The 57,671-nt window shown below is 57.9% G+C and carries 51 protein-coding genes (2 of these 51 only partly in view); 36 read left to right on the forward strand and 15 right to left on the reverse strand.

Annotated features, from left to right (window positions below; genetic code table 11):
* On the forward strand, positions 1-510 hold the final stretch of the coding sequence (locus D5067_RS06135; protein WP_119937465.1) for a 3-phenylpropionate MFS transporter. The gene continues 624 nt to the left of window position 1, outside the view; only the last 510 of its 1,134 coding nucleotides appear in the window; its start codon lies beyond the left edge, outside the window; it ends in the stop codon at positions 508-510.
* Between the two features lie 6 nt (positions 511-516).
* Here D5067_RS06135 and csiE read toward each other — a convergent pair whose 3' ends face one another.
* Positions 517-1,794: a stationary phase inducible protein CsiE gene (gene csiE / locus D5067_RS06140; protein WP_119937464.1), complete on the reverse strand. Its 1,278-nt coding sequence runs from the start codon at positions 1,792-1,794 to the stop codon at positions 517-519.
* 125 nt (positions 1,795-1,919) lie between these two features.
* Between csiE and D5067_RS06145 the strand changes: the two genes are divergently transcribed.
* Positions 1,920-2,558, forward strand: coding sequence for a DUF1007 family protein (locus tag D5067_RS06145; RefSeq protein ID WP_119937463.1), 639 nt, complete (start codon positions 1,920-1,922; stop codon positions 2,556-2,558).
* Positions 2,549-3,529, forward strand: a complete 981-nt coding sequence (locus tag D5067_RS06150) for a nickel/cobalt transporter (RefSeq protein ID WP_119937462.1) — start codon at positions 2,549-2,551, stop codon at positions 3,527-3,529. Before D5067_RS06145 ends, D5067_RS06150 begins: the two co-directional genes overlap by 10 nt.
* A 61-nt stretch (positions 3,530-3,590) precedes the next feature.
* On the opposite strand, the gene suhB is transcribed toward D5067_RS06150, so the two are convergent.
* Complete coding sequence (gene suhB / locus D5067_RS06155) at positions 3,591-4,394, reverse strand: inositol-1-monophosphatase (protein WP_119937461.1); 804 nt, start codon at positions 4,392-4,394, stop codon at positions 3,591-3,593.
* Positions 4,395-4,526: 132 nt separating this feature from the next.
* Between suhB and trmJ the strand changes: the two genes are divergently transcribed.
* The 11 genes from trmJ (at position 4,527) to sseB (ending at position 13,264) form a co-directional block, all read left to right on the forward strand.
* Entirely contained in the window at positions 4,527-5,252 is a 726-nt protein-coding gene (gene trmJ / locus D5067_RS06160) for a tRNA (cytosine(32)/uridine(32)-2'-O)-methyltransferase TrmJ (protein ID WP_023333041.1), read from the forward strand.
* 221 nt (positions 5,253-5,473) lie between these two features.
* Positions 5,474-5,965: a Fe-S cluster assembly transcriptional regulator IscR gene (gene iscR / locus D5067_RS06165; RefSeq protein ID WP_089597799.1), complete on the forward strand. Its 492-nt coding sequence runs from the start codon at positions 5,474-5,476 to the stop codon at positions 5,963-5,965.
* A 119-nt stretch (positions 5,966-6,084) separates the two neighbouring features.
* Entirely contained in the window at positions 6,085-7,299 is a 1,215-nt protein-coding gene (iscS, locus tag D5067_RS06170; RefSeq protein WP_003860663.1) for a cysteine desulfurase, read from the forward strand.
* A 24-nt stretch (positions 7,300-7,323) separates the two neighbouring features.
* Positions 7,324-7,710, forward strand: a complete 387-nt coding sequence (gene iscU, locus D5067_RS06175; RefSeq protein WP_003860661.1) for a Fe-S cluster assembly scaffold IscU — start codon at positions 7,324-7,326, stop codon at positions 7,708-7,710.
* A gap of 13 nt (positions 7,711-7,723) precedes the next feature.
* On the forward strand, positions 7,724-8,047 hold the full coding sequence (gene iscA, locus D5067_RS06180) for an iron-sulfur cluster assembly protein IscA (RefSeq protein WP_003860659.1): 324 nt from the start codon (positions 7,724-7,726) through the stop codon (positions 8,045-8,047).
* A gap of 76 nt (positions 8,048-8,123) precedes the next feature.
* Complete coding sequence (gene hscB, locus D5067_RS06185; RefSeq protein ID WP_119937460.1) at positions 8,124-8,639, forward strand: co-chaperone HscB; 516 nt, start codon at positions 8,124-8,126, stop codon at positions 8,637-8,639.
* Positions 8,640-8,653: 14 nt separating this feature from the next.
* Positions 8,654-10,504, forward strand: coding sequence for a Fe-S protein assembly chaperone HscA (hscA, locus tag D5067_RS06190; protein WP_119937459.1), 1,851 nt, complete (start codon positions 8,654-8,656; stop codon positions 10,502-10,504).
* 1 nt (position 10,505) lies between these two features.
* Positions 10,506-10,841 (forward strand): ISC system 2Fe-2S type ferredoxin, encoded by a 336-nt coding sequence (gene fdx, locus D5067_RS06195; protein WP_119937458.1) that lies wholly within the window; start codon positions 10,506-10,508, stop codon positions 10,839-10,841.
* 1 nt (position 10,842) lies between these two features.
* Entirely contained in the window at positions 10,843-11,043 is a 201-nt protein-coding gene (iscX, locus tag D5067_RS06200; protein ID WP_095282903.1) for a Fe-S cluster assembly protein IscX, read from the forward strand.
* 61 nt (positions 11,044-11,104) lie between these two features.
* The gene (gene pepB / locus D5067_RS06205; RefSeq protein ID WP_119937457.1) at positions 11,105-12,391 is read left to right on the forward strand and encodes an aminopeptidase PepB; all 1,287 of its coding nucleotides are present in this window, start codon (positions 11,105-11,107) and stop codon (positions 12,389-12,391) included.
* 96 nt (positions 12,392-12,487) lie between these two features.
* Positions 12,488-13,264, forward strand: coding sequence for an enhanced serine sensitivity protein SseB (sseB, locus tag D5067_RS06210; protein WP_119937456.1), 777 nt, complete (start codon positions 12,488-12,490; stop codon positions 13,262-13,264).
* A gap of 18 nt (positions 13,265-13,282) precedes the next feature.
* Here sseB and D5067_RS06215 read toward each other — a convergent pair whose 3' ends face one another.
* From D5067_RS06215 to D5067_RS06230, 4 genes are all read right to left on the reverse strand, one after another.
* Positions 13,283-14,053: a MurR/RpiR family transcriptional regulator gene (locus tag D5067_RS06215; RefSeq protein ID WP_119937455.1), complete on the reverse strand. Its 771-nt coding sequence runs from the start codon at positions 14,051-14,053 to the stop codon at positions 13,283-13,285.
* Entirely contained in the window at positions 14,053-14,898 is an 846-nt protein-coding gene (gene sseA / locus D5067_RS06220; RefSeq protein ID WP_119937454.1) for a 3-mercaptopyruvate sulfurtransferase, read from the reverse strand. The genes D5067_RS06215 and sseA overlap by 1 nt, the downstream gene beginning before the upstream one ends.
* 90 nt (positions 14,899-14,988) lie before the next feature.
* Positions 14,989-16,356 (reverse strand): 6-phospho-alpha-glucosidase, encoded by a 1,368-nt coding sequence (locus tag D5067_RS06225; RefSeq protein WP_119937453.1) that lies wholly within the window; start codon positions 16,354-16,356, stop codon positions 14,989-14,991.
* A 12-nt stretch (positions 16,357-16,368) separates the two neighbouring features.
* Positions 16,369-17,913 (reverse strand): PTS transporter subunit EIIC, encoded by a 1,545-nt coding sequence (locus D5067_RS06230; protein ID WP_119937452.1) that lies wholly within the window; start codon positions 17,911-17,913, stop codon positions 16,369-16,371.
* A 286-nt stretch (positions 17,914-18,199) separates the two neighbouring features.
* On the opposite strand from D5067_RS06230, the gene D5067_RS06235 reads away from it, so the two are divergent.
* From D5067_RS06235 to D5067_RS06315, 17 genes are all read left to right on the forward strand, one after another.
* Positions 18,200-23,152, forward strand: coding sequence for an alpha-2-macroglobulin family protein (locus D5067_RS06235; protein ID WP_119937451.1), 4,953 nt, complete (start codon positions 18,200-18,202; stop codon positions 23,150-23,152).
* Position 23,153: 1 nt separating this feature from the next.
* Complete coding sequence (gene pbpC / locus D5067_RS06240; protein WP_119937450.1) at positions 23,154-25,481, forward strand: peptidoglycan glycosyltransferase PbpC; 2,328 nt, start codon at positions 23,154-23,156, stop codon at positions 25,479-25,481.
* A gap of 89 nt (positions 25,482-25,570) precedes the next feature.
* Complete coding sequence (locus D5067_RS06245; RefSeq protein WP_308446511.1) at positions 25,571-27,949, forward strand: DMSO/selenate family reductase complex A subunit; 2,379 nt, start codon at positions 25,571-25,573, stop codon at positions 27,947-27,949.
* Positions 27,946-28,575: a DMSO/selenate family reductase complex B subunit gene (locus tag D5067_RS06250; RefSeq protein ID WP_119937448.1), complete on the forward strand. Its 630-nt coding sequence runs from the start codon at positions 27,946-27,948 to the stop codon at positions 28,573-28,575. Before D5067_RS06245 ends, D5067_RS06250 begins: the two co-directional genes overlap by 4 nt.
* Positions 28,568-29,347 (forward strand): dimethyl sulfoxide reductase anchor subunit family protein, encoded by a 780-nt coding sequence (locus D5067_RS06255; RefSeq protein WP_119937447.1) that lies wholly within the window; start codon positions 28,568-28,570, stop codon positions 29,345-29,347. Before D5067_RS06250 ends, D5067_RS06255 begins: the two co-directional genes overlap by 8 nt.
* Positions 29,347-30,222: a 4Fe-4S binding protein gene (locus D5067_RS06260; protein WP_119937446.1), complete on the forward strand. Its 876-nt coding sequence runs from the start codon at positions 29,347-29,349 to the stop codon at positions 30,220-30,222. Before D5067_RS06255 ends, D5067_RS06260 begins: the two co-directional genes overlap by 1 nt.
* 122 nt (positions 30,223-30,344) lie before the next feature.
* Positions 30,345-30,776, forward strand: a complete 432-nt coding sequence (gene ndk / locus D5067_RS06265; RefSeq protein ID WP_045326029.1) for a nucleoside-diphosphate kinase — start codon at positions 30,345-30,347, stop codon at positions 30,774-30,776.
* 169 nt (positions 30,777-30,945) lie between these two features.
* On the forward strand, positions 30,946-32,112 hold the full coding sequence (rlmN, locus tag D5067_RS06270) for a dual-specificity RNA methyltransferase RlmN (RefSeq protein WP_119937445.1): 1,167 nt from the start codon (positions 30,946-30,948) through the stop codon (positions 32,110-32,112).
* A gap of 293 nt (positions 32,113-32,405) precedes the next feature.
* Complete coding sequence (gene rodZ, locus D5067_RS06275) at positions 32,406-33,416, forward strand: cytoskeleton protein RodZ (RefSeq protein ID WP_119937444.1); 1,011 nt, start codon at positions 32,406-32,408, stop codon at positions 33,414-33,416.
* Positions 33,417-33,442: 26 nt separating this feature from the next.
* Positions 33,443-34,561, forward strand: a complete 1,119-nt coding sequence (gene ispG, locus D5067_RS06280) for a flavodoxin-dependent (E)-4-hydroxy-3-methylbut-2-enyl-diphosphate synthase (RefSeq protein WP_119937443.1) — start codon at positions 33,443-33,445, stop codon at positions 34,559-34,561.
* A gap of 80 nt (positions 34,562-34,641) precedes the next feature.
* Positions 34,642-35,916 (forward strand): histidine--tRNA ligase, encoded by a 1,275-nt coding sequence (hisS, locus tag D5067_RS06285; RefSeq protein ID WP_119937442.1) that lies wholly within the window; start codon positions 34,642-34,644, stop codon positions 35,914-35,916.
* 13 nt (positions 35,917-35,929) lie between these two features.
* On the forward strand, positions 35,930-36,550 hold the full coding sequence (locus D5067_RS06290) for a YfgM family protein (protein WP_119937441.1): 621 nt from the start codon (positions 35,930-35,932) through the stop codon (positions 36,548-36,550).
* Between the two features lie 10 nt (positions 36,551-36,560).
* Entirely contained in the window at positions 36,561-37,739 is a 1,179-nt protein-coding gene (bamB, locus tag D5067_RS06295; RefSeq protein ID WP_119937440.1) for an outer membrane protein assembly factor BamB, read from the forward strand.
* A 112-nt stretch (positions 37,740-37,851) separates the two neighbouring features.
* A complete protein-coding gene (gene der / locus D5067_RS06300; RefSeq protein WP_119937439.1) occupies positions 37,852-39,333 on the forward strand; it encodes a ribosome biogenesis GTPase Der in 1,482 nt (493 codons plus the stop codon).
* A gap of 300 nt (positions 39,334-39,633) precedes the next feature.
* A complete protein-coding gene (locus D5067_RS06305) occupies positions 39,634-41,178 on the forward strand; it encodes a peptide MFS transporter (RefSeq protein ID WP_119937438.1) in 1,545 nt (514 codons plus the stop codon).
* Between the two features lie 58 nt (positions 41,179-41,236).
* Positions 41,237-42,271, forward strand: a complete 1,035-nt coding sequence (locus D5067_RS06310) for a Gfo/Idh/MocA family oxidoreductase (protein ID WP_119937437.1) — start codon at positions 41,237-41,239, stop codon at positions 42,269-42,271.
* Between the two features lie 50 nt (positions 42,272-42,321).
* The gene (locus tag D5067_RS06315; RefSeq protein ID WP_119937436.1) at positions 42,322-42,543 is read left to right on the forward strand and encodes a zinc ribbon domain-containing protein; all 222 of its coding nucleotides are present in this window, start codon (positions 42,322-42,324) and stop codon (positions 42,541-42,543) included.
* Here the strand turns inward: D5067_RS06315 and D5067_RS06320 are convergent.
* The 3 genes from D5067_RS06320 to xseA are packed head-to-tail and all read right to left on the reverse strand — an operon-like array spanning position 42,540 to position 45,342.
* Entirely contained in the window at positions 42,540-42,890 is a 351-nt protein-coding gene (locus D5067_RS06320; RefSeq protein WP_024908659.1) for a protealysin inhibitor emfourin, read from the reverse strand. The genes D5067_RS06315 and D5067_RS06320 overlap by 4 nt on opposite strands.
* On the reverse strand, positions 42,891-43,910 hold the full coding sequence (locus D5067_RS06325; protein ID WP_119937435.1) for a M4 family metallopeptidase: 1,020 nt from the start codon (positions 43,908-43,910) through the stop codon (positions 42,891-42,893).
* A gap of 58 nt (positions 43,911-43,968) precedes the next feature.
* Complete coding sequence (gene xseA / locus D5067_RS06330; protein ID WP_119937434.1) at positions 43,969-45,342, reverse strand: exodeoxyribonuclease VII large subunit; 1,374 nt, start codon at positions 45,340-45,342, stop codon at positions 43,969-43,971.
* A gap of 159 nt (positions 45,343-45,501) precedes the next feature.
* On the opposite strand from xseA, the gene guaB reads away from it, so the two are divergent.
* On the forward strand, positions 45,502-46,968 hold the full coding sequence (gene guaB, locus D5067_RS06335; RefSeq protein ID WP_119937433.1) for an IMP dehydrogenase: 1,467 nt from the start codon (positions 45,502-45,504) through the stop codon (positions 46,966-46,968).
* A gap of 67 nt (positions 46,969-47,035) precedes the next feature.
* Complete coding sequence (gene guaA, locus D5067_RS06340) at positions 47,036-48,613, forward strand: glutamine-hydrolyzing GMP synthase (RefSeq protein WP_119937432.1); 1,578 nt, start codon at positions 47,036-47,038, stop codon at positions 48,611-48,613.
* A 55-nt stretch (positions 48,614-48,668) separates the two neighbouring features.
* Here the strand turns inward: guaA and D5067_RS06345 are convergent, their stop codons facing one another.
* The gene (locus D5067_RS06345; protein ID WP_119937431.1) at positions 48,669-49,865 is read right to left on the reverse strand and encodes an MFS transporter; all 1,197 of its coding nucleotides are present in this window, start codon (positions 49,863-49,865) and stop codon (positions 48,669-48,671) included.
* Positions 49,866-49,979: 114 nt separating this feature from the next.
* Here D5067_RS06345 and D5067_RS06350 point away from each other — a divergent pair, with 114 nt between their 5' ends.
* The gene (locus D5067_RS06350; protein ID WP_119937430.1) at positions 49,980-50,441 is read left to right on the forward strand and encodes a winged helix-turn-helix transcriptional regulator; all 462 of its coding nucleotides are present in this window, start codon (positions 49,980-49,982) and stop codon (positions 50,439-50,441) included.
* An 8-nt stretch (positions 50,442-50,449) separates the two neighbouring features.
* Here the strand turns inward: D5067_RS06350 and D5067_RS06355 are convergent, their stop codons facing one another.
* From D5067_RS06355 to D5067_RS06365, 3 genes are read right to left on the reverse strand one after another with little or no spacing between them, the layout of a single operon-like run.
* Positions 50,450-51,190 carry an alpha/beta fold hydrolase gene (locus tag D5067_RS06355; RefSeq protein WP_119937429.1) on the reverse strand — a complete coding sequence of 247 codons (741 nt, stop codon included), beginning with the start codon at positions 51,188-51,190 and terminating at the stop codon, positions 50,450-50,452.
* Between the two features lie 11 nt (positions 51,191-51,201).
* Positions 51,202-51,669: a DUF6130 family protein gene (locus D5067_RS06360; RefSeq protein ID WP_119937428.1), complete on the reverse strand. Its 468-nt coding sequence runs from the start codon at positions 51,667-51,669 to the stop codon at positions 51,202-51,204.
* Positions 51,670-51,718: 49 nt separating this feature from the next.
* On the reverse strand, positions 51,719-52,948 hold the full coding sequence (locus D5067_RS06365) for an MFS transporter (protein WP_119937427.1): 1,230 nt from the start codon (positions 52,946-52,948) through the stop codon (positions 51,719-51,721).
* 97 nt (positions 52,949-53,045) lie between these two features.
* On the opposite strand from D5067_RS06365, the gene D5067_RS06370 reads away from it, so the two are divergent.
* Positions 53,046-53,936, forward strand: coding sequence for a LysR family transcriptional regulator (locus D5067_RS06370; RefSeq protein WP_119937426.1), 891 nt, complete (start codon positions 53,046-53,048; stop codon positions 53,934-53,936).
* Here D5067_RS06370 and D5067_RS06375 read toward each other — a convergent pair.
* Positions 53,933-54,121: a YfgG family protein gene (locus D5067_RS06375; protein ID WP_133302824.1), complete on the reverse strand. Its 189-nt coding sequence runs from the start codon at positions 54,119-54,121 to the stop codon at positions 53,933-53,935. The genes D5067_RS06370 and D5067_RS06375 overlap by 4 nt on opposite strands.
* Positions 54,122-54,472: 351 nt before the next feature.
* On the opposite strand from D5067_RS06375, the gene D5067_RS06380 reads away from it, so the two are divergent.
* Positions 54,473-56,713 (forward strand): bifunctional diguanylate cyclase/phosphodiesterase, encoded by a 2,241-nt coding sequence (locus D5067_RS06380; RefSeq protein WP_119937424.1) that lies wholly within the window; start codon positions 54,473-54,475, stop codon positions 56,711-56,713.
* 4 nt (positions 56,714-56,717) lie between these two features.
* Here the strand turns inward: D5067_RS06380 and ppx are convergent, their stop codons facing one another.
* On the reverse strand, positions 56,718-57,671 hold the 3' portion of the coding sequence (ppx, locus tag D5067_RS06385; protein WP_119937423.1) for an exopolyphosphatase. Its footprint extends 585 nt past the window's final position; only the last 954 of its 1,539 coding nucleotides appear in the window; its start codon lies off the right edge, out of view; the stop codon is at positions 56,718-56,720.

Genomic DNA, 57,671 nt, shown 5'->3' on the forward strand with positions numbered 1-57,671 from the left:
GCCTGCGTTTGCCTGCTTCAGGGGGCGCATGCTGCCTACTATGGCTTCAGCGCTATTTACTGGCAGGGGGCGGGATATTCTGCCTCCGCGGTGGGCTACCTGTGGTCGCTCGGAGTGGTTGCGGAAGTCATCATCTTCGCGCTGAGTAAAAAGCTCTTCCGCCGCTTTGGCGCGCGCGACCTGCTGCTGCTTTCCGCCGTCTGCGGCGTGGTGCGCTGGGGGATCATGGGCTGGACCACCGAGCTGCCCTGGCTGATTGTGGCGCAGATCCTGCACTGCGGCACCTTCACCGTCTGCCACCTGGCGGCGATGCGCTATATCTCTGCGCGCGAGGGCGGGGACGTTATTCGCCTGCAGGCGGTCTATTCTGCGGTGGCGATGGGCGGCAGTATCGCGATCATGACGGTCTTTGCGGGCTTCCTGTACCAGCACCTCGGCCACGGCGTGTTCTGGGTGATGGCCCTGGTCGCGCTGCCGGCGACGATCGTTCGCCCTAAAGTGGCCGCGTGAGCCTAGCTACGATTCCAGCATGACGCGAATATGTTCCTGCTGCTGCGCGTTCAGCGCCTCAACGGCGTGGATCAGCGGCGGCGAGAACAGCGGCAGGACGGTTGGGTAGGGGGTGATCACCAGCGACGCTTCGCGCGGTGCCCCTTCTTTCTGAAAAGCCTGCAGCGTGAGGTAGCGAATATTAAGCGGCAGCAGCGTCAGTTCGCGCAGCTGCTGTTCAATCAACGCTTCACAATCCTTATCTTCTCCCGTCAGCAGCACCACCTGCTTCTCATGCAGGTCGGTTTCCTGCATCAGCCAGGCACCAAAAATCACCGCCACCAGGGCCATCTCTTCCCCGGAGAACCGCAGCCCAAATTCCGCCTCCAGCTCAAAAAGCGCGTCTTTGGTGGTGCGCAGCAGCCGCGGATAAAGCCGGTGGATCTCTTCCGGCAGGCTGTTATCAATGCCGATTTCAAACAGCGAACGATCCAGCGCCTGAGCGAGGTGGATATAAAGCTGATCGGTCAGCCCCTGTTCGTCGCTAAAGTTCATTCCCGTTTGCGCCCGGAAGCGGGCGACCATGCGCACAATTGCCCGACGCAGACGCTGATCCTGCTGATGTTTATCCAGCGCCGGATCGGGCGTGCGCAGCATCATAAAAAGCAGCGCCAGAAACAGCTGTTCATCGCTGTGCGTACCCTGCGGAACGCGTCGTTTCCAGTGACGGACGATCTCCTGGGCCGTAAAATATTCCCCCCTCGACTGCGTCCAGCTGCGCTGAACCGGGGAAAAGTGCGGCGTATTGCCCTGATGATGCTGTATCAGACAGTACTGCAAATAGATCTGTAAAAACTGGACGTCGCGGCATTCGAACTGGCGCTGAAGCTTGCGCGAGCAGAAGTTGATGAGCGCCCGAAGGTTCGCATCGTCATATAGCGGGCGGGCAATGCCGTGCTGTTTAAGTGCGGTTTTTAACGCCGGGGTAAACTGGAGCGAAACAAACTGCGGGCAAAGCCGGAGCGACCTGCGCAGCCAGTGCAGCAGGCATAAGCGTTGATTAAGGGCAGAGCCTTCAATTCGGTAGCCGCCGTCAGGGTGCGTCACGATATCAAGCCGGTGATAGCGCTGGATTTCATCGCGCGTCTCGGCTATATCTTGCCGGACAATGACGTCGTCCACGCCGTTGGCAGCGATAATGCTCTGTGCGTTGACGACAGCATCGGGCAGGTAAAGCATCAAAAGCACCTGGCAGCGGCGCTGCGAACTGGAAAGCACAGATGGAATTTCAAGCGTCGTCATCATCTGTCGGGTATCCAGTATGAATGTTTGATAAGAATAGCTAAAGGATGGACGCTGAAAAGCGCACCGGCAGGCCTTTCACTCAGGATTGCGGGCGAACATCACAGAATTTTTGACGTGAGGAATTGATGCAAATAGTTAAACAAAGCGCGATGGCGTTATTTTTGGCGGTTTTGACTTTCTCCGCCAGCGCGCATCCTCACAGCTTCATCAGCCTGAAAACCGAGCTGGTGACGGACGGCACGCAGCTTAGCGGCCTGAAAATGCGCTGGACGATGGATGAAATCACCTCGGCAGACCTGCTGTATGATGCGGGAAACGCGAAGCCCGGCGACGAGATCTGGAAGAAGCTGGCGGCAGAGGTGATGGCCAACGTGCTGGGTCAGCACTACTTCACCGAGTTCTGGCATAACGGACAAAAGGTGAAGTTTCTCAATCGTCCGACCGAGTACGGTATGTCGCGCGACGGACATCAGGCGGTGCTGACGTTTATTCTCCCGCTGGCGCACCCTCAGCCGCTGGCAGGGCAGACGTACACCTTTTCCACCTTCGACCCCACCTACTACGTCGATATGAGCTACGCCGAGGACGGCGACGTGCAGTTGCCCGCATCGTTGCAAAAAAGCTGCTCACTTGCCGTTCACACGCCGAAGCCAAGCGACGAAACGCTTAACTTTGCGATCTCACTCGATAAAGAAGATGCGCCGCCGGAGGACATGGAGTTGGGTAAACAGTTTGCGCAGGAGGTAACGTTGAAATGTCAGTGATCGCCTCTTCGCACCAAAAGCCGCGCCGCTGGCTTCATCTCTGGCCGCTGGCGCTCTTTCTCCTGCTCGCTGTTGTCGGTGGGCTCTGGCTGTGGCAGGCCTGGCCGCAGGTCATGATGAAAAGCATCATCTGGCAGCGTGAGGTCAATCAGCAGATGAGCGGACTGCTGAAGGCGGTGGCGGAGAACCCGGCCAAAGCGGGCGGTTCCCTGCTGGCGTTCAGCTTTATCTATGGCGTGCTGCACGCGCTGGGGCCGGGCCACGGAAAAATTGTCATCACCACCTGGCTTGCGACCCATCCGTCGAAGTTGAGATCGAGCATTGGCCTGACGCTGGCCTCCTCGCTGCTTCAGGGCGGCGTGGCGATTGCGCTCGTGGTGGTCGTGCTTTCGCTGTTACAGCTTCCCGCCCGTCAGCTGCACATGAGCAGCTTCTGGCTTGAGAAGGGAAGCTATGCGCTGGTGGGCGTGCTGGGCATCATCCTCACCTGGAGGGCGCTGAAAAAATTGCGCGCCCTGCTGCAAAAGCCGAAGTTTAAAACCTTCGCGCCGCATCACGTTCATGATGAGAACTGCGGGTGCGGGCATCAGCATCTGCCCACGCAGGAACAGCTGGAAAATGGCGATGACTGGCGCGCGCGGCTGACGATCGTTCTCTCAATGGGCATGCGTCCGTGTTCGGGGGCGATCATGGTGCTGCTGTTCAGTAAGGTAATCGGCGTGTTCGGCTGGGGAATGATCTCGGCGATGGCGATGGCAGCGGGAACGTCTCTCACCATTTCGTCTTTGGCTTTGCTGGTTCACAGCTTCCGTCAGCTGGCGGGAAAACTCAGCGGCAATAAAACGCCGGTGCTGTGGCGACAGGTAGGGTGGACTACGCTCGCGCTGGCGGGCGGAGTGATTTTGCTGGTGGCGGCGGTGACGATGTGGATGAGCGCGGTGCCGGTGGGAAGGGGATTAAGGCCGTTTTAGCCGTATCTGAGGGATTTTTTATGCCCGGTAAGCGTAGCGCCACCGGGCATAATATGCTGAATTAGCGCTTCAGCGCATCGCTCAGCTCTTCACGCATGTTTGCCAGCATGGCTTTAACAACGCGTGGGTTACCTGCAACGATGTTGCCGGTGGTCATGTAGTTATGGCCGCCGGTGAAGTCGCAAACAATTGCGCCTGCTTCACGTGCGATCAGCTCGCCCGCCGCAAAGTCCCACGGCTTCAGCGACAGCTCGAAGTAACCGTCAACGCGGCCGGTCGCAACATAGGCCAGATCCAGTGCAGCAGAACCGGTGCGACGGAAATCTGCGCATTCGGTAAACAGTTTGCCCAGGATATTCATATAGGTAGTCGCGTGCTGTTTCGCCTTGAACGGGAAGCCGGTCGCCAGAATGGTGCCGTCCAGATCGCGTGCATTGCTGCAGCGCAGACGATAGCCGTTCAGCTGTGCGCCCTGACCGCGGGTAGCGGTGAAAAGCTCGTTACGCATTGGATCGTAGACAACGGCGACTTCAGTACGGCCTTTAATGCGTACTGCGATAGACACAGAGAAGTGTGGCAGGCGTTTGATGAAGTTGGTGGTGCCATCCAGTGGATCGATAACCCATTGAACATCCTGATCGGTACCTTCATGTTCACCGCTTTCTTCGGTGATGATGGTGTGCTGCGGGTAAGATTTGCGGATTGTTTCGATAATAATCGCTTCTGCGGCTTTATCGACGTTAGTCACGAAATCATTGCTGCCTTTCTGGCTGGTTTCTACGGAGTCTGGGGTTTCGTAGTGTTTGGCAATTACATTACCCGCCTTGCGCGCTGCGCGCACGGCGATGGTCAGCATCGGATGCATCGGTCTCTCTCACTGGATGTTAAAGAACAGGAAAATCGGCGCAGAGTATAGCAGCGGGATCGGATTATGTCTCCCGTTTATGGTAATATGCCGGAATATTCTTCAGACACTGAATTCAGATACCTAAAAATTATGCTGCAAAACATTCGAATCGTGCTGGTCGAAACATCGCACACCGGCAACATGGGCTCCGTGGCCCGCGCTATGAAAACCATGGGCTTAACAAACCTCTGGCTGGTTAATCCACTCGTAAAGCCTGACTCGCAGGCCATCGCTCTGGCGGCCGGTGCCAGCGACGTGATTGGCAATGCTCAAATCGTCGATACCCTGGACGAAGCCCTGGCGGGCTGTAGCCTGGTGGTTGGCACCAGCGCGCGCTCCCGCACGCTGCCGTGGCCAATGCTGGACCCGCGCGAATGCGGCCTGAAAAGCGTCTCCGAAGCGGAGCAGGCGCCGGTTGCGCTGGTGTTTGGCCGCGAGCGCGTTGGCCTGACCAACGACGAACTGCAGAAGTGCCACTATCACGTCGCCATCGCGGCGAACCCGGAGTACAGCTCGCTGAACCTGGCGATGGCGGTGCAGGTGATTGCCTACGAAGTGCGTATGGCATGGCTGGCGACGCAGGAGAAACCGGTCGAACCTAAAGAAGAGACGGCCTACCCGCTGGTGGACGACCTCGAGCGCTTCTACGGCCACCTGGAGCAGACGCTGCTCTCAACCGGCTTTATCCGTGAAGGCCACCCGGGCCAGGTGATGAACAAGCTGCGCCGTATGTTCACCCGCGCACGTCCGGAAAGCCAGGAACTGAACATCCTGCGCGGGATTCTGGCGTCGATTGAGCAGAAGAATAAAGAATAGTGCCGGTTTGTTTTCTCCCTCTCCCCGTGGGAGAGGGCTGGGGTGAGGGCATCAGGCCGCACCTATATTATGAAGGCACAGAAGGTTAAATACCTGACTAAAACAGTCAAGTAAATAGTTGACCATTTTAGTCAGGAATGTCAGACTTGGCCCTGCTATGCAATACCCCCATTTTACAATAAAAAACCCCGGGCAGGGGCGAGTTTGAGGTTAAGTAAGACATGAGACTAACATCTAAAGGGCGTTATGCCGTGACCGCGATGCTGGACGTTGCGCTCAACTCCGAAGCGGGCCCGGTTCCGTTGGCTGATATTTCTGAACGACAGGGGATCTCCCTCTCTTATCTGGAACAGCTGTTCTCCAGACTGCGTAAAAATGGACTTGTTTCCAGCGTTCGTGGCCCAGGCGGCGGCTATCTGCTGGGTAAAGACGCGGGCAGTATTGCGGTTGGCGAAGTGATTAGCGCCGTTGACGAATCCGTCGACGCGACCCGTTGCCAGGGTAAAGGCGGCTGCCAGGGCGGCGATAAGTGCCTGACCCACGCGCTGTGGCGCGATCTGAGCGACCGTCTGACCGGCTTCCTGAACAACATCACCCTGGGTGAACTGGTGAATAACCAGGAAGTTCTGGACGTGTCGGGTCGTCAGCAAAGCCATGAATCACAACGCAGCACCCGCGCGCAAGACGCAATCGACGTTAAACTGCGCGCGTAATAAAAAGATAAGTATTTCAGAATCAGGCCGGGGCGTTAGCTCGCCCCGTGTACTCGGTCGTACATCCAGCCGGTTGCCTGATTCCTTGCATTGAAGCGATGTACGGAGTTTATAGAGCAATGAAATTACCGATTTATCTCGACTACTCCGCAACCACGCCGGTGGACCCGCGTGTTGCCGAGAAGATGATGCAGTGTCTGACCCTGGACGGAAACTTTGGTAACCCAGCTTCCCGTTCTCACCGTTTTGGCTGGCATGCTGAAGAGGCGGTTGATATCGCCCGTAATCAGATTGCTGACCTGGTTGGTGCCGATCCGCGTGAAATTGTTTTCACCTCCGGCGCGACCGAATCCGACAACCTGGCGATCAAAGGTGCTGCCAACTTTTATCAGAAAAAAGGCAAGCACATTATCACCAGCAAAACCGAACACAAAGCCGTGCTGGACACCTGTCGTCAGCTGGAGCGTGAAGGGTTTGAAGTGACCTATCTCGCACCGCAGAGCAACGGGATCATCGACCTCAAAGAGCTCGAAGCGGCCATGCGTGATGACACCATTCTGGTCTCCATCATGCACGTGAACAACGAAATCGGCGTCGTGCAGGATATCGCGACCATCGGCGAAATGTGCCGCGCGCGCGGCATCATCTACCACGTGGACGCGACCCAGAGCGTGGGCAAACTGCCTATCGACCTGAGCCAGCTGAAAGTGGACCTGATGTCCTTCTCCGGCCACAAAATCTATGGCCCGAAAGGTATCGGCGCGCTGTACGTTCGTCGTAAGCCACGTATTCGCATCGAAGCACAGATGCACGGCGGCGGTCACGAGCGCGGCATGCGTTCCGGTACGCTGCCTGTTCACCAGATCGTGGGCATGGGCGAAGCGTACCGCATTGCAAAAGAAGAGATGGAAACCGAGATGGCGCGCCTGCGCACGCTGCGTAACCGTCTGTGGGACGGCGTGAAAGATATGGAAGAAGTGTATCTGAACGGCGATCTTGAGCAGGGCGCACCGAACATCCTCAACGTCAGCTTCAACTATGTTGAAGGCGAATCGCTGATCATGGCCCTGAAAGATCTGGCCGTCTCTTCCGGTTCTGCCTGTACGTCTGCAAGCCTCGAGCCATCCTACGTGCTGCGCGCGCTGGGCATGACCGACGAGCTGGCACACAGCTCTATCCGTTTCTCTTTAGGTCGATTCACTACCGAAGAAGAGATTGACTACACCATCAAGCTGGTTCGTAACTCCATCGGCCGTCTGCGCGACCTTTCTCCACTGTGGGAAATGTTCAAGCAGGGCGTGGATCTGAACAGCATTGAATGGTCACATCACTAATCGGTACATAAGGAGAATTCAATCATGGCATACAGCGAAAAAGTCATCGATCATTACGAGAACCCGCGCAACGTTGGCTCTTTTGACAACAGCGATGAATCCGTAGGCAGCGGCATGGTCGGCGCACCGGCGTGTGGCGACGTGATGAAGTTGCAGATTAAAGTCAACAATGAAGGTATCATTGAGGACGCGCGCTTCAAGACCTACGGCTGTGGTTCAGCTATCGCCTCCAGCTCCCTGGTGACCGAATGGGTGAAGGGCAAGTCTCTGGACGAAGCACAGGCTATCAAGAACACCGATATTGCTGAAGAACTCGAACTGCCGCCGGTGAAAATTCACTGTTCAATTCTGGCAGAAGACGCGATCAAAGCCGCCATTGCGGATTACAAAAGCAAACGTGAAGCAAAATAATTGAGGTTTGAGTATGTCGATTACCCTTAGCGACAGCGCTGCCGCGCGAGTAAGCTCTTTTCTGGCGAACCGTGGTAAAGGCTTCGGCCTGCGACTGGGCGTACGTACCTCCGGCTGTTCTGGTATGGCTTACGTACTGGAGTTTGTTGATGAACCGGCGTCTGACGACACCGTGTTCGAAGACAAGGGCGTGAAGGTGGTGGTCGATGGCAAAAGCCTGCAATTCCTCAACGGCACTCAGCTGGACTTCGTTAAAGAAGGCCTGAACGAAGGGTTCAAATTCACGAACCCGAACGTCAAAGACGAGTGTGGTTGCGGCGAAAGCTTCCACGTTTAACCGCGCGTCATCCGAAACCCCACCGCAGGATCTCTGTGTGTGGGGTTTGTTCTAACAGGCTACCCCTGAGATTGTTATGGATTACTTCACTCTCTTCGGACTACCCGCTCAATACCCGATCGATCTGCAGGCGCTGACGATCCGCTTTCAGGATCTGCAGCGGCAGTACCACCCGGATAAATTCGCGAGCGGTACTCAGTCAGAGCAACTGGCTGCGGTTTCCCACTCTGCGACCATCAACCAGGCCTGGCAGACGCTGCGTCATCCGCTGAGCCGTGCCGAGTATCTGCTTTCACTGCACGGTTTCGATCTGGCGAGCGAACAGCATACCGTACGCGACACCGCGTTTCTGATGGAACAGCTCGAGCTTCGCGAAGAGCTGGATGAGATCGAACAGGCCAAAGACGAAGCGCGTCTGGAAAGCTTCATCAAGCGCGTGAAGGGCATGTTCGATAACCGCCATCAGCAGATGGTGGAGCAACTGAACAACGAGACCTGGGACGTGGCGGCAGACACTGTGCGCAAACTCCGTTTTCTCGATAAACTACGAAGCAGTGCTGAACAACTCGAAGAAAAGCTGCTCGATTTTTAATTTCGGAAGCAATTATGGCCTTATTACAAATTAGTGAGCCTGGCTTAAGTGCCGCACCGCACCAGCGTCGTCTGGCGGTGGGTATTGATCTCGGCACCACCAATTCCCTCGTGGCGACCGTGCGCAGCGGCCAGGCGGAAACGCTGGCCGACGAGCAGGGCCGTCATCTGCTGCCTTCCGTGGTCCATTATCAAGAGCAGGGCCACGCGGTCGGCTATGACGCACGCGCTAACGCCGCGCGCGATCCGGCCAACACCATCAGCTCCGTAAAGCGCATGATGGGCCGCTCGCTGACCGATATTCAGACCCGCTACCCGCACATGCCATATCAGCTGCAGGCCAGTGAAAACGGCCTGCCGATGATTGCAACCGCGGCCGGTCTGCTGAACCCAATCCGCGTGTCTGCTGACATCCTCAAAGCGCTGGCGGCGCGCGCGACGGCGACGCTCGGCGGCGATCTGGACGGCGTAGTCATTACCGTTCCAGCCTACTTCGACGACGCACAGCGTCAGGGCACCAAAGACGCCGCGCGTCTGGCGGGCCTGCACGTGCTGCGCCTGCTGAACGAACCCACGGCTGCTGCCATTGCCTACGGCCTCGACTCCGGTCAGGAAGGGGTGATTGCGGTTTACGATCTCGGCGGCGGCACCTTTGATATCTCCATCCTGCGCCTGAGCCGCGGGGTGTTTGAAGTGCTGGCGACCGGCGGTGATTCCGCGCTCGGCGGCGATGACTTCGACCATCTGCTGGCGGACTACATCCGCGAGCAGGCGGGCATCAGCGATCGCAGCGATGCGCGCGTACAGCGTGAACTGCTGGATGCGGCCATCGATGCCAAAATCGCCCTGAGTGACGCGCAGTCGGTCACGGTTAACGTTGCGGGCTGGCAGGGTGACATTACCCGCGATCGGTTCAACGACCTGATTGCCCCGCTGGTGAAACGTACTCTGCTGGCCTGCCGTCGCGCATTGAAAGATGCGGGCGTGGAGGCGAACGAGGTGCTGGAAGCGGTCATGGTGGGCGGTTCCACGCGCGTACCGCTGGTGCGCGAGCGCGTGGGCGAATTCTTTGGCCGCACGCCGCTGACCTCCATCGATCCGGACAAAGTGGTTGCCGTGGGCGCCGCTATCCAGGCCGATATCCTGGTCGGCAACAAGCCGGACAGTGAAATGCTGCTGCTGGACGTCATCCCGCTGTCCCTTGGTTTAGAAACCATGGGCGGCCTGGTGGAGAAAGTGATCCCGCGTAACACCACGATCCCGGTGGCGCGCGCGCAGGAGTTTACCACCTTTAAAGACGGCCAGACCGCGATGTCCATCCACGTGATGCAGGGCGAGCGCGAGCTGGTGCAGGACTGCCGCTCGCTGGCGCGCTTTGCGCTGCGCGGTATTCCGGCGCTGCCTGCGGGCGGGGCGCATATTCGCGTCACCTTCCAGGTGGATGCGGACGGTCTGCTCAGCGTGACGGCGATGGAAAAATCGACCGGCGTGGAATCGTCTATTCAGGTGAAGCCGTCCTACGGCCTTACCGATGGCGAAATCGCCTCCATGATTCAGGATTCAATGAGCTACGCCGAGCAGGATGTGAAGGCGCGTATGCTGGCCGAACAGAAAGTTGAAGCCGCACGCGTGCTGGAGAGCCTGACCGGTGCACTCACTGCCGATGCCGCGCTGTTAAGCGCCGCTGAGCGCCAGGTGATTGACGAGGCTGCCGCGCGCTTAAGCGTAGTGGCCGAAGGCAATGACGCTGACGCAATAGAAGAAGCCATTAAAAACGTTGATAAACAAACCCAGGACTTTGCTGCTCGCCGCATGGACAAATCTGTCCGCGTCGCGCTGAAAGGCCAGTCCGTGGACGAGGTTTAATATGCCAAAGATTGTTATTTTGCCTCATGCGGACCTCTGTCCGGATGGCGCTGTTCTGGAAGCGAAGACCGGTGAAACCATTCTCGATGTAGCCCTGCGTGCAGGTATCGAAGTGGAACACGCCTGTGAGAAATCCTGTGCCTGCACCACCTGCCACTGCGTTGTGCGTGAAGGTTTCGACTCTCTTGCCGAGAGCACCGAAGACGAAGACGACATGCTCGATAAAGCATGGGGTCTGGAGCCAGACAGCCGTTTAAGCTGCCAGGCGCTGGTGACCGATGAAGATCTGGTCGTGGAATTCCCACGCTACACCATCAACCACGCACGCGAGCATTGATATGGGACTGAAGTGGACAGACAGCCGTGAAATCGGCGAAGCGCTCTACGACGCGAACCCGGATCTCGATCCGAAGACCGTACGATTCACCGACATGCACCAGTGGATCTGCGATTTAGAGGATTTCGACGACGATCCAAGCGCATCCAATGAAAAAATTCTGGAGGCGATTCTGTTAGTCTGGTTAGATGAAGCAGAATAGATAACATAAACGGGCTGCCTTCAGGCGGCCCGTTTGCTAGTTGCTAATAAGGATAAATAAAATGACCGAAGCGATGAAGATTACGCTCTCCACACAGCCTGCTGACGCACGCTGGGGCGAAAAAGCCACCTACAGCATCAACAACGACGGCATTACCCTGCACCTGACGGGCAAAGACGATACCGGCCTGATTCAGCGCGCCGCCCGCAAAATTGACGGTCTGGGCATTAAGCATGTGACTCTGGCAGGCGAAGGCTGGGACACCGACCGCAGCTGGGCGTTCTGGTCAGGCTACAAAGGCCCGAAAGGCACCCGCAAAATTGAGTGGGCGAACCTTGATGAAGCGGGTCAGAAAGAGCTGGAAAGCCGCCTGAAAATCATCGACTGGGTGCGCGACACCATCAACGCCCCGGCGGAAGAGTTAGGCCCAGAGCAGCTGGCGCAGCGCGCCGTAGACCTGCTGTGCGGCGTAGCGGGCGAGAAAATGTCTTACCGCATCACCAAAGGTGAAGATCTGCGCGAGCAGAACTACATGGGTATCCACACCGTGGGCCGTGGTTCAGAGCGCCCTCCGGTCCTGCTGGCGCTGGATTACAACCCAACCGGGGATAAAGAGGCGCCGGTCTTTGCCTGCCTGGTGGGCAAAGGCATTACCTTCGACACCGGCGGCTACAGCCTCAAGCAGAGCGCGTTCATGGACTCCATGAAGTCCGACATGGGCGGCGCGGCAACCATCACCGGCGCGCTGGCGTTCGCGATTACCCGCGGCCTGAACAAGCGCGTGAAGCTGTACCTGTGCTGCGCCGACAACATGGTCAGCGGTAACGCCTTCAAGCTGGGCGACATCATTCGCTACCGCAACGGTAAAAACGTTGAGGTGATGAACACCGACGCCGAAGGCCGCCTGGTGCTGGCCGATGGCCTGATCGACGCGTCTGCGCAGAAGCCAGAGCTGATTATCGACATGGCGACCCTGACCGGCGCGGCGAAAACCGCCCTGGGTAATGACTACCACGCGCTGTTCAGCTTCGACGACAAGCTGGCCGCTCGCCTGCTGGCAAGCGCGGCCGCGGAAAACGAGCCGTTCTGGCGTCTGCCGCTGGCCGAGTTCCACCGCAGCCAGCTGCCGTCTAACTTTGCCGAGCTGAACAACACCGCAAGCGCGGCTTACCCGGCGGGTGCAAGCACCGCAGCAGGCTTCCTGTCCCACTTCGTTGAGAATTATCACGAAGGCTGGCTGCACATCGACTGTTCCGCTACCTACCGTAAAGCGGCGGTCGAGCAGTGGTCCGCGGGCGCAACCGGTCTGGGCGTGCGTACCGTGGCGAACCTGCTGACGGCTGAGTAATCTTTTTCGCCGGGTGGCGCTGCGCTTACCCGGCCTACAAAACCCGTAGGCCCGTGCAAGCGAAGCGCCGCCGGGCAATTGTGAAGTAGCCAAACTATGTCAGAAACCAAAAACGAATTAGAAACCCTGCTGGAGCAGGCGGCGACCGAGCCCGCCCACCGTCCGGCATTTTTCCGCACGCTGCTGGAATCCACCGTCTGGGTGCCGGGCACCGCGGCGGAAGGTGAGCAGGTTGTCGAAGACAGCGCGCTGGATCTGCTGCACTGGGAGAAAGACGACGGCACCTCGGTGATCCCGTTCTTTACCTCCCTCGAAGCCCTGCAGGAAGCGGTAGAAGACGAACAGGCGTTCGTAGTGATGCCTGTTCGTACCCTGTTCGAAATGACGCTGGGCCAGACGCTGTTCCTCAACGCTAAATTGCCGACCGGAAAAGAGTTTACCCCGCGTGAAATCAGACACCTGTTGGGTGAAGAGGGCAACCCGCTCAGCACCCAGGAAGTGCTGGAGGGGGGCGAAACGCTGCTGCTGTCTGAAGTGGCCGAGCCGCCCGCGCAGATGATTGACTCCCTGACGACGCTGTTTAAAACCATCAAGCCGGTGAAGCGCGCGTTCCTCTGCTCCATTAAGGAGCATGCGGACGAGCAGCCGGTTCTGCTGATTGGCATTGAGGCGGACGGCGATATCGACGAGATCGTCCAGGCGGCAGGAAGCGTGGCGACCGACACGCTGCCGGGCGACGAGCCGATTGATATCTGTCAGGTGAAAAAAGGCGAGAAGGGCATCAGCCACTTTATCACCGAGCACATCACCCCGTTCTACGAGCGTCGCTGGGGCGGCTTCCTGCGCGATCTCAAAACGACCCGCATTATCTGATGACCGCGGGGTGAGTCTTCACCCCGTGGCTTCCAGCAGCAGTAAATCCATCAGCAGCACCAGGTTCGACTCAAACGACGTCACCCCGGCGGCTTCGGCGGCAAAGTGCACCGCTTCGTCATACAGCGCGAAATGCAGATCCGCCATGCCTGCCAACGTATTGGCCGAGGCGCGGGTAAAGGCCACCACCGTCATGCCGACGTTTTTGGCGATTCGCGCTTTATCCAGCACCTGCTCCGTCTCGCCGCTGCGGGAGACGGCAATAAACACCTGATACCGCGCGGCGTTGCTGAGAAAAATATTCCGGCTGTCGCCCGGCCCGGAGATGAACGCCGTTTTACCCAGCACCTGCAGCTTCTTGGTCAGGTACTCCGCAAACAGATAGGAAAACCCGGCGCCGTAGAGAAAGAAGCTCTCTTTCTGACGCAGCAGGTCGGCAAACTGCTGGCGCTTCTCCTGCGTGACCCACTGGAAGGTCTGCTGATAGTTGGCAATAAACTGATTGAAAAGCGCGGGGAGTTCAGGTCGCGACTGCCCCTGAGCGGCAATATGCGGCGTGTCGGAGAGCAGCTGCTTGCAGTGCCAGATAAACTCGCTAAAGCCGCTGAAGCCCAGCTTCTGGCACAGCCGCATGATGGTGGCGGTAGAAACAAACGTCGCCTGCGCCAGCTCTCGCACCGTGATGTTGCCCACCAGCAGCGGATGCTCCGTGAGGTGGGCGAGGACGCGATATTCTGCGCGGGTCAATGACGCCCCGCGCGTTAACAGCGTGGCCAGGCGGTTATCCATTATTTAGCCGGTTCAACCGGCAGATCGTCACGCGCGCCCCATTCGCTCCATGCGCCGTCATACAGCGTCACGTCTTTCGCGCCAAGCGTCGCCAGCGCCAGAATCACCACGCAGGCCGTCACGCCGGAGCCGCAGCTGGCAACGATCGGGCGATGCAGGTCAACACCGGCGCGATCGAAAATGACGCGCAGCTCGTCGGTGGTTTTCAGCTCGCCTTCAAACACCAGATCGCCCCACGGCACGTTCAGCGCGCCCGGGATATGCCCGCGCTTCAGCCCCGGACGCGGCTCGTCCGCTTCGGCATTAAAGCGTGGAGCCGGACGCGCATCGACAATTTGTGCCGTTTTTTCGTGGCTCACCACCAGCACGTCGGTCAGACGTTTGACGATATCCGCGTCAAACGTGGCGTCGAATTCGCCTTCCGGCAGCGTGACGTCGCCCTGCTGGAGCGGCAGCTCATCGCGCTTCCAGCCCGCGAGGCCGCCTGCAAGAATCGAGACTTTTTCCACGCCGAAGTTTTTGAGCATCCACCAGGCGCGCGGCGCGGAGAAGAGGTTACCTTCATCGTAAACAACAAGGTGTTTGTCCTGGCTCACGCCAAGCTCGCGCATCGCCACGGAAAACGCTTCCGGGCGCGGCAGCATGTGCGGCAGGGGAGAGGTATGATCGGAGAGGGCTTCAATATCAAAAAATACCGCGCCAGGCAGGTGCCCTGCGCGGTATTCACCGGGAACGTCGCGATGCTCTTGCCCCGGCGGGGCCATGCGCGCGTCAATAATCTGAACTTCCGGGTCGTCGCTGTGCTCAATCAGCCAGTCGGCGGCGACAAAATATGAGGTGGACATGGGTTGCCTCCGTTCTTTTCCGTAAAAAAGGATTGTCGGTGTTTTTTCTGACACCGACAAGCAAACCACGTTCAACTCGCGAGCAACCCCTTATTTTTTCACCGCTTCGCCGTTCTGCCAGGCTTTTTGCAGCGCAGGCCAGTAGTCGCTGTTGGCTTCAATCATCTCATCCAGAATCGCTTTTGCATGTTCCATGGTCGGCACGGTGCGGTTGAGGGTGAAAGCCTGCAGCGCTTTCTCATAGCTGCCCTCGATAGTTGCTTCCACCAGCAGCTGTTCAGAGGCGAGCTGCTGTTGCAAAAGGGTCTGATGGAACAGCGGCACCTGACCGACGCGGATCGGTTCTGGGCCTTCGGAGGTGATATAAGCGGGCACTTCCACCACCGCATCGTACGGCAGGTTGGTAATCGCGCCGCGGTTTTCCACCATCACCAGATGGCGGCTCCGCAGGTTGAACGCCAGCGAGCAGGCCACGTCGACGATAAATTCGCCGTGCACGCCAACGTGGAAGGCATCCGGTAATATCCCGGTGCGCTTGTACTCTTCGGCGGCCGCAAAGAGCTTTTTCTCACGCCCGTTCATCACTTCGTTGGCGCGGGTATAGTCCGGGTTCTGATGCTCCACAATCTGGTTCGGCATCAGGTAATACTGCAGATACGGGTTCGGCAGATACTCCGGAAAGTTATCCATAATCGGCTTGATGTTGCGCCAGGTTTTTACCCACGAAGGATCCGAGTGCTGAGGGTCGGTTTTGGCGGCGTCTTCCGTCAGCAGGCCAAACTTCGCGATATGCTTACGCAGCTCGGGCAGCTTGTCTTCGCCGTCCACCAGTACGCGGGTAAACCAGCCGAAGTGGTTCAGACCGAAGTAGTCCACCTCCAGTTTGCGGCGATCGACGCCCAGAATCGCCCCCATATTACGCATGGCGGCCACCGGCATATCGCAGATGTTCAGCACCCGCGCATTCGGCCGCAGGCGGCGCACGCCCTCCGCGACGATCGCCGCCGGGTTGGAGTAGTTCACAATCCAGGCCTTCTCGTGCGCGTAGCGATCCACCAGATCGATAAGCTCCACCATCGGCAGGATCGTGCGCAGGCCGTACGCCAGCCCGCCGGGCCCGCAGGTTTCCTGGCCGACCACGCCGTGACGCAGCGGGATCTTCTCGTCCTGCTCGCGCATCCTGTACTGGCCGACGCGCATCTGGGCGAAGACGAAGTGTGCGCCGCTGAAGGCCACCTCCGGGTCGCTGGTGACGGTAAATTTAATACTCTGGCTATGGTCGCGAATAACTTTCTCAACCACTGGCGCAATGGTGTTCTGACGCGCCTCGTCGATGTCATAGAGGCGGATTTCGGCCAGCGGGAAATCCTGCAGGCGCACCATCAGGCTTTTCACAATACCGGGCGTGTAGGTGCTACCGCCGCCGGCAATCGACAGAATGAATGGTGGTGTAAACATCTTTAGCTCCTTTCAGAGAAACGTCTCAACGGCTTCTCGCATTTTTTTGACGTGCAGCCCGTAGACCACCTGAACGTTGTTACCTTGTTTGATAATCCCTTTCGCGCCGGTCGCCTTCAGCCGCGGCTCGTCGATGATGGCGACGTCTTTTACCGTGACGCGTAAGCGGGTGTAGCAGTTATCCACCACCTCAATGTTCTCCCGCCCGCCCAGGCCCACGACGATGGATTCGCCCAGCCCGTCGTTATTGCCTTTGGCCTGGTACTCCTGCTTGCTGTAGAGGCGCGTCTCCTTATCGTCATCTTCACGGCCTGGCGTCTTCATGTTGAAGCGCAGGATCAGGAAGCGGAACACCACGAAGTAGAGGGCAAACATGATCAGCCCGACCACGATGTACATCGGCCAGTTGGACTTCTCCGTGCCGAGCGGCAGGTTGTAGAGGATGAAGTCGATAATCCCGTTGGCGCCGATGGCGTGCACGCCAAGCAGCGAGAACAGCATCATGCCGATGCCGGTCAGCACCGCGTGCACCACGAAGAGCAGCGGGGCGACGAACAGGAAGGAAAACTCAATCGGTTCGGTCACGCCGACCAGCAGCGAGGTCAGCGCCGCCGGGATCAGAATGGCTTTCGCAATGGCTTTACGCTCCGGCTTTGCGGTCATATACATCGCCAGCGCCGCCGCAGGCAGGCCGAACATTTTGCTGATGCCGCGGGCGTCCCACACCACGGTGCTGCTGAGCTGCTTCACGTCCGGGCAGGCCATCTCGGCGAAGTAGATGTTGCGCGCGCCCTGATAGGTCGCCCCACACACCTCCTGCGTGCCGCCCAGCTCGGTATAGAGGAACGGCGTATAAACCAGATGGTGAAGGCCGGTGGGGACCAGAATGCGTTCCAGGAAACCGTAGATCGCCACGCCAAAGGGTCCGGAACCTTTTATCGCCAGCGCTAAGGTACTGATACCGTGCTGCGCGAATGGCCAGAGTTCGCTCATCACCACGCCGAGCAGCATAGAGACGGGGAGCATGACGATGGCGACAAAGCAGTGGCCGGAGTAAATCGCCATCGCGCCGTTAAACTGTACGCCGGAGTATTTGTTATAGAGATACCCGGACAGCGCCCCGGTGAGGATCCCGGCGAACACGCCCATCTCCAGCACCTGCACGCCCAGCACCATGCTTTGCCCGGCTGCCTTCATCTGGTCCGCAGGCGCCAGCGCGCCCTGCAGCTGCAGCGTCACGTTCATGGCGTTGATAAACACCACGAAGGTCACCAGACCGATCAGCGCCGCGTAGCCTTTATCCCGCGTGGCCAGGCCAATCGGAATGCCGACGGCAAACACCAGCGCCAGATTAACCAGCACCGACACGGCAGATTTGGCAATCAGCTGGCCGATATTCTGAATAAGGGGATGCCCAAGAAACGGCAGGTACTCGGCCAGGTTGCCGTTACCCAGCACGTTACCAAAGGCGATAAACAGACCGACGATCGGTAAGATAAGTACCGGTCCGTACAATGATTTTCCGAAATTTTGTAGGGCGTTCACGGCTCGTTTCATGGTTTTCTCTCTTTGTGAACCGCGCACTCGGGGTGCGTCTCAGGCTTAAAATTAGCAGGCGGCAGGCGAGTTTATCCATCTATCTTCTTGTTTTAAAAACAAATGACGTGAAAGGTAACATGTAACCTTTGAGGGTGTGATCGGTGTAACATGGCGCTCAATCCCGCACGTCAGGATTTGCGAGAACTCTTCCAGATTCTCAAATTGGACTTTTTGTATTAATGAAACTTGCGGATAATACTTATCCGGACGACGACCAACAGGCTCCACGGGCCAGGGACAAAGGATGAAACCGTTTCGCTTAGCCGCGCTCTCTCTCGCGCTACTTACCACGTTTACGCTTGCCGGCTGTGATAACAGCGACGACAAGCCTCAGGCCGCCGCTCCTGCGGCATCGACCGCAGCAGAGCAGAAAACGCCGGTAAAACCCGACGCAGAGAAGCTGGCTAAACTGGCAGCCCAGAGCCAGGGCAAAGAGCTGACACTGCTGGACACCTCGGAAGTGCAGCTTGACGGCGCCGCAACGCTGGTGCTGACATTCTCTGTTCCGCTCAATCCCGATCAGGATTTCGCGAAGACGGTGCACGTGGTGGATAAGAAAAACGGCAAAGTGGACGGGGCATGGGAACTTGCGCCCAACCTCAAAGAGCTGCGCCTGCGCCATCTGGAGCCAAACCGTAATCTGGTCGTCACCGTTGATCGTGGCCTGCAGGCGCTGAACAAAGCGACCTTCGGCATTGATTATGAAAAAGCCCTGACCACCCGGGACGTTGAACCCATGGTCGGCTTCGCCAGCCGCGGTTCGCTGCTGCCGGGCAAGGTGGTGGAAGGCCTGCCGGTGATGGCGCTCAACGTCAACAACGTGGACGTGAATTTCTACCGCGTGAAGCCGGAGTCGCTGGCCTCGTTTGTCAGCCAGTGGGAATACCGTAATGCGCTGACTAACTGGGAGTCAGACAACCTGCTGAAGATGGCGGAACTGGTTTACACCGGCCGTTTCGACCTCAATCCGGCGCGCAACACGCGTGAAAAATTGCTGTTGCCCCTGAAGGATATTAAACCGCTCCAGCAGTCCGGCGTTTATATCGCGGTCATGAACCAGGCCGGGCACTACAGCTACAGTAACGCCGCAACGCTCTTTACCCTGAGCGATATCGGGCTCTCCGCTCACCGCTATCATAACCGCCTGGACATCTTCACCCAGAGCCTGGAAAACGGTGCAGCACAGTCCGGCGTGACCGTAACGCTGCTGAATGACAAAGGCCAGACCCTTGCCGAGGCGAACAGCGATGCGGACGGCCATGCAAAGCTTGAGACCGACAAAGAAGCGGCGCTGATTCTGGCCAGCAAAGATGGCCAGACCACGCTGCTTGACCTCAAGCTACCGGCTCTTGACCTGGCGGAGTTCGATATTGCCGGCAGCCCTGGCTACAGCAAACAGTTCTTTATGTTTGGCCCACGCGATCTCTATCGCCCGGGAGAAACGGTGATCCTTAACGGTCTGCTGCGCGACAGCGACGGTAAGCCACTTCCCGATCAGCCCGTGAAGCTTGACGTGCTGCGCCCGGACGGGCAGGTGGCGCGTACCCTCGTGGTTCAGCCTGAAAATGGTCTCTATCGCTTTAACTATCCGCTAGATAGCGGCGCGCAGACCGGCATGTGGCATGTCCGCGCCAATACCGGCGATAACCTGCAGCGTCTGTGGGACTTCCACGTCGAAGATTTTATGCCGGAGCGTATGGCGCTCAACCTGACCGGACAAAAAGCGCCGGTTTCACCGCAGGATGAGGTCGACTTTAACGTGGTGGGGTACTACCTGTACGGCGCCCCGGCGAACGGCAATTCTCTGCAGGGCCAGCTCTTCCTGCGCCCGCTTCGTGAAGCGGTCACTGCGCTGCCGGGCTTCCAGTTTGGTGATATCGCCGAAGAGAACCTGAGCCGCAGCCTGGATGAAGTGCAGCTAACCCTCGACGAGCAGGGGCGCGGACAGGTTACCACCGAAAGCCAGTGGAAAGAGGTGCACTCACCGCTGCAGCTGATCCTGCAGGCCAGCCTGCTGGAGTCCGGCGGCCGTCCGGTCACGCGTCGTGCCGAGCAGGCCATCTGGCCAGCGGCAGAGCTGCCGGGTATCCGTCCTCAGTTCGCCAGTAAAGCCGTTTACGATTACCGCACCGACACTACCGTCAATCAGCCAATTGTCGACGAGAACGGCAACGCCAGCTTCGATATCGTGTATGCCGATGCCAGCGGGGCGAAAAAAGCCGTTTCCGGGCTGCAGGTTCGCCTGATCCGCGAGCGCCGCGACTACTTCTGGAACTGGTCTGAAAGCGACGGATGGCAGTCGCAGTTTGACCAAAAAGATCTGGTTGAAGGTGAGCAAGAGCTTAACCTTAAAGCCGATGAAACCGGCAAAGTGACCTTCCCGGTTGAATGGGGCTCATACCGTCTGGAAGTTAAAGCGCCTGATGAGATAGTCAGCAGCGTACGCTTCTGGGCCGGCTACAGCTGGCAGGATAACAGCGACGGCACCGGCGCGGCGCGCCCTGACCGCGTAACGCTTAAAATCGATAAACCGTCATACCAGCCGGGCGATACCATTCAGCTGCATATCGCTGCCCCGGCTGCGGGCAAAGGCTATGCGATGATCGAATCCAGCGAAGGCCCGCTGTGGTGGAAAGAGATCGACGTGCCGGCAAACGGCCTGGATCTTTCCATTCCGGTGGATAAAGCCTGGAAGCGACACGATTTGTATCTCAGCACCCTGGTGGTTCGTCCTGGCGACAAATCGAAATCCGCCACGCCGAAGCGCGCGGTCGGTCTGCTGCATCTGCCGATGGGTGATGAAAATCGTCGTCTGAACATCGCGCTGGATACCCCACAGAAAATGCGTCCGAATCAGACGTTGTCCGTGAAGGTAAAAGCCAGCGTCAAAGAAGGCGCGGTGCCGCAGAAGGTGAACGTGCTGGTTTCGGCGGTGGACAGCGGCGTGCTGAACATTACCGATTACGTCACGCCCGATCCTTGGCAGGCCTTCTTTGGCCAGAAACGTTACGGCGCGGATATCTATGATATCTACGGCCAGGTGATTGAAGGGCAGGGACGAATGGCCGCGCTGCGCTTTGGGGGCGACGGTGATGAGCTGAAGCGTGGCGGTAAGCCGCCGGTAAACCATGTCACCATTATTGCACAGCAGGCCCAGCCGGTAGCGCTCGACGCCAACGGTGAAGGCACCATCACGTTGCCGATTGGCGACTTCAACGGCGAGCTGCGTCTGATGGCGCAGGCGTGGACGGAGGATGATTTCGGCAGCAGCGAGAGCAAGGTGGTTGTCGCCGCACCGGTGATTGCCGAACTCAACACGCCGCGCTTCCTGGCAAGCGGCGATACCTCCAGGCTGACGCTGGATCTAACCAACCTGACCGACCAGCCGCAAACGCTGAACGTGGCCCTCACCACGAGCGGAAAACTGTCGCTGGAAGGCGCACAGCCGCAGCCCGTACAGCTCCCGCCGGGCGCACGCAGCACGATGTTCATTCCGGTGCGAGCCCTTGAAGGTTATGGCGACGGTGAAGTGACCGCGCAGGTGACGGGTCTTCAGCTTCCGGGCGAGACGTTCACTCCGCAGCAGAAGAGCTGGAAGATTGGCGTACGTCCGGCATTCCCGGCACAAACGGTAAACACCGGCGCCATGCTGAACCCGGGCGAATCCTGGACCGCACCGGTACAGCATAGCAACGGTTTCTCACCTGCCACGCTGCAGGGACAGCTGCTGCTGAGCGGCAAACCGCCGTTGAACCTGGCGCGCTACATTCGTGAACTGCAGGCCTATCCTTACGGCTGTCTTGAGCAGACGACCAGCGGCCTGTTCCCGTCGCTCTACACCAACGCGGCGCAGCTGACGGCGCTGGGCATCAAAGGTGACACGGATGATAAACGCCGTGCGGCCATTGATATCGGTATCTCTCGTCTGCTGCAAATGCAGCGTGACGACGGCGGTTTCGCCCTGTGGGATAAAAACGGCCCGGAAGAGTACTGGCTCACCGCCTACGTGACCGATTTCCTGGTGCGCGCGGGCGAGCAGGGCTACAGCGTTCCCGCCGACGCGGTGAACAACGCCAACAGCCGTCTGCTGCGCTATCTGCAGGACCCGGGCATGATGTCCATCCGCTACAGCGACGACACCCAGGCCAGCAAGTTTGCGGTGCAGGCCTATGCTTCACTGGTGCTGGCGCGCCAGCAGAAAGCACCGCTGGGCGCGCTGCGTGAAATCTGGGATCGCCACGGTCAGGCGGCGTCCGGTCTGCCATTGATGCAGCTGGGCATGGCGCTGAAACTGATGGGCGACGCCCCGCGCAGCCAGCAGGCGCTGGATCTGGCGCTTAAAACGCCGCGCAGCGACAGCAAAAACTGGATGGCCGATTACGGCAGCACGCTTCGCGACAACGCGCTGATGCTCTCCCTGCTGGAAGAGTACAAACTGCTGCCGGACGCGCAAAACGCGCTGCTGAACGCCCTGTCTGAAGAGGCATTCAGCCAGCGCTGGCTGTCAACGCAGGAGAGCAACGCGCTGTTCCTGGCCGGACGTTCTCTGCAAAGCTTATCGGGCGCGTGGCAGGCAACGACCAGCCTCTCAGAACAGGCGCTGAGCGGCGATAAATCGCAGGTGCAAAACGTTAACGGTGACCAGCTTGGCGCGCTGCAGGTGACTAACACCGGTACAGCGCCGCTGTGGGTACGCCTCGACAGCACCGGTTACCCGGAATATGCGCCTCAGCCAGCCTCTAACGTGCTGCAGGTTGAGCGTCATATCCTCGCAACCGACGGCAGCAGCAGGTCACTCTCTTCCCTGAAGAGCGGTGAGCTGGTGCTGGTGTGGCTCGAAGTGAAAGCCAGCCAGAACGTGCCGGATGCGCTGGTGGTGGATCTCCTCCCTGCGGGCCTGGAGCTGGAAAACCAGAATCTGGCCAGCAGCAGCGCCAGCCTGCAGGACAGCGGCAGCGAAGTGCAAAATCTGCTCAGCCAGATGCAGCAGGCGGACATTCAGCATATGGAATTCCGCGATGACCGCTTCGTGGCGGCAGTGCCTGTTAACGAAGGCCAGCCGGTCACGCTGGTCTATCTGGCGCGCGCCGTAACGCCGGGAACCTATCAGGTGCCGGTGCCAATGGTGGAATCAATGTACGTTCCGCAGTGGCGGGCAACGGGTGCGGCCAGCGGCCCGCTGATTGTTGTTCCGTAATATGCGGATAGCACGTCTGATACGCTCCCGCTGGCTTTGGCTGGCGGGAGCGCTTCTCGTTTTATGGGGGCTGATCGTTGCCGCCGACCGCCTGTGGCCGCTGCCTCTGAAAGAGGTTAACCCGGCGCGCGTAGTCGTGGATGAAAAGGGAACGCCGCTCTGGCGCTTTGCGGACAGCGATGGCATCTGGCGTTATCCGGTCACCATTGAAGAGGTCTCCCCCCGCTACCTGGATGCCCTGATCCAGTACGAAGACCGCTGGTTCTGGGATCACCCGGGCGTTAACCCGTTCTCGGTGCTGCGCGCCGCCTGGCAGGATCTCTCTTCCGGGAAGGTGGTGTCTGGGGGAAGCACGCTCACCATGCAGGTGGCGCGCCTGCTGGATCCGCATCCGCGCACCTTCGGCGGCAAAGTTCGACAGCTCTGGCGGGCGATGCAGCTGGAGTGGCACCTCTCCAAGCGCGACATCCTCACGCTCTATCTCAACCGCGCGCCCTTTGGCGGCACGCTGCAGGGCGTAGGGGCCGCAAGCTGGACCTATCTCGGCAAGCCGCCGTCGCAGCTGAGCTATTCTGAGGCCGCGCTGCTGGCGGTATTGCCGCAGGCACCCAGCCGGCTACGCCCGGACCGCTGGCCGGAACGCGCGGAAGCGGCGCGGAATAAAGTACTCGATCGGATGGTGACGCAGGGCGTCTGGTCTGCAAAACAGGTCCAGGAATCCCGCGAAGAACCGGTATGGCTGGCACCGCGGCAGATGCCACAGCTCGCGCCCCTCTTTTCACGCATGATGCTCGGTAAAAGCCGCGACACCAAAATTGTTACTACGCTCGATGCGGCCCTGCAGCGGCAGCTTGAAGAACTGGCGCTTAACTGGAAATCACGCCTGGCAGAACGAAGCTCGCTGGCGATGATCGTGGTAGATCATACGGATATGAAGGTGCGCGGCTGGGTGGGATCGGTTGATATCAGCGACGACACGCGTTTTAGCCACGTGGATATGGTCAACGCGATCCGATCCCCGGGATCGGTGCTCAAGCCCTTTATCTACGGTATGGCGCTGGACGACGGCCTGATCCACCCCGCATCGCTGCTTCAGGACGTTCCGCGAAAAACCGGAGATTACCGGCCGGGTAATTTTGACAGCGGATTTCACGGCCCCGTCAGCATGAGCGAGGCGCTGGTGCGTTCGCTGAACCTCCCGGCCGTCCAGGTGCTCGAAGCGTTCGGACCAAAACGTTTTGCGGGGATGCTCAGCAACGCAGGCTTGCCGCTCATACTGCCTTCAGGCGCGCAGCCGAATTTATCGCTGATTTTGGGCGGCGCAGGCGCGCGCCTGTCGGATATCACCGCGGCGTACAGCGCCTTTGCCCGACACGGAAAGGCGGGGCGACTGCGCGTCCAGCCGGGCGATCCGCTGCTCGAACGTCCGCTGCTCTCGCCTGGCTCGGCGTGGATCATTCGCCGTATTCTGGCTAATGAGGCTCAGCCGCTACCGGATGGCGCGCTGCCGCAGATAGCGCCTCTGGCATGGAAAACCGGCACCAGCTATGGCTACCGCGACGCGTGGGCCGTCGGGTTGAATGCCCGTTACGTCATTGGCATCTGGACGGGGCGACCAGATGGGACACCGGTGGCGGGTCAGTTTGGTTTTGCGAGTGCGGTGCCGCTGATGAACCAGGTCAATAACCTGCTTCAGTCTCGCTCGACGGTTGATGAGGCGCGCCTGCCGCGCGATCCTCGCCCGGACAGCGTAGGGCGGGGGGTGATCTGCTGGCCGGGCGGTCAGTCGCTGCCGGAAGGCAGTGAAAACTGTCGTCGTCGCCTGTCCACCTGGCTGCTGGACGGCAGCGAGCCCCCAACGCTGTTGCTGCCGGAGCAGGAGGGCATTCGTGGGATCCGCTTCCCCGTCTGGCTGGATAAAGCAGGCAAGCGCGTGGCGGCAGATTGCCCGGATGCCACCGAAAAAATGCTCGATGTCTGGCCGCTGCCGCTTGAGCCGTGGTTGCCCGCAGGGGAAAAAAGGGCGGCGCGTCTCCCTGCTTCATCAACGGATTGTCCGCCTCAGGACAGCAGCAACGCTGCGCCGCTGATGATTTCGGGCGTCAGAGAGGGGGCGGTCATTAAACGTCTTCCAGGCGAAGAAAATATGACCCTTTCTCTTACGACTACGGGAGGAGAAGGGCAGCGCTGGTGGTTTTTAAACGGCGAACCTCTGGAGGGGCGTCAAAAAAACTATTCATTGAAATTATATTTGCCGGGTAATTATCAATTAGTTGTATTGGATGAATCTGGCCAGACGGCCACGGTTAATTTTGAGTTAAATCGCTAAGAGTTACTCCAGAAGAGTTATCTTGATTATTATCAAATGCTCGTTCCGTTAAAAACACGAGAATGCGTTTTTATTTGAAGGAACGAGCAATGAATAAAGATAAAAGTCAGGAAGAAGACTTATCCCCCGGAATTTCTCGTCGTCATTTTATTCAGGCAGGGTCGGCGCTGGCGACCCTTCCGTTTGTTGTGACGGCAGGAAAAGCCCAGGCAAAGGTTCCGGCTGCAGCAGAGCGTGTGGCAGAAGAAAAAGTGGTTCAGACGTGCAGTACGTTTGACTGTGGCGGTAAATGCGATATTCGCGCTCACGTTAGCGACGGCGTCGTTACCCGTATTTCTACGCGTCCGGATAATGAATTAGATCCTCAAATGCCCGTTATGCGCGCCTGCGTTCGTGGCCGCGCATACCGAAAATTTGTTTACCATCCCGATCGCCTGAAATATCCGATGAAGCGCGTGGGAAAACGCGGCGAAGGAAAGTTCGAACGTATTTCCTGGGACGAAGCCACCACGCTTATTGCAAATCAAATAAGAATTATTACGCAGAAATATGGCGCGGCGTCACGCTATGTTCATGTGGGAACCGCTGTTTCCGGCGGCACCTTTTCCGGTGATAAAATGGTACGTCGTCTGCTTAATTTAACCGGCGGCTATCTCGAAAGTTATCATTCAGTCAGTATGGGAAATACCGCAGCCGCCACGCCTTATACCTACGGTACCGCCGCCAGCGGCAATTCTCTGGATACGTTGTTGGACACCAAACTGGTCATCCTATGGGGACATAACCCCACGGAGACCATCTTCGGCCACAGCAACTATTTCTTCCAGAAAATGAAGCAAAACGGCACCCGCTTTATTGTGGTCGATCCCCGCTATTCCGATACCGTTTCATCCCTGGCCGATCAGTGGGTACCGCTGTTGCCGACGACCGATAACGCGCTGATGGATGCGATGATGTACACCATCGTCACGGAAAATCTGCACGATAGCGAGTTTATCGAACGCTATACCCTCGGCTTTGACGAATCCTCCATGCCTGAAGGCGTACCGGCCAATGAATCCCTGTTTGCGTACCTGAGCGGCGCCAAAGACGGCGTGGCGAAGACGCCGGAGTGGGCTGAGAAAATCACCCATGTTCCCGCGCAGACTATCCGCCAGCTGGCGCGCGACTACGCCACCGCGAAACCTGCCGCCCTGATTCAGGGCTGGGGACCGCAGCGCCACAACTGCGGTGAGCGTACCGCTCGCGGCTCTACTCTGCTGGCGACGCTGACCGGTAACGTCGGGGTGAAGGGGGGCTGGGCGGCGGGCTATGGCGGTTGCGCTAACCGGAAATTTGCGGCGGGCCCCGAGATGCCTGATAACCCGGTGAAAGCCAAAATATCGGTGATGAACTGGGTACAGGCCGCTGATGATGCGTCAAAGGTGACGCCGGATGTCGGCCTGAAGGATGCGGAAAAGCTCAACAGCAATATTCGTATTCTTTTCTCGCTGGCGGGCAACTACCTGGCGAACCAGAACCCCGATCTTCACCAGGCCACGCGCGTTCTGGAAGACGAGTCGAAAATTCAGTTTATCGTCGCAAGCGATCTGTTCATGACGCCAAGCGCGAAATATGCCGATCTGCTGCTGCCGGAAACCAGCTTTATGGAGCGCTGGAACATTGGGGAAACCTGGGGCACGGCAAGCTATCTCATCCTTTCAGAAAAACTGATCGAACCCGAATTTGAACGCCGTTCGGACTACGACTGGCTGCGCGACGTTGCCGCTAAGCTGGGCGTCGAGCAGGCATTCAGCGAGGGTCGGGACGAGAAGGGCTGGATTGAGCACATCTGGGAGCAGACGCGGCTGGCAATGCCGGACGAAAATCTTCCCGACTTCGCAACGCTGCAAAAGATGCGTCAGCATCTGTTCAAAAGCGCGCCGTACGTCGCCTTTGAGGACAATATTCGCGATCCGCAAAATCACCCGTTCCCGACGCCGTCCGGAAAAATTGAGATCTTCTCGAAGCGTCTGTACGACATGCACCATCCGGAGATCCCGGCGCTGTCGCACTACGTGCCTGCCCATGAGGGGCCGGAAGATGCGCTGGGGAAAACCTTCCCGCTGCAGCTGATTACCTGGAAAGGGAAAAACCGCGCCAATTCGACGCAGTATGCCAACCCGTGGCTGATTGAGGCGCAGCAGCAGAAGCTGTGGATTAACCCGCAGGATGCACAACAGCGCGGTATAGCACAGGGCGACGCCGTGCGTATCCATAACGCCCGCGGCGTATGCGAGATCCCCGCAGAGGTGACGCCGCGCATTATTCCGGGCGTGGTAGCGATGCAGGCGGGTGCCTGGTGGCAGCCGGACGAGCAGGGCGTGGATAAAGGCGGCTGCGCGAACGTGCTCAGCTCCGCCCGCATTACCGCGCTGGCGAAAGGGAATTCACATCAAACCATGCTGGTGGAGGTAGCAAAAGCATGAGTCAGTTCAAACACTATGCGCCGGTCAGCGACAAACAGCTGGGCTTTTATATTGACTCGTCACGCTGCTCAGGGTGCAAGGCCTGCCAGGTGGCCTGCAAGGACAAAAACAACCTTGAAGTCGGGCGTCGTTTTCGCCGCGTGTATGAGGTTCACGGCGGAAGCTTCATTCCGACCGGGCAGGGCGGGGTAAGCAATAACGTTTTTGCCTATACGCTCTCTATTTCCTGCAACCACTGCGCGGATCCCATCTGCACCAAAAACTGTCCAACCACAGCCATGCACAAGCGGCCGGGGGATGGCATCGTGCGCGTTGATACGGACAAGTGCGTCGGCTGCGGCTACTGTGCCTGGTCATGCCCTTACGGCGCGCCGCAGCTCAACGAGCAGACCGGGCAGATGTCGAAATGCGATTTCTGCGTGGATCTGCAGGCTAAGGGGGAACAGCCGGTATGCGTGGCAACCTGTCCGCTGGAGGCGATCAAATTCGGTCCAATAGATGAGCTGCGGGCGAAGTACGGTGCGCTCTGCGATGTGAAAGGCCTGCCTGAATCATCAATAACCCAGCCGAACCTGGTCATCAACGCGCATCAGGGCGCTGAGAAAGAGGATAAACGCCATGCATGAGTTACCGCTGCTGATTTTTACGCTGTTCCTGCAGGGATCGGTTGGCGTTACGCTCTGGCTGGCGTTTGGCAGCGTGAACTCTTCGCCGCGCAGCGTGATGTTCGCCGCCGCGGGGGCGTTTGTGCTCGCCAGCCTTGGGCTTCTCGCCTCGGCGCTGCATATGGGTTACCCGCTCAATGCCCTTAACGCGCTGCGCCATGTTTCCAGCTCCTGGCTGAGCCGTGAAATCATTTTTGCCAGCCTCTATCTGGCGGCGCTGGGCCTTGCAGTTCTGCTCTTGTTTGCGGATAAGCCCAGCTGGAGGCTGCTATTGGTTGCTGCGGGTATTATTGGGCTGGTGGATGTGTTCTGCATGGCGCAAATCTACATGCACGCTTCCGTCGTGACGTGGCAGCATCTGAATACGCTGGTGCTGTTTATGGGATCGGTAGGGATTGTGGGCTCGGCCTGTATGGCTGCAAGCGCAAAAAATTACCGCGCTGCGGTCGCGATTGTCGTTCTGCTGGTCCTTGTACGTCTGCTTATGCAACCCGTCTGGCTGGCCGACATTTACGCCGCTGACAGCAGCGTCGTGACGTTCCCGCACACTCCCTTGCTGATGCTAGAACAGCTTCGCGCTGTGCATCTGCTGAGCTGGTGCGTCTCCGTTCTCGGCATGCTCTGCTTCGCTGTGGGTGGGCTGAAGTCCGCGCGCGGTACGATGCTGATCGGGAGCGCGCTGCTGATTGTCGGTGAGCTGATGCTGCGCTTCGTTTTCTTCAGTATCGGCTGATGGTGGCTCTGAGCTTTGGCCCGGCGATGGACGTGACGCAGGAATGCGTCCGTCGCCGCTTTCGCCACGCCTCCTGTCGTGCCTGTGCGGACGTTTGTCCCGCGCAGGTCTTCTCGTTTTCGGATACCGGCGTCCTGATAGAGGAAAGCTTTTGCATAGAATGCGGTGACTGCCTGTTTGTCTGCCCGACAGAGGCGATTACCGGCATCGCGCCGCGAAAACGCTTTCGCCTGGGCGATACGCTCGTTGGGCCATTCACCGCGCGAGCGCCGACGATAGATGAACTGCTGCTCTGGCACGCCGTATTCGGCGTTCGCTGTATCAGCCTCGAAGCGGAGCAGTATCCTGGCTGGATGATGGCGCTAGCAGGGCTCAACCTGGCGCTGCGTCGTCGCGGTGAAGCCGTCTGGGGCTTCAGGTCCCGGCAGAAATGTGAGGTTAACGCCGCGCGTCGGGCGCTTATTCATATTCCGCAAGAGGAGGTTACGGCCTGCGCCGTGCCGCAGGGTAAGCGGATGCAGCGCAAGGCTTTCCCGGGAATAAGTGAATCAGACATCGTCGTCGATGCGGGAAAATGCGCGCTGTGCGGGGCCTGCTGGCGAAGCTGTACTGAAAACGCGATTCGCTTTGAGCAGAACACGCTGGTCATCGAGGCCGCACGCTGTACCGGCTGCGGTGCCTGCGAGGCGGTATGTCAGCACGGCTCGCTTACGGTCGCTAACAAAGAAGCACAGGCAACGATAACAACGCACCCGGCGTTGGCGGCCACCTGTACCGCGTGTCACCGTCCGTTCTGGTCATTTCATCCTGAGCAGAAGCAGTGCGCGCTTTGCCTACACCACCCGCACGGCATGAGAAACCCGGACTGTTGCTAATCTTCGTCTCATTTTAAAAAAATGTTATGTGGAACCATAGGCAATGGCGCTATTGCTCATTATAATCCGCGCCACACCATACTCCGGTATGCAAAACAACAGAACATTTGACAGAGGTTATCATGGCTATTGAACGTACTTTTTCCATCATCAAGCCAAACGCGGTGGCAAAAAACGTTATTGGCAGCATCTTCTCTCGCTTTGAATCAGCAGGGTTTAAGATCGTTGGCACCAAAATGCTGCACCTGACCGTTGAGCAGGCGCGCGGCTTCTACGCTGAACACGAAGGTCGTCCATTCTTCGACGGCCTGGTTGAGTTCATGACCTCTGGCCCAATCGTGGTATCCGTGCTGGAAGGCGAAAACGCCGTTCAGCGTCATCGCGACCTGCTGGGTGCAACCAACCCGGACAACGCGCTGGCAGGCACTCTGCGCGCTGACTACGCGGACAGCTTCACCGAGAACGGCACCCACGGCTCTGACTCCGTGGAATCTGCTGCGCGCGAAATCGCCTTCTTCTTCGCTGAAGGCGAAGTGTGTCCACGTACCCGTTAATTTAACGGTTTCGTTGACACATTAATTTCGTAAATGCCGCGTGCAAACGTGGCATCCCTGCGCCAGACTTTGTACAATGCAACGCCCCGGACGAGCAGACTGCTTACCGGGGCGTTTCTTTTCAACCCTCCACGGGCCATAACGTGTAACAACGAGGCCGGAAAAAATTATGTCTGAATTAGTGAATACCTCCGAAGTCGCCACTCCTGCGGTTCCAAATAAAAATGGAAAAATCAACCTGCTGGATCTGAACCGTCAGCAGATGCGCGAGTTCTTCAAAGATATGGGTGAGAAACCGTTCCGTGCCGATCAGGTCATGAAATGGATGTATCACTACTGCAGCGACAACTTTGATGACATGACTGACATCAATAAAGTGCTGCGCAACAAGCTCAAAGAAGTGGCTGAAATCCGCGCCCCTGAGGTCGTGGAAGAACAGCGCTCTTCCGACGGCACCATCAAGTGGGCGATTGCGGTTGGCGACCAGCGCGTTGAAACCGTCTACATCCCGGAAGATGACCGCGCCACGCTGTGCGTATCATCCCAGGTGGGCTGTGCGCTGGAGTGCAAATTCTGCTCGACTGCTCAGCAAGGTTTTAACCGCAACCTGCGCGTGTCCGAAATTATCGGCCAGGTGTGGCGCGCCGCGAAAATCGTCGGTGCGGCAAAAGTGACCGGCACCCGCCCAATTACCAACGTGGTGATGATGGGGATGGGCGAGCCGCTGCTGAACCTGACCAACGTGGTTCCGGCGATGGAAATCATGCTCGACGACTTCGGCTTTGGTTTGTCCAAGCGTCGCGTAACGCTCTCTACCTCTGGCGTAGTGCCTGCGCTGGATAAGCTGGGCGACATGATTGACGTGGCGCTGGCCATCTCACTGCATGCCCCGAACGATGCCATCCGTGACGAAATTGTACCGATCAACAAAAAGTACAATATCGAAACCTTCCTCTCCGGTGTTCGCCGTTACCTGGAAAAATCCAATGCGAACCAGGGCCGCGTGACCATCGAATACGTGATGCTGGATCACGTCAACGACGGCACCGAGCACGCGCACGAGCTGGCAGAGCTGCTGAAAGATACGCCGTGTAAGATCAACCTGATCCCATGGAACCCGTTCCCGGGCGCGCCGTATGGCCGTAGCTCGAACAGCCGTATCGATCGCTTCTCGAAAGTGCTGATGGAGTACGGTTTCACCACTATCGTGCGTAAAACGCGCGGTGATGATATCGATGCTGCATGCGGACAGCTGGCGGGCGACGTGATTGACCGAACCAAGCGTACGCTGCGTAAACGTATGCAGGGTGAGACCATCGCGGTCAAAGCTGTTTGATTATTATGCAGTCACGGCGCATTATCTGCGCCGTGAAGCATAATCTGACTGAATAATCAGTCAGATTCGTGATGTTTGATTAATAATTACGGTGCGTTTCATATGACTTTCGGGCAGTATGTAACGACGTAACAACAGTTTAGCCACGCGGGCAGAGCTGCACTGTCATCTCCGGGCTGACAGTCTTATACTCTCTGTTCAAGCTTAACTGACCAGAAGTTTCGCGGTGCGGGTAGCATTGTGACTCACCGGCACCTGAACCCTTATTTTTCACGTACCAGTAGTTGTAGCGAATGAATACTGAAGCCACTCACGACCAAAATGAAGCACTCTCCACTGGCGTTCGTCTTCGCAACGCCCGTGAACAACTCGGACTCAGCCAGCAAGCCGTTGCGGAACGCTTGTGCCTGAAGGTTTCCACGGTTCGCGATATTGAAGAAGATAAGGCACCTGCCGATCTGGCTTCAACATTTCTGCGCGGTTATATCCGCTCTTACGCAAAACTGGTGCATATCCCCGAAGAAGAATTACTGCCGATGATGGAGAAGCAGGCCCCGGTCCGTGCAGCAAAAGTTGCGCCGATGCAGACCTTCTCTCTGGGAAAACGCCGTAAAAAACGTGACGGCTGGCTGATGAGCTTTACCTGGCTGGTGCTGTTTGTGGTGGTTGGCCTGACGGGCGCATGGTGGTGGCAAAACCACAAGGCGCAGCAGGAAGAGATCACCACGATGGCCGATCAGTCTTCGGCTGAGCTTAATCAATCCGGAAATGACAACGCACAAAGCGTGCCGTTGAATACGGACAGTGCGGCGACATCCCCTGAATCGCAGACGCCGACGACCGACGCGCCGGTAACCCAGCCAGCACAGACGCCAGAAGCTACGGCTAACGCCAGCCCTGCGGCTCCGGCCCAGGACCCGAACGCGGTGGTTTCGCCGTCCCAGGCTAACGTTGATACCGCGCCTGCAGCAACGGCAACGGCGGACAACGCTGCTGCTTCACTGCCAACTGACCCGGCCGGCACCGCCGCGCCAGCCGCCGATCCTAACGCGCTGGTGATGAACTTTAGCGCTGACTGCTGGCTTGAAGTGACTGACGCAACCGGCAAAAAGCTGTTTAGCGGCCTGCAGCGTAAAGACGGCACGTTAAACCTAACCGGTCAGGCACCGTATAAACTTAAAATCGGCGCTCCGGCAGCGGTACAGATCCAGTATCAAGGAAAACCTGTCGACCTGAGCCGCTTTATCAGAACTAACCAGGTTGCACGTCTTACCGTTAATGCCGAACAATCAGCAGCACAGTAACAGACAGGCAACGCGGGAGATTTTTCATGCATAACCAGGCTCCGATTCAACGTAGAAAATCGAAACGGATTTACGTTGGGAATGTGCCAGTCGGTGACGGCGCACCCATCGCCGTCCAGTCGATGACCAATACGCGCACCACGGACGTGGAAGCGACGGTCAATCAAATCAAAGCATTAGAACGTGTGGGCGCGGACATCGTTCGCGTTTCCGTTCCAACCATGGATGCTGCTGAAGCCTTCAAGCTGATCAAACAGCAGGTCAGCGTTCCGCTGGTTGCGGATATCCACTTCGACTACCGCATCGCACTGAAAGTCGCCGAATACGGCGTGGATTGCCTGCGCATTAACCCGGGCAATATCGGTAGCGAAGAGCGTATTCGGACCGTTGTGGACTGCGCGCGCGACAAAAATATTCCAATCCGTATCGGCGTGAATGCCGGTTCTCTGGAAAAAGATCTGCAGGAAAAATACGGTGAGCCAACGCCGCAGGCGCTGCTCGAATCCGCCATGCGCCATGTGGATCACCTCGATCGTCTCAACTTCGACCAGTTTAAAGTCAGCGTTAAAGCGTCAGACGTGTTCCTGGCGGTAGAGTCTTATCGCCTGCTGGCAAAACAGATCGATCAGCCGCTGCACCTCGGGATCACCGAAGCGGGGGGGCTGCGCAGCGGCTCCGTGAAATCAGCGATTGGTCTGGGTCTGCTGCTCTCGGAAGGCATTGGCGATACGCTGCGCGTTTCGCTGGCGGCCGATCCGGTAGAAGAGATCAAGGTCGGTTTCGATATCCTGAAATCACTGCGCATTCGCGCGCGTGGGATCAACTTTATTGCCTGCCCAACCTGCTCGCGTCAGGAGTTTGATGTGATCGGGACGGTGAATGCCCTTGAGCAACGTCTGGAAGACATTATCACCCCAATGGATGTGTCCATCATCGGTTGCGTGGTGAATGGTCCGGGTGAAGCGCTGGTGTCAACCCTGGGCGTGACCGGCGGCAACAAGAAAAGTGGTCTTTATGAAGATGGCGTCCGCAAAGATCGTCTGGATAATAACGACATGATCGACCAGCTTGAAGCGCGCATTCGTGCCAAAGCGACGATGCTGGATGAGACGCAGCGCATCAGCGTTCAGCAGGTTGAAAAATAACGTGATGGGAAGCGACTCGCTTCCCATGTATGATTGAACCCATTCTTTGGGTTTTTTTTGTATATAGAAAGAGAATAAACGTGGCAAAAAACATTCAAGCCATCCGCGGCATGAACGATTATCTGCCTGGCGAAACCGCCATCTGGCAGCGCATTGAAGGCACACTGAAACAGGTGCTCGGCAGCTACGGTTACAGCGAAATCCGTTTGCCGATTGTAGAGCAGACCCCGTTATTCAAACGCGCGATCGGCGAAGTGACCGACGTGGTTGAAAAAGAGATGTATACCTTTGAGGACCGCAACGGCGATAGCCTGACGCTGCGTCCGGAAGGTACGGCGGGCTGCGTACGCGCCGGCATCGAACATGGTCTCCTGTACAATCAGGAGCAGCGCCTGTGGTATATCGGCCCGATGTTCCGCCACGAACGTCCGCAAAAAGGTCGCTATCGCCAGTTTAACCAGCTGGGTGTGGAAGTCTTTGGCCTGCAGGGGCCGGACATCGACGCTGAGCTGATCATGCTGACTGCACGCTGGTGGCGCGCGCTGGGTATATCTGAGCATGTTTCTCTGGAGCTGAACTCTATCGGTTCTCTGGAAGCACGCGCTAACTACCGCGATGCGCTGGTGGCGTTCCTGGAACAGCATAAAGACAAGCTCGACGAAGACTGCAAACGCCGTATGTACAGCAACCCGCTGCGCGTTCTCGATTCCAAAAACGCTGAGGTGCAGGCGCTGCTAAACGATGCGCCAGCGCTGGGTGATTACCTGGACGAAGAGTCGCGCGAGCACTTTGCCGGTCTGTGCAAGCTGCTGGAAGCCGCAGGCATTGCCTATACCGTTAACCAGCGCCTGGTGCGCGGTCTGGACTACTACAACCGTACCGTATTTGAGTGGGTCACCTCGAGTCTGGGTTCCCAGGGAACGGTCTGTGCAGGCGGTCGTTATGACGGTCTGGTTGAGCAGCTTGGCGGTCGTGCAGCACCGGCTGTTGGTTTCGCGATGGGCCTTGAGCGACTTGTTTTGCTGGTTCAGGCAGTTAATCCGGAATTTAAAGCAGATTCCGTTGTCGATATATACCTGGTGGCCTCAGGTGCGGATACGCAGCCTGCGGCGATGCAGCTTGCCGAACGCATTCGTGATGAAATGCCGGGCGTTAAGCTGATGACCAACCATGGCGGCGGCAACTTCAAAAAACAGTTTGCTCGTGCCGATAAGTGGGGCGCAAGTATTGCACTGGTGCTGGGCGAGTCCGAAGTGGCTAACGGCGAAGTGGTAGTGAAAGACCTGCGCTCTGGTGAGCAAACAACGGTAACGCAGGACGGCGTTGCGGCGCACTTGCGCACTCTATTGGGCTAAGGAGAAAGACTGCGTGGAAATGTACGAGAACGAACACGACCAGGTCGACGCGATTAAACGCTTCTTTGCTGAAAACGGCAAAGCATTGGTTGTTGGAGTTATTTTAGGTGTGGGTGCACTGATTGGCTGGCGTTACTGGAACAGCCACCAGGCTGATTCCGCTCGCGGCTCGTCTCTGAGCTACGAAAACACCGTTAGCGCCATTCGTGCCGATCAGCCGCAAACGCTGGCTGCAGCCGAAAAATTTGCCGCTGACAATAAAAACACCTACGGTGCGTTGGCCGCGCTGGAAGTGGCTCAGCAGTACGTTGACAAGAACGAGCTGGACAAAGCGGCCGCACAGCTGTCGCAGGGTCTGGCGGCTGCAAGCGATGAAAATCTGAAAGCGGTTATCAACCTGCGCCTGGCACGTATTCAGGTTCAGCAGAAAAAAGCCGATGACGCGTTAAAAACGCTCGAAACCATCAAAGGCGAAGGTTTTGCTGCCATTGTTGCCGATCTTCGCGGTGAAGCACTGCTGAGTAAAGGTGACAAAGCGGGCGCGCGTAAAGCGTGGCAAGCTGGCGTAGATAGCAAAGCTTCACCTGCGCTGAGCGAAATGATGCAGATGAAAATAAATAATTTGTCCGTCTGAGAGGGACCCAATGCAATTGCGTAAATTACTTCTGTCAGGACTGCTTTCTGTTACGTTATTGAGTGGTTGTTCACTGTTCAGTGGCGAAGAAGATATTGTAAAAATGTCCCCGCTGCCGACGGTTGAAAACCAGTTTACCCCATCCACCGCATGGAACACCTCCGTGGGTGATGGTATTGGCGATTTCTATTCCAACCTGCATCCGGCATTTGCCGACGGCGTTGTCTATGCGGCAGACCGCAAAGGCACCGTCAAAGCGCTGAACAGTGATGACGGGAAGGAAGTCTGGTCCGTTAACCTGGCGGAAAAAGACGGCTGGTTTTCCCGCAAATCAGCACTGCTCTCTGGCGGCCTGACGGTTGCCGGTGGTCACGTGTATGTGGGTAGCGAAAAAGCGCAGGTTTATGCGCTGAACGCCAGCGATGGTTCTGTTGCCTGGCAAACCTCGGTTGCCGGTGAATCTCTGTCTCGTCCGGTAGTGAGCGACGGCCTGGTGCTGATCCACACCAGCAACGGGCAGCTGCAGGCGCTCAACGAAGCGGATGGTCTGGTGAAATGGACGGTCAACCTGGACATGCCAGCGCTGTCTCTGCGTGGTGAATCAGCCCCGGCAGTTGCATTTGGTGCTGCTATCGTCGGCGGTGACAATGGCCGCGTGAGCGCGGTTCTGATGCAGCAGGGCCAGCTGATTTGGCAGCAGCGTATCTCTCAGGCGACGGGTTCAACTGAAATTGACCGTCTGAGCGATGTAGACACTACCCCTGTCATTGTTGACGGCGTTGTTTATGCGCTGGCCTACAACGGTAACCTGACCGCACTGGATCTGCGCAGTGGCCAGATCATGTGGAAACGTGAGCTGGGCTCGGTGAACGATTTCGTGGTTGAGGGTAACCGTATTTATATGGTCGATCAGAACGATCGTCTGCTGGCGTTGAACACCGAAGGCGGCGTAACCCTGTGGACGCAGAGCGATCTGCTGCACCGCTTGCTGACCGCACCGGTACTGTATAACGGTAGCCTGGTTGTGGGTGATAGCGAAGGTTACATGCACTGGGTTGACCCGGAAACGGGCCGCTTCACGGCGCAGCAAAAAGTCGACAGCTCCGGCTTCCTGACGGATCCGGTTGTGGCTGACGGCAAGCTGCTGATTCAGGCAAAAGACGGCACGCTGTACGCGATCACGCGTTAATTACCCAGCGGTTGTAGTATACTAAACGGCTCCTGTTCACTCAGGAGCCGTTTTGACATTTTTAAAAACGCCGCAAAAGCGACGTTTATTTGAATTTTATGAGGCTTCAAACATGGTACCTGTGGTCGCGCTTGTCGGGCGCCCTAACGTTGGAAAATCCACTCTTTTTAACCGTTTAACACGCACCCGTGATGCGCTGGTTGCGGATTTCCCGGGGCTGACGCGTGACCGTAAGTACGGTCGTGCAGAGGTGGAAGGACGCGAGTTCATCTGTATCGATACCGGTGGTATTGACGGTACGGAAGACGGCGTTGAAACCCGCATGGCGGAACAGTCTCTGCTGGCGATTGAAGAAGCGGACGTGGTGCTGTTCATGGTGGATGCCCGTGCGGGCCTGATGCCTGCAGACTCCGCTATTGCAAAACATCTGCGCGCGCGTGAAAAGCCAACCTTCCTGGTGGCGAACAAAACTGACGGCATCGATGCCGATCAGGCCGTCGCGGATTTCTGGTCTTTAGGCCTGGGTGATATTTACCCTATCGCGGCATCTCACGGCCGCGGCGTCACCAGCCTGCTGGAAACCGTTCTTCTGCCGTGGGTTGACGAAGTAAACCCGCCGGAAGAAGTGGACGAAGACGCTGAATACTGGGCGCAGTTTGAAGACGCTGAAGACGCTGAAGAGGGCGAAGAAGAGCCTGAAGAGACCTTCAACCCGCAGGATCTGCCGATCAAACTGGCTATCGTCGGGCGTCCAAACGTAGGTAAGTCTACGCTTACTAACCGTATTCTCGGTGAAGAACGTGTGGTGGTCTACGACATGCCGGGCACTACGCGTGACAGTATCTACATCCCAATGCAGCGCGATGAGCGCGAGTTTGTCCTCATCGACACCGCGGGCGTGCGTAAGCGTGGGAAAATCACCGATGTGGTGGAAAAATTCTCCGTTATCAAAACCCTGCAGGCGATTGAAGACGCTAACGTGGTGCTGCTGGTTATCGACGCGCGCGAAGGTATCTCCGATCAGGATCTCTCTCTGCTCGGGTTTATCCTGAATAGTGGGCGCTCACTGGTGATTGTGGTCAACAAGTGGGATGGCCTGAGCAACGAAGTAAGAGAGCAGGTAAAAGAGACCCTGGACTTCCGTCTGGGCTTTATCGATTTTGCTCGCGTGCACTTCATCTCTGCCCTGCACGGCAGCGGTGTAGGCAACCTGTTCGAATCCGTTCGTGAAGCCTACGACAGCTCCACCCGTCGCCAGAGCACGGCAATGCTGACCCGAATCATGACCATGGCGGCAGAAGACCACCAGCCGCCGCTGGTGCGTGGCCGTCGCGTGAAGCTGAAATACGCCCACGCCGGGGGATATAACCCGCCAATCGTGGTGATTCACGGCAACCAGGTGAAAGACCTGCCGGATTCCTACAAGCGCTACCTGATGAACTACTTCCGTAAATCACTGGACGTAATGGGAACGCCGATCCGTATTCAGTTCAAGGAAGGGGAAAACCCGTTCGCGAATAAACGCAATACGCTGACGCCAAACCAGATGCGTAAGCGTAAGCGTTTGATCAAGCATATTAAGAAAAGCAAGTAATCACTGCCGATCTTACGAAAACCCGCGCCCGTCGCGGGTTTTTTTTCATCCTTTCAAAGCACCTGTTATCCCTGTGTGATGTCAATCACTATTCATTTTTAACCATGTTTAAATCTAAGAAACTAGACAATCATCGAATTTTCATCTTAAAGTCCAGGGTCCGGTACTAGACAAAACTAGCGCCTGGTTATCAAATGGTTAACTAAATTTTCGCCGCCTGTAAAAAATCGGTCAGATACGTAACTGGCCGGCGTACAGGATGGTGCTTACAAGCACGACACATACCTTTTCGGGAGAATTATGCAATCCTCTGTTAATCAAAAAGAAAGCCGAACGTTCTTCGGCCATCCGTATCCGCTCGGTTCGCTGTTCTTCACCGAGATGTGGGAACGTTTCTCGTTTTACGGCATTCGCCCGCTACTGATCCTGTTTATGGCTGCGACCGTCTATGACGGCGGAATGGGGCTGGCGCGTGAAAACGCCTCGGCGATTGTGGGTATCTTCGCGGGAACCATGTACCTGGCGGCGCTGCCGGGCGGCTGGCTGGCGGATAACTGGCTCGGTCAGCAGAGAGCCGTCTGGTACGGTTCAATTCTGATTGCGCTCGGCCATCTGTCAATTGCGCTGTCCGCCATTATGGGCGACAACCTGTTCTTCATCGGCCTGATGTTCATTGTGCTCGGTTCTGGCCTGTTCAAGACCTGTATTTCGGTTATGGTCGGTACCCTGTATAAAAAAGGCGATGCGCGCCGTGACGGAGGTTTCTCGCTGTTCTACATGGGCATCAACATGGGCTCATTCATTGCGCCATTGATTTCCGGCTGGCTGATCAAAACGCACGGCTGGCACTGGGGCTTTGGCATCGGCGGCATCGGGATGCTGGTGGCGCTTATTATCTTCCGCGTGTTTGCCGTTCCGGCGATGAAGCGCTATGACAGCGAAGTTGGCCTGGACTCCACCTGGAACAGCCCGGTAGTGAAGCGCAACGGCGTAGGGGCGTGGCTGCTGGCGCTGGCAGTGGGCGTCATCATCATTGTGACCCTGATAGCGCAGGGCGTGATTGTCATCAACCCGGTGGCGGTTGCCAGCGTGCTGGTCTACGTGATTGCCGCTTCTGTTGCGCTCTACTTTATCTATCTGTTCATTTTCGCGGGCCTAAACCGTAAAGAGCGCGCCCGACTGCTGGTCTGCTTTATTCTGCTGGTCTCTGCCGCGTTCTTCTGGTCTGCGTTTGAGCAGAAGCCAACGTCGTTCAACCTGTTTGCCAACGACTACACTAACCGCATGATTGGAGATTTTGAAATTCCGGCGGTGTGGTTCCAGTCGATCAATGCTCTGTTCATCATTCTGCTGGCGCCGGTGTTTAGCTGGGCATGGCCGAAGCTTGCCAGCAAAAATATTCGCCCGAGCAGCATCACCAAGTTTGTTATCGGTATTCTCTGTGCCGCAGCAGGTTTTGGCCTGATGATGCTCGCCGCCCAGAACGTGCTGAGCAACGGTGGGGCAGGCGTTTCTCCGTTCTGGCTGGTAGGCAGTATCCTGATGCTGACCCTCGGCGAGCTGTGCCTGAGCCCGATTGGTCTGGCGACCATGACGCTGCTGGCGCCGGAAAGAATGCGCGGCCAGATGATGGGACTGTGGTTCTGTGCGAGCGCGCTGGGTAACCTGGCGGCTGGCCTGATCGGTGGTCACGTGAAGGCCGATCAGCTGGATATGCTGCCGGATCTCTTCGCGCGCTGCTCCATCGCGCTGCTGATTTGCGCCGCGGTTCTGATCGTCCTCATTGTTCCGGTGCGCCGCATGCTGGAAAATGCGCAAACTAAGCCGGCTGCTAACGCCTCATAAACCTCAGCGTGCCGGGGCAGGCGTTACGCCCCGGCACCGTATTCCCTGAGGTAAAACTATGCAGTTAGGATTTGTTGGTCTGGGCGCGGTAGTGGAAACCGCGTATCTGCCCGCGTTGCGTACCCTTTTGGGTCACCCGGTTCGCTGTTTCGGGTTCGATGTTCTCCCCACAAAACACCCTGAAGGCATCACGCGCTGCGCGTCGCTTGCAGAGCTTCTTGCCGTACCGCTCGATACCCTGTTTATCACCACCGCATCGCTGCACCATCTTGAGGTGCTGGAGCAGGCCATTGCCTCGCCCGTGCCGCGCATTGTGGTTGAAAAACCGATTGTCGCCACGCTTTCTCAAATCGAAAAGCTCAACGCGCTACTGGCCATGCCCGATGTGGCGCCCCGCGTGCTGGCGCTCGACCACTGGATGGCGCGCATCGAAACGGTGAAGCGGTCGCTGGTTGGCAATGTCTCTGACATCGTCAAAATCGACGGCTTTTTGCAGGAGCCGAGCGGATATAACGCAGCAGGAGAACCCATCGCGCTTAACTTTGCCACCGGCGAGCCGGATACCCGAACGCTTCGCCACCCTGATGGCGTAATTCTTGATATCGGTACGCACGTGCTGGCGATGCTGCGTGAAACGGTGCGTTATCTGGGCGGGAATGACGATATGACCCTGCAGGTCGTCACGGCTAAAGACCGCCTGGGATGCCCTATAGCAAAAGGCGACATGACCACGGCGGAAGGTGAGGCGCATCTTCAGGGACATATCAGCGGCGTGCCGGTGGATATCTGGCTTAACAAATACGCAGGACCGGCCGGCGGGCAAAAGGGGTTACGCTTCTGCCTGCGCGACGGGCGCATCATCAGCCATAACCGGCGCGGCGCTGAAGATGTGCTGGAGCTGATCGATGGCGACACGCGTCACTGCTGGACAATTCCCGGCACGATCTACGCGCACTGCCTTGCGGAGCAGATCCTGGGCGCCAAAAGCCTGTTTGAGCGGGATCCGCAAGAGGTGAGCCGCACGACGCGCCGCAGGATAGCGGAAGTGGAACTGCTGCTGGCGTTACAGCAACAGCTGCGTGGCCCGCACTGAACGTGACGTGGTAAAATAATCGCAGACCTCAACGCTTTGAAGGAGTCACCATGACGATTACCTGCCCGGAATGCCAGGCACCGCTTGATCCTCAGAATGGGGTAGCGCACTGCGAAAGCTGTAATAAGGATATTGCGCTCGAGGCCCGCTGCCCGGAGTGTCATCAGCCACTCCAGGTATTAAAAGCCTGCGGGGCGGTGGACTATTTCTGCCAGAACGGCCACGGTCTTATCTCTAAAAAACGCGTGGAGTTTGTTCGGGCCGAAGGCTAATCACACACGCAGCCTTCGCCTTTCTTCCACAGCTCGACCAGCGACTCGGGCGCTTCCTGCTCCGGTACCAGCACGATGATATCGGCGTAGTGCGCCTGATTTTGCCCGGTCCAGATAATCTGGATGCGGAAATAGCGCTGGTCACCGCTGCCGGGTGACGAGGCCTGCCCCGGCGGCTGGCCGCGCGGAAAGGCCTGCTCCAGGATGCTCACCAGGCGCTGGCGCTGGGCCTCATTGAGCGAGGAGAGCGCGATGGTGCGCTGCCCGCTCAGCTTAGGAATAAAAGCGACGCCGCCTTCCCGGGCCAGCTCAACCACGGCGTCATCCGTCAGTTCCGGAACCTGCATTTACAGCACTCCCACCTGTTCCCAGGCTTGTTTTATGGCCGCCCCAACGCCGCTGCCGGATCGTTTCTCTCCGTGCGCTATCGTCAGTTTTGCGAAGGCCTCAAAATCCGCATCCTGCGCCAGATTGCGATCGCAAACCGTGTCGTACCAGGCATAACCCGCTTTTTCCCATGCGTAGCCGCCGATTGCCGTCGCCGCCAGGTAAAACGCCCGGTTGGGGATGCCGGAGTTCAGATGCACGCCGCCGTTATCCTCGCGCGTTTTAATAAAATCTTTCATGTGCGCGGGCTGCGGATCTTTGCCGAGCAGCGGATCGTCATAGGCGGTGCCCGGCTCAGACATCGAGCGCAGCCCTTTGCCGTTGATCCCTTTCGCCAGCAGCCCTTCGCCAATGAGCCAGTCTGCTTTATCGGCGGTTTGCTTCAGATGGTATTGCTTCACCAGCGAGCCAAATACGTCTGAGAGAGATTCATTTAGCGCGCCCGACTGTTCAAAATAGATAAGCCCGGCCTCGGTTTCGGTCACGCCGTGGCTCAGCTCGTGCGCCACCACGTCGATGGCGATGGTAAAGCGGTTGAAGATTTCCCCGTCACCGTCGCCAAAGACCATCTGCTGACCGTTCCAGAAGGCGTTCTGATATTCCCGACCGTAGTGAACGGTGCCGGTTAAAATAAGCCCTTTATTATCGAGCGAATCACGCTGATATTCTTTCCAGAAGAAATCATGGGTGATACCCAGATAATCGTAGGCTTCATCCACCGCCACATCGCCGTTCGACGGCTGGCCTTCGTAACGCACCTGTGTTCCCGGCAGCTCCTGGGTCTGCTTCGCGTCATAAATATCGCGCTCAAGCTGCCCGGCTTTATTGACGTGCGGGGCGGCAGGTTTGCCCGGCATATGCGCCATCAGCGTTTGTACATGGGTTAGAGTCTGGCGCGCGCAGCGCTGCTGCGGCTCGGAACCGCTTTCGATAATACGACGAAGAATATAAGGGGGTATAACGCTATGAAGATGGGGCATGCTGCTCTCCTTATTAAAAAAGGGAATAGCAGCAGTATAGTAATTAACCGGCGAAGTATTATCCGGTTTTTCGCTGACGCGTCTTTTTCACCGGCTTAACGGCTTTCACTTCGCTCTCAACCCAGCCGTCTGACAGACGCGTCGTCAGCACATCACCGGTTTTCACCTGTTTGGCCTGCTTCAGCACTTTACCATCCGTCGCGGTGGTGACGCTGTAGCCGCGCGCCAGGGTGGAGAGTGGGCTGACTGCTTCGAGATGGGTCACCGCGTTGCCAAAGCGTTCGCGGGTGGTGCTCAGCCGGGCGCGGATATTGTCGGCCAGACGATACTCAAGCTGCTGGATGCGCGTTTGCGCACGATAAATCTTCGGCTGCGGGTTCTGCTGGTTGAGGCGCTGAGCCGCGCGCTGCTGGCGCGTTACCGCGCGCTTAAGCTGGTTATCCAGCGCAACGTTCATGCGCTGACGCAGACGCTCCAGCACGGTTTGCTGGCGTGCAAGGCGCAGCTGGGGGTGCTGCTGCTGCAGGCGATGATGGATTTGGGTGAAGCGGCGTGTGCGATTCGCGAGGAAGTAGTCCATCGCCATCTCAAGACGCTGCTGGCCGTTTTGAATTTGACGCAGCAGCTCCAGCTGATTGCGGCTGACCACTTCCGCCGCTGCGGATGGCGTAGGCGCTCGCAGATCGGCAACAAAATCAGCGATCGTCACATCCGTTTCATGCCCGACAGCGCTCACTACGGGGATAAGGCTTGCGAAAATCGCCCGCGCCACGCGCTCGTCGTTAAAGCTCCACAGATCTTCCAGCGAGCCGCCGCCTCGCCCGACAATTAACACGTCGCACTCCCGGCGCGCGTTCGCCAGCTCAATGGCGCGCACAATCTGGCCCGGTGCATCGTCACCCTGAACGGCGGTCGGATAGATGATGACGGGCAGGGAAGGGTCACGACGCTTGAGCACGTGCAGAATATCGTGCAGCGCTGCACCGGTTTTCGAGGTGATCACCCCAACGCAGTGGGCAGGAGAGGGCAGCGGTTTCTTGAACTGCTGATCGAACAGTTTCTCGGCAGAGAGTTTGGCTTTTAGCTGTTCGTATTTTTGCTGCAGCAAACCTTCACCCGCAGGCTGCATGCTTTCGACGATGATTTGATAATCGCCGCGCGGCTCGTACAGGGTGATATTGGCGCGAACCAGAACCTGCTGGCCGTGCTGAGGGCGGAACGTCACGCGTCGGTTGCTGTTGCGGAACATCGCGCAGCGCACCTGAGCGGTATCGTCTTTCAGCGTAAAATACCAGTGTCCTGAGGACGGCTGCGTGAAGTTTGAAATTTCACCGCTGATCCAGACCTGCCCCATTTCCTGCTCAAGCAGCAAACGCACCGTCTGATTAAGGCGGCTGACAGTATAAATTGAGGGGGATTGAGAGGATAACATGTGAGCGGGATCAAATTCTAAATCAGCAAGTTATTCAGTCGATAGTAACCTGCTGAGGAGCGATCGCAAGCATTTTTTTCAAAAAAGTGTAGATGCAATCGGTTACGCTCTGTATAATGCCACGGCAATATTTAACCACCCAGGTCAGAGATATTGCCCATGCTACGTATCGCTAAAGAAGCACTGACGTTTGACGACGTCCTCCTCGTTCCCGCTCACTCCACCGTTCTGCCGAATACTGCCGATCTCAGCACGCAGTTGACGAAAACCATTCGCCTGAACATTCCTATGCTCTCTGCGGCAATGGACACCGTGACCGAAGCGCGCCTGGCTATCGCCCTGGCACAGGAAGGTGGCATTGGCTTTATCCACAAAAACATGTCCATTGAACGCCAGGCTGAAGAAGTTCGCCGCGTGAAGAAACATGAATCCGGCATCGTGTCTGACCCACAGACCGTTCTGCCAACCACCACCCTGCACGAAGTGAAAGCCCTGACCGAGCGTAACGGCTTTGCCGGCTACCCGGTTGTGACCGAAGAGAACGAGCTGGTCGGTATCATCACCGGCCGTGACGTGCGTTTCGTGACCGATCTGAACCAGCCAGTCAGCGTCTATATGACCCCGAAAGAGCGTCTGGTTACCGTACGTGAAGGTGAAACCCGCGACGTGGTGCTGGCCAAAATGCACGAAAAACGCGTTGAGAAAGCGCTGGTTGTCGACAGCAGCTTCCACCTGCTCGGCATGATCACCGTGAAAGATTTCCAGAAAGCAGAACGTAAACCAAACGCCTGTAAAGACGAGCATGGACGTCTGCGCGTTGGCGCTGCGGTTGGCGCGGGTGCAGGCAACGAAGAGCGCGTAGACGCGCTGGTTGCGGCAGGCGTTGACGTGCTGCTGATTGACTCCTCCCACGGCCACTCCGAAGGCGTTCTGCAACGCATTCGTGATACCCGTGCGAAATACCCTGATCTGCAGATCATCGGCGGCAACGTGGCAACGGGCGCAGGCGCTCGCGCCCTGGCTGAAGCTGGCTGTAGCGCGGTGAAAGTGGGTATCGGCCCTGGCTCCATCTGTACCACCCGTATCGTTACCGGCGTGGGCGTTCCGCAGATCACCGCGGTTTCTGACGCGGTTGAAGCGCTGGAAGGCACCGGTGTGCCGGTCATCGCTGACGGCGGTATCCGCTTCTCTGGCGACATCGCTAAAGCTATCGCCGCGGGCGCCGCTGCCGTGATGGTTGGCTCCATGCTGGCCGGTACTGAAGAATCCCCGGGCGAAATCGAACTCTTCCAGGGCCGTTCTTACAAATCTTACCGCGGCATGGGCTCACTGGGCGCGATGTCCAAAGGCTCCTCTGACCGTTACTTCCAGACCGATAACGCCGCTGACAAGCTGGTACCGGAGGGTATCGAAGGTCGCGTTGCCTATAAAGGCCGTCTGAAAGAGATCATTCACCAGCAGATGGGCGGCCTGCGCTCCTGTATGGGCCTGACCGGCTGTGGTACCATCGACCTGCTGCGTACCAAAGCGGAATTCGTGCGCATCAGCGGTGCGGGTATCCAGGAGAGCCACGTTCACGACGTGACGATCACCAAAGAGTCCCCGAACTACCGTCTGGGCTCCTGATAAGTTTCCGCGCCCGGCTTCAGCCGGGCGCTCTGTTTTTGTTTCACTTGCCTCGGAATTAGCGTCAATGACGGAAAACATTCATAAACATCGCATTCTCATCCTGGACTTCGGTTCTCAGTACACTCAGCTGGTGGCGCGTCGCGTACGTGAACTGGGCGTTTACTGTGAGCTGTGGGCGTGGGATGTCACGGAAGCACAGATTCGCGAATTCAACCCAAGCGGCATCATCCTGTCCGGCGGCCCGGAAAGCACCACCGAAGAGAACAGCCCGCGCGCGCCGCAGTACGTGTTCGAAGCTGGCGTGCCGGTGTTCGGCGTCTGCTACGGTATGCAGACCATGGCAATGCAGCTGGGCGGCCACGTAGAAGGTTCTAACGAGCGCGAGTTTGGCTATGCGCAGGTAGAAGTCGTCACCGATAGCGCGCTGGTGCGCGGTATTGAAGACTCCCTGACCGCAGAAGGCAAACCGCTGCTGGACGTGTGGATGAGCCACGGTGATAAAGTCACCGCTATCCCGTCCGACTTCGTGACCGTTGCCAGCACCGAGAGCTGCCCGTTTGCCATCATGGCGAACGAAGAAAAACGCTTCTACGGCGTGCAGTTCCACCCGGAAGTGACCCACACCCGCCAGGGTATGCGCATGCTGGAGCGCTTCGTGCGCGACATCTGCCAGTGTGAAGCCCTGTGGACCCCGGCCAAAATCATCGACGACGCCGTTGAGCGTATCCGCCAGCAGGTTGGCGATGACAAGGTGATCCTCGGCCTCTCCGGCGGCGTTGACTCTTCCGTGACCGCCATGCTGCTGCATCGCGCCATCGGCAAAAACCTGACCTGCGTCTTCGTGGACAATGGTCTGCTGCGTCTGAACGAAGCCCAGCAGGTCATGGACATGTTCGGCGACCACTTTGGTCTGAACATCGTTCACGTGGAAGGCGAGCAGCGCTTCCTGGACGCGCTGAAAGGCGAAAACGATCCAGAAGCCAAGCGCAAAATCATCGGCCGCGTGTTCGTTGAAGTGTTCGATGAGCAAGCACTGCGTCTTGAGGATGTGAAATGGCTGGCGCAGGGTACCATCTACCCTGACGTGATCGAGTCTGCGGCATCCGCAACCGGTAAAGCGCACGTTATCAAATCTCACCACAACGTGGGCGGCCTGCCGAAAGAGATGAAGATGGGTCTGGTTGAACCGCTGCGCGAGCTGTTCAAAGATGAAGTGCGTAAGATCGGTCTGGAACTGGGCCTGCCGTACGACATGCTCTACCGCCACCCGTTCCCGGGTCCGGGTCTGGGCGTGCGCGTGCTGGGTGAAGTGAAGAAAGAGTACTGCGACCTGCTGCGTCGCGCGGACGCTATCTTCATTGAAGAGCTGCACAAGGCTGACCTGTACAACAAAGTGAGCCAGGCGTTCACCGTGTTCCTGCCGGTTCGCTCCGTCGGCGTAATGGGCGATGGCCGTAAGTACGACTGGGTTGTCTCCCTGCGTGCGGTCGAAACCATCGACTTTATGACCGCGCACTGGGCGCACCTGCCGTACGACTTCTTAGGGCGCGTGTCTAACCGCATCATCAACGAAGTAAACGGTATTTCCCGCGTGGTTTATGACATCAGCGGCAAGCCGCCGGCGACCATTGAGTGGGAATAATCCCGCTTACTGCGTAGTTCATAGGTAAATCAAGCCCGCCATGCTGCGGGCTTTTTTATTGATATTTCCGGGTTATCCACCAGAACATTAACGCCCCCAGGCTGACCGTCCCTCCAAGCAGACACACGCCCTGCCAGCCCGCTGCGGCAAACGCCATCGTGGTGCCAATGGCGCCCAGACCGCTGCCAACCGCATAGAAAAGCATATACAGCCCGACCAGCCGGCTATGGGCCTCGGGGCGGGTGCGGAAGATCAGGCTCTGGTTGGTGACGTGCAGCGCCTGTCCGCCCAAATCCAGCAGCACGATGCCGATAATCAGGATGCCGAGCGAGCGGTCCATAAGCGACAGCGGCCACCACGCCAGAAGGAGTATCGCCAGCGCCGCCGCACTGGTGTAGTGGGCGTAACCGCGATCGGCCCAGCGCCCTGCGCAGCCGGCGGCGAGCGCGCCCACCGCGCCAGCCAGACCAAACGCGCCGATTGCGGTGTGTGAGAAATTGTAGGGCGGGGCGCTCAGTGGGAGCACCAGCGCGCTCCAGAAAATATTGAATGCAGCAAACATCAGCAGCGCCAGCACGCCGCGCACCTGCAGCACTTTTTCCTGGCGCAGTAGCGTCAGCATTGAGCCAATCAGTTGCGGGTAGCGCATCACGCTGGGTGCGGCTGGCAGAGCGGGCAGCCTCCACCAGAGCGGAAACGCAATAACGACCATCAGCGCGGCGGCGCAAAGATACACTCCGCGCCAGCCCGCGACGTCGCTGATGCTACCGGAAAACACCCTGGCCAGCAGCAGGCCAATGAACACGCCGCCCTGGGCCGCACCCACGACCCGCCCTTGCTCATGCGGCGAAGCGGCACTGGCTGCATAGGCGATCAGCCCTTGCGTCATGGCCGTACCGAGCATGCCGGTTGCGAGCATCCCCGCCAGCAGCGAGTAAGCGCCTTGCGCCATGCCCACGCAGAGCAGCGCCGCGACAAGAGCAAAGAGCTGGATTGCCATCAGGCGACGACGATCCACCTTGTCACCTAAGGGAACCACGAAAAGCAGGGCCAGAGCGCAGCCAGCTTGCGTGGCGGTCACCACGCCGCCCACGGCCGAGTGGCTGATGGCGAAGTCGCGTGCCAGCACATCCAGCAGGGGCTGCGCGTAATAGACGTTCGCCACGCTCAGGCCGCTGGCTATGGCGAAAAGCCAGACCAGGCTGCGTGGCATGTCGGCGGCATCGTTGGGTATCGGTGAGGTGAGCGACATATTCGAAATCCTCGGATTGTCCAGGCTGGTTGCAAAAAGAAACTGGTTGAATGCTAGGTCGGGTAGTTTTAAAATGCAACCAGTTATTGCGTTCAGAATTAAGCCGGAGGAGCCGTGTCGCCACGTAAGACTACGAATGATGAATATTGCCCCGTTGCCCGCAGCGTCGACCTGATTGGGGATCGCTGGTCGCTTCTCATCGTGCGCAATGCGTTTGACGGCACGAGCCGCTTCGGGGATTTTCAACGTGGCCTTGGCGTCGCGCGCAACATTCTCTCGGACCGTCTGCGAAAGCTGGTTGAGGCGGGTATCCTTGAACTCAAGGGGGCTTCAGATGGTACGGCGTATCAGGAGTATGTCCTGACGGCTAAAGGAGAGAGCCTGTTCCCCATCGTCGTGGCCCTGCGGCAGTGGGGTGAGCAGCACCTGTTTGCGCGCGGGGAACGCCATTCGCTGTTAATCGACAGGCATACCGGCAAACCGGTACCCCTTATGGCTCCGGCAGGGCATGACGGCACGGTGCTGACGGCGGCTGATACTGAAGTACAAAAAGTAAAGCGATCCGCCGCCGTTTAACCGGCTAACTATTGCCTGACCGCCTGTTCAATCGTGCGGGTAACGGCGTCCGGCTGGCTCACCATCGACACATGGCTTGCCGACACCTCCGTGGTTTTTGCATTGATCCTCTTCGCCATCGCCCGCTCAAGCTCAGGATTGATCATCCTGTCGTTCCTGCTGACCACAAACCAGCTCGGCTTATCGTGCCAGGCTGCATGCGCCACTTTCTCTCCAAACGCGTCGGCCTTAATCGGCCCCTGCGTTGCCGCGATGGTTTGCTGCTCATCGGTTGTCGCATCGGGCGCAAAATCCGTACTGACCGCCTTCGCTGGCAGATATAAATAGCCGTCTGCCGTTTTCGCGATGCCCGCACTTCCCGGCGGGGCCGGATAACTTCCCGCCAGGTCTGCCGTAGACTGGCCGGAATCTGGCGCAAACGCCGCGACGTAAACCAGCGACTTCACGCGTGCATCGTTACCCGCCTCGCTTATCACCGTGCCGCCCCAGGAGTGGCCGACCAGCACCACGCTACCCTGCGCCCGGGCGATGGCACGCTGCGTGGCGGCAACGTCATCCTTAAGCGAGGTGAGCGGCAGCTGTACGGCAATGACTTCCGTATGGTTTTTTTGCAGCCGGGTAATGACCTTATTCCAGCTGCTGCCGTCGGCAAACGCGCCATGGACCAGCACTACGCTGGTTTGCTCTTCAGCGAACGCGCCAGCGGAGAGGGCCAGCAGACTGGCCGCTGCGATAAAGACTGCTTTCATCTTCTGACTCCTTAAAAGTGATGGACAGCCGCATGCGGCGGCACGGTGAATTCAACGGTTTTATGATCGACAGGCTTATGGGTAGGGTCGGCGAGGATAATCGTCACCTTGTGCTTTCCGGCCGGCAGCCCGACCAGGATAACGGGCTCGCCGCTGGTGTCGGCCCAGTGCCAGGGGGCATCATCCACCACGACGTGGATATGGCCGATACGCGGGGTAATCTTTAGCGCCTCAGTCCCGAACACGGGCTCAATACGCAGGTTCTCGGTGCGGTATTGAATAAAGACCGCCCCCTTGCTCAGCGGGCCGGCTAACGGGGGATCGACAATCAGTTTCGCCGCCGGCTGCGCCTGCTCAAGCGGCGCAACGGCAGCAGGACCGTTGACCTCTTTGGCGCTGAGCCCGTCCAGCGGCTCCGCCCAGGCGCACGCTGCCGACGTCAGGGCAAGGAACGGCAGCAGGAAATATCGATGCATCATTTGTGTCTCCTAATCGGTTAATCGTGACGACAGACACAGAAGACCATTTTTATGTATCGGGAATGTTTGCTTTGGAAGGGGTTTTGTACCGGTTTGTCAGCGTCGCGCCCGGGATACAGTACGATACCGTATTTCTGCCGCGGGAGCGTACGAGCGCGACGGCCAGCCCGGCAATGACCAGCGTCAGTCCCGCCGAAACCCACATCCCGCCGGTAATGCCCAGCGACCTATTCAGCCAGGCATAGGCAAACGGCGAGGCTGCCGCCGTCAGCTGCCCGGGTATGAGCAATAAACCGGTGCGGCTGGCGTAGCTTTCCGCGCTAAACAGCTCCAGCGGCAGCGTCGCTTTGACGATGGTCACCAGCCCGTTAATGGCGCCATAGCCCAGCACAAACCCGGCGACGCTCCAGACGAAAAACGCGCTGCTCAACCCGACGAGAAAGCAGAGCGGCATGGCAAGGGCCGTAAAGAGCGTCAACCTGAGCGGCGTTAAGCGGGCGCCTGCCAGGACTTCCATCAGCCGTGCGCCGGTCTGACCGAACCCCCACAGCATGCCGATGGCGACCGGCAGGCCAAAACTGACGATAAACTCCGGCAGATGCGTCGAGGTGCCGTTGGAGACGAAGGTGATAAGCGCGATAAAGGTCGCATAGAGCCAGCCGTCGCGACGCTCGCTGTTCGCTGCTTTGGCCGCTGATTTCGCGCGAGCCACGAGCCGCTGGTGGGGAAGATGACTGATAAGCATCGCGCTCAGCAGGCCAAAAAGCGCGTAGATTAGCAGCGCGTTCTGCCAGCTCATAACGTTGACCAGCGCATCCCCCAGCGGCCAAAAGACGGCTGATGCCAGTCCACCCGCCAGGGTGATGCGCGAAATCGTTCTTCGCGCCTGCTGTCCATACAGGTTCACCAGCGCGGCAAACAGGGCATCATACAGCGACAAACGCATCCCGACGCCGGTCACCAGCCAGGCGCAGTACCAGCCCGCAAGAGAGGTGGCGTAGGCCATCATCACGCAGCTTATGGCGATCAGGAGTGTGCCGCCCATGACCACCCGCTTTCCGCCAAAACGCGCCAGCAGGCGGGCGACAAAGGGTGAGACTGCCGCCATGACCAGCATCGCCAGCGTCAGGCCGAGGTAAATTTGCGGTGAAGACCAGCCCCTGTCTACTGAGATGGCGTGAGCAAACGTGCCCGGCATATAAAATGAAATCCCCCAGTTGATGAGCTGATTGCACCCGGCGGTAAGGGCGAGACGGCGGGGTAGGGCAGGTGTTTCCATTATTTTTCATTCCGTTATGCAGTTGTCCTCAGCATAGCGGGCGCGCTATTGTGCCGGGAGGTCTGCAACCTTATGCGCCGTATAAGAGAAACTTTGAATGACAACGCTCAATCTGGCACATCTCGCCACGCTCCGTCTGGTGCTCCAGCGCGGCAGTTTTTCTGCCGCGGCGGATGTGCTGGGCATTTCCCAGCCTGCCGTTAGCCTGCAAATACGTCAGCTGGAGCAGTTTCTGCAAACGCGGCTGGTAGAACGCACCGGGCGCGGTATTAAAGCAACAGCGGCCGGGCAGGCTCTGCTGGAACACGGCGAGCGGATTGAGCTGGCCGTGGACGAGGCCGTGCGATCCATAAGCGAGTTCAGCCAGGCTGTCAGCGGTACGGTTACGCTGGGGACGGGGGCGACGGCCTGTATTCATCTGCTGCCGCCGTTATTACAGCAGCTGCGCAGCGACCATCCGCTGCTCAGAGTGGGCGTAACGACAGGCAATACGCTGGATATCGTTCGTGCCGTTGAGGAAAACCGCCTTGATATGGGGCTGGTGACGCTGCCCGCAAGCGGAAGGGCGCTTGACGTGATGACGGTAATGGATGAGGAGTTTGTGTTTATTGCCGCGCGGGAGCAACAGGCGTTGTTTAACGACATCACACCCGAACGGCTGCACGCGGAACCGCTGATTGCGTTCGAGTCGGGAAGCGGCACCCGGGCCTTGATAGACGGCTGGTTCGAGGCCAGCGGTTTATCTATCGCACCCGTTATGCAGCTCGGCAGTATTGAGGCCATCAAACGCATGGTGCGCGCGGGGCTGGGGTACAGTATCGTGCCGCGAATGGCGGTAGAGGATGCAGCAGACCGGGAGGGGCTGTGCGTCAGGTCGCTGATGCCTGTGCTACAACGGCAGCTGGCAGTGGTGATGCGTCAGGATAAAATCCTTAGCAAAGGCATTGCGGGCATTATTCGGCTGTTACAAAAACCGTCTGCGCGTTAGCGCTCGGGCGTTTCGACCGACAGGCTGGATTGCTGCGACTGGATCTTGTCCTGGTGGTGATACCAGGCACCGATAGAGGAATAAACAAAGCGGCCAAAAAAGAACAGGAAGCTGATGAGCAGTATGATGCGGGTCATCCGAGTGTTAAATCGATGTCGTTTGTGCATACGCGTTGCCTGACTCACTGTGCTTTTCCTGGGCATACCCTTTTGGGCGATACGGATATTAAGGCACAGCGGGAAGACAGGGTCAATTCTGCGAAGTGTAAATTACGGTCAGCGTTTACATTAACTATTGTTATTGAAAATGATTCAAATATTTACTGCGTTGATAACTACAAGAAAAACAATCCAAAAAGTCGTAATAAAATTGCATTGGGATAAATTAGTTTGATTTAAGTCAACGGATTTTCGGTGTCGATAATTAAAATCCACCCTCCACTATGTGCGTTCCGTATATTTCGGGCGACATATACGTCAGGTTGGATGCCTGTCTTCACGTACCCTCTGGAGCGAAAGGGTTTTAACCGGGCATCTATGAACATTCTCCACATCCTGACGCGCAATAAAGATCGCTGGTGGGCGCTACCGCTTATTTTACCCGTCGCTTTGCTTCCCGTTATCAGCCTTGCGAATACCTTAACGCTGCTGGGCGATGGGATTGCCGCACTGTACTATCTGCCACTCTCTTTCCTGCTTTCCCTGATGATGTTCTTCGGCGTGGAGGCTCTTCCCGGGATTGTGCTGTCGCTGTTTTTCCGTTACTACCCGTCAGTGGGGATGTTTGAGACCGTGGCCGGGATCATGCATTTTATCATCCCGCTGGTGCTCAGCTGGGGCGGTTACCGGGTGTTTGCCCCCCGACGAAACATGACGGCGTACGGGGATATCCGCCTGATGGGGCAACGGATCTTCTGGCAGGCTTTCTGCCCCGCAACGCTGTTTCTGGTGCTGTTTCAGTTCGCGGTTTACCTTGGCGTCTATGAGAGCCGCCAGAGCCTTGCAGGGCTAAACCCGATGAATATTCGCACGCTCATCAACTATCAGGCGCTGCTGGTGAGCGGGCTGACGGGCGTTCCTCTGAGCTATCTGCTGATTCGCGTCGTCCGCCATCCGCGGTATATCCGAAGCCTCATTTCGCAGATCCGTGCGCAGGTTGATAAAAAAGTGAGCGCCGTCGAGTTTCTGGTGTGGTTCATTGCCCTTGGTGGGATGCTCTCTTTGCTGCTGCTCCCGATGAACGAAAACAGCTCAATTTTCAGCACCAACTACACGTTATCGCTGCTGATGCCGGTGATGCTCTGGGGAGCCATGCGCTTTGGCTATAAGCTGATGTCGATTATCTGGACGCCGGTGCTGCTGGTGTCGATTCACTATTTCTACCGCTATATTCCCGTTAATCAGGGCTATGACATCCAGCTTGCGATTACCTCATCCAGCTATCTGGTCTTTTCGTTCGTGGTGATTTACCTGTCGATGCTGGCGACGCGCCAGCGCGCGGTGAATATTCGTTCCCGCAGGCTGGCGCTTCTCGACCCAGTCGTCCACATGCCGAACCTTCGCGCGCTGTCGCGTGACCTTGCAAAAAATCCGTGGTCGGCGCTCTGCCTGCTGCGCATTCCCGAGCTGGAAGTTCTGGGGCGTAATTACGGCGTACTGCTGCGCATTCAGTATAAACAGCAGCTGGCGCAGTGGATCAACGGCACGCTTCAGCCCAACGAGAGGGTCTATCACCTGACCGGCTATGACCTGGCGGTTCGGCTTAACGCCGAGTCGCACCAGCAGCGAATCGATACCCTGGACGAGCATATCAAGCAGTTTCGCTTCGTCTGGGATGGCATGCCGCTGCAGCCACAGGTCGGTTTAAGCTACTGCTATGTCCGCTCCCCGGTTAACCATCTCTACCTGGTGTTAGGTGAGCTGGGGGTGATTGCCGATCTCTCGCTATCGACCAACCATCCGGAAAACCTGCAGCAGCGGGGCGCGGTCCATCTGCAGCGAAGCCTGAAAGATAAGGTCGCGATGATGAGCCGTCTGCAAACCGCGCTTGAGCAGAATGCATTTACTCTGATGATTCAGCCGGTCAGGGGGCTGCGGGGCGACAGCTACCACGAAGTGCTGCTGCGGATGCCCGATATGAGCGGCGTTTTGATCTCCCCGGACCAGTTTCTGCCGGTTGCCCAGGAGTTTGGGCTCTCTTCCCGCGTCGATTTATGGGTAATTGAACGCACGCTGAGCTTCCTGGCCGAACACCGCCAGCGGCTGCCGGGCCAGCGTTTTGCAATCAATCTTGCGCCATCTACGGTATGCCGGGCGCAGCTCCCGCTCGACGTGAGCCGCCTGTTGACCAAATACGGCATTGAGGCCTGGCAGCTGATATTTGAAGTTACTGAAAGCACGACCTTTGGCAATGCGGAGCTGGCGGTACAGACGCTCAGACAATTGCAGAAAATGGGCGTGCGTATTGCGATTGATGATTTCGGCACAGGCTACGCCAGCTATGCGCGCCTGAAGAGCGTGGATGCTGACATTCTCAAAATCGACGGCAGCTTTATTCGTAATATCGTCAGCAACAGCCTGGATTATCAGATTGTGGCTTCCATTTGCCATCTGGCGCGGATGAAGAAAATGCTGGTGGTGGCAGAGTACGTCGAGACGGAAGAGATACGCAGCGCGGTTCACGCGCTGGGCATCGATTATATTCAGGGGTATCTTGTCGGCATGCCGGTGGAGATGGAAACGCTGCTGGAAGGCGAGGCGCCCGCGGTGAGCGCCTGACCCGTTACGCAGCGACGTCTGAACTCTCTTCTTCGATCTTCAGCAGCCAGCCGGTGACGGCTTCCCAGTACTGCTGCTCTTTCTCAAGATCCAGCAGCACCAGTGCATTCTGGCTAAACCAGTCGTGCGGGAAGCTCAGCGTCCAGTGATGGTCGTCTGTTTTCAGTTTTAGCGTCGGGGGCGTTGTGGTTGCCTGACGTTGATTATTCAGCAGCACCCCGAGGCGCAGCAGCTGGATCAGCGGCAGAAACTGCTTTTTCTTGAACAGCGTAAAGCGCGGCAGATCGTCGAGCTTGATGGCTTTACGGTGGTAGCGAACCAGCGTGGCCATCATGGTTTGCTGCTCCTGGTTGAAGCCGGGCAGGTCGCTGTTTTGCAGGATATAGGCCGAGTGGCGGTGCATCCCGCTGTGGTTAATGTTCAGCCCCACCTCATGCAGCATGGCGGCCCATTTCAGCAGGGCGGCGAGCTGCGGGTGATCCAGCTTAGGGTTCTGCTCCTGCCACTGTTCGTATATCTGAACCGTGGTCTCCAGCACGCGCTTTGCCTGCTCGCGGTCGATGTTGTACTGGTTTGCCAGGCTTTGCGCGGTGCGGCTGCGAATGTCCTGATGGCGGAAGCGGCCCTCCATCTCATACAGCACGCCCTCACGCAGGGCACCGTCGGAGAGGCGCAGCTCCTTAATCGCCAGGGCATCAAACACGCCGCAGAGGATCGCAAGCCCCGGTACGAATACCGATTTACGCTCATCGGACAGGCCCGGCAGGCTCAGGGCGTCGAAGCTCTTATGCTTAAGCACCTCGTCGGTGAGCAGGACCAGACGCTCAGGGGTGATAATCCCGTCTTTTTCGCCCATCGCCAGCAGCACTTCATGCGCGGCCTTAATGGAGCCGGACGCGCCTAACGCCACGTTCCAGCCCTGAATTCGGTACTGCCAGGCCAGGTTTTCCAGTTTTTG

This window comes from Enterobacter huaxiensis (assembly GCF_003594935.2).
GTDB classification, from domain to species: domain Bacteria; phylum Pseudomonadota; class Gammaproteobacteria; order Enterobacterales; family Enterobacteriaceae; genus Enterobacter; species Enterobacter huaxiensis.

What these genes read in the sequence shown, in the direction of transcription:
- iscS (WP_003860663.1), top strand. Translation starts at nt 6,085, where the DNA reads ATGAAATTACCGATTTATCTCGACTACTCCGCAACCACGCCGGTGGAC.
- D5067_RS06245 (WP_308446511.1), top strand. Translation starts at nt 25,571, where the DNA reads ATGAATAAAGATAAAAGTCAGGAAGAAGACTTATCCCCCGGAATTTCT.
- xseA (WP_119937434.1), bottom strand. Translation starts at nt 45,342, where the DNA reads ATGTTATCCTCTCAATCCCCCTCAATTTATACTGTCAGCCGCCTTAAT.
- ispG (WP_119937443.1), top strand. Translation starts at nt 33,443, where the DNA reads ATGCATAACCAGGCTCCGATTCAACGTAGAAAATCGAAACGGATTTAC.
- hscA (WP_119937459.1), top strand. Translation starts at nt 8,654, where the DNA reads ATGGCCTTATTACAAATTAGTGAGCCTGGCTTAAGTGCCGCACCGCAC.
- D5067_RS06370 (WP_119937426.1), top strand. Translation starts at nt 53,046, where the DNA reads ATGACAACGCTCAATCTGGCACATCTCGCCACGCTCCGTCTGGTGCTC.
- D5067_RS06355 (WP_119937429.1), bottom strand. Translation starts at nt 51,190, where the DNA reads ATGAAAGCAGTCTTTATCGCAGCGGCCAGTCTGCTGGCCCTCTCCGCT.
- rlmN (WP_119937445.1), top strand. Translation starts at nt 30,946, where the DNA reads ATGTCTGAATTAGTGAATACCTCCGAAGTCGCCACTCCTGCGGTTCCA.
- sseA (WP_119937454.1), bottom strand. Translation starts at nt 14,898, where the DNA reads ATGTCCACCTCATATTTTGTCGCCGCCGACTGGCTGATTGAGCACAGC.
- pepB (WP_119937457.1), top strand. Translation starts at nt 11,105, where the DNA reads ATGACCGAAGCGATGAAGATTACGCTCTCCACACAGCCTGCTGACGCA.
- D5067_RS06325 (WP_119937435.1), bottom strand. Translation starts at nt 43,910, where the DNA reads ATGCCCCATCTTCATAGCGTTATACCCCCTTATATTCTTCGTCGTATT.
- D5067_RS06360 (WP_119937428.1), bottom strand. Translation starts at nt 51,669, where the DNA reads ATGATGCATCGATATTTCCTGCTGCCGTTCCTTGCCCTGACGTCGGCA.
- D5067_RS06230 (WP_119937452.1), bottom strand. Translation starts at nt 17,913, where the DNA reads ATGAAACGAGCCGTGAACGCCCTACAAAATTTCGGAAAATCATTGTAC.
- D5067_RS06260 (WP_119937446.1), top strand. Translation starts at nt 29,347, where the DNA reads ATGGTGGCTCTGAGCTTTGGCCCGGCGATGGACGTGACGCAGGAATGC.
- D5067_RS06145 (WP_119937463.1), top strand. Translation starts at nt 1,920, where the DNA reads ATGCAAATAGTTAAACAAAGCGCGATGGCGTTATTTTTGGCGGTTTTG.
- ndk (WP_045326029.1), top strand. Translation starts at nt 30,345, where the DNA reads ATGGCTATTGAACGTACTTTTTCCATCATCAAGCCAAACGCGGTGGCA.
- D5067_RS06310 (WP_119937437.1), top strand. Translation starts at nt 41,237, where the DNA reads ATGCAGTTAGGATTTGTTGGTCTGGGCGCGGTAGTGGAAACCGCGTAT.
- D5067_RS06380 (WP_119937424.1), top strand. Translation starts at nt 54,473, where the DNA reads ATGAACATTCTCCACATCCTGACGCGCAATAAAGATCGCTGGTGGGCG.
- D5067_RS06250 (WP_119937448.1), top strand. Translation starts at nt 27,946, where the DNA reads ATGAGTCAGTTCAAACACTATGCGCCGGTCAGCGACAAACAGCTGGGC.
- iscR (WP_089597799.1), top strand. Translation starts at nt 5,474, where the DNA reads ATGAGACTAACATCTAAAGGGCGTTATGCCGTGACCGCGATGCTGGAC.
- D5067_RS06225 (WP_119937453.1), bottom strand. Translation starts at nt 16,356, where the DNA reads ATGTTTACACCACCATTCATTCTGTCGATTGCCGGCGGCGGTAGCACC.
- csiE (WP_119937464.1), bottom strand. Translation starts at nt 1,794, where the DNA reads ATGATGACGACGCTTGAAATTCCATCTGTGCTTTCCAGTTCGCAGCGC.
- suhB (WP_119937461.1), bottom strand. Translation starts at nt 4,394, where the DNA reads ATGCATCCGATGCTGACCATCGCCGTGCGCGCAGCGCGCAAGGCGGGT.
- guaB (WP_119937433.1), top strand. Translation starts at nt 45,502, where the DNA reads ATGCTACGTATCGCTAAAGAAGCACTGACGTTTGACGACGTCCTCCTC.
- der (WP_119937439.1), top strand. Translation starts at nt 37,852, where the DNA reads ATGGTACCTGTGGTCGCGCTTGTCGGGCGCCCTAACGTTGGAAAATCC.
- D5067_RS06365 (WP_119937427.1), bottom strand. Translation starts at nt 52,948, where the DNA reads ATGGAAACACCTGCCCTACCCCGCCGTCTCGCCCTTACCGCCGGGTGC.
- D5067_RS06255 (WP_119937447.1), top strand. Translation starts at nt 28,568, where the DNA reads ATGCATGAGTTACCGCTGCTGATTTTTACGCTGTTCCTGCAGGGATCG.
- iscX (WP_095282903.1), top strand. Translation starts at nt 10,843, where the DNA reads ATGGGACTGAAGTGGACAGACAGCCGTGAAATCGGCGAAGCGCTCTAC.
- D5067_RS06215 (WP_119937455.1), bottom strand. Translation starts at nt 14,053, where the DNA reads ATGGATAACCGCCTGGCCACGCTGTTAACGCGCGGGGCGTCATTGACC.
- D5067_RS06345 (WP_119937431.1), bottom strand. Translation starts at nt 49,865, where the DNA reads ATGTCGCTCACCTCACCGATACCCAACGATGCCGCCGACATGCCACGC.
- hscB (WP_119937460.1), top strand. Translation starts at nt 8,124, where the DNA reads ATGGATTACTTCACTCTCTTCGGACTACCCGCTCAATACCCGATCGAT.
- D5067_RS06235 (WP_119937451.1), top strand. Translation starts at nt 18,200, where the DNA reads ATGAAACCGTTTCGCTTAGCCGCGCTCTCTCTCGCGCTACTTACCACG.
- sseB (WP_119937456.1), top strand. Translation starts at nt 12,488, where the DNA reads ATGTCAGAAACCAAAAACGAATTAGAAACCCTGCTGGAGCAGGCGGCG.
- iscA (WP_003860659.1), top strand. Translation starts at nt 7,724, where the DNA reads ATGTCGATTACCCTTAGCGACAGCGCTGCCGCGCGAGTAAGCTCTTTT.
- D5067_RS06320 (WP_024908659.1), bottom strand. Translation starts at nt 42,890, where the DNA reads ATGCAGGTTCCGGAACTGACGGATGACGCCGTGGTTGAGCTGGCCCGG.
- bamB (WP_119937440.1), top strand. Translation starts at nt 36,561, where the DNA reads ATGCAATTGCGTAAATTACTTCTGTCAGGACTGCTTTCTGTTACGTTA.
- rodZ (WP_119937444.1), top strand. Translation starts at nt 32,406, where the DNA reads ATGAATACTGAAGCCACTCACGACCAAAATGAAGCACTCTCCACTGGC.
- trmJ (WP_023333041.1), top strand. Translation starts at nt 4,527, where the DNA reads ATGCTGCAAAACATTCGAATCGTGCTGGTCGAAACATCGCACACCGGC.
- fdx (WP_119937458.1), top strand. Translation starts at nt 10,506, where the DNA reads ATGCCAAAGATTGTTATTTTGCCTCATGCGGACCTCTGTCCGGATGGC.
- D5067_RS06305 (WP_119937438.1), top strand. Translation starts at nt 39,634, where the DNA reads ATGCAATCCTCTGTTAATCAAAAAGAAAGCCGAACGTTCTTCGGCCAT.
- guaA (WP_119937432.1), top strand. Translation starts at nt 47,036, where the DNA reads ATGACGGAAAACATTCATAAACATCGCATTCTCATCCTGGACTTCGGT.
- D5067_RS06150 (WP_119937462.1), top strand. Translation starts at nt 2,549, where the DNA reads ATGTCAGTGATCGCCTCTTCGCACCAAAAGCCGCGCCGCTGGCTTCAT.
- D5067_RS06315 (WP_119937436.1), top strand. Translation starts at nt 42,322, where the DNA reads ATGACGATTACCTGCCCGGAATGCCAGGCACCGCTTGATCCTCAGAAT.
- iscU (WP_003860661.1), top strand. Translation starts at nt 7,324, where the DNA reads ATGGCATACAGCGAAAAAGTCATCGATCATTACGAGAACCCGCGCAAC.
- pbpC (WP_119937450.1), top strand. Translation starts at nt 23,154, where the DNA reads ATGCGGATAGCACGTCTGATACGCTCCCGCTGGCTTTGGCTGGCGGGA.